This is a genomic window from Photobacterium sp., from assembly GCF_057456235.1.
The window spans coordinates 1-57,671 of the sequence record NZ_JBVCPH010000011.1 but is presented as its reverse complement, the minus strand read 5'-3'; the positions used below and the strand labels follow the sequence as shown (position 1 = coordinate 57,671).

General features: G+C 47.3%; 45 protein-coding genes, 2 tRNA genes and 1 pseudogene (1 of these 48 running past the window's edge). 34 read left to right on the top strand and 14 right to left on the bottom strand.

Annotation, left to right across the window (positions count from 1 at the left end; genetic code table 11):
- A protein-coding gene (locus AC2204_RS13415) for a Na/Pi symporter (RefSeq protein ID WP_318926154.1) crosses the window boundary here: on the bottom strand, positions 1-16 show its start. The gene continues 1,127 nt to the left of window position 1, outside the view; the window shows 16 of its 1,143 coding nt (coding positions 1-16); the start codon lies at positions 14-16; its stop codon lies off the left edge, out of view.
- A gap of 480 nt (positions 17-496) precedes the next feature.
- Between AC2204_RS13415 and nhaA the strand changes: the two genes are divergently transcribed.
- The 4 genes from nhaA to AC2204_RS13395 all read left to right on the top strand — a co-directional run bounded on the left by nhaA (position 497) and on the right by AC2204_RS13395 (position 3,340).
- On the top strand, positions 497-1,657 hold the full coding sequence (gene nhaA, locus AC2204_RS13410) for a Na+/H+ antiporter NhaA (RefSeq protein ID WP_318926153.1): 1,161 nt from the start codon (positions 497-499) through the stop codon (positions 1,655-1,657).
- A 22-nt stretch (positions 1,658-1,679) separates the two neighbouring features.
- Positions 1,680-1,946, top strand: a complete 267-nt coding sequence (locus tag AC2204_RS13405; RefSeq protein WP_318926151.1) for a hypothetical protein — start codon at positions 1,680-1,682, stop codon at positions 1,944-1,946.
- Between the two features lie 101 nt (positions 1,947-2,047).
- A complete protein-coding gene (gene nhaR / locus AC2204_RS13400) occupies positions 2,048-2,935 on the top strand; it encodes a transcriptional activator NhaR (RefSeq protein ID WP_318926149.1) in 888 nt (295 codons plus the stop codon).
- Positions 2,936-3,040: 105 nt separating this feature from the next.
- The gene (locus AC2204_RS13395) at positions 3,041-3,340 is read left to right on the top strand and encodes an ArsR/SmtB family transcription factor (protein WP_318926148.1); all 300 of its coding nucleotides are present in this window, start codon (positions 3,041-3,043) and stop codon (positions 3,338-3,340) included.
- A gap of 104 nt (positions 3,341-3,444) precedes the next feature.
- Here the strand turns inward: AC2204_RS13395 and rpsT are convergent, their stop codons facing one another.
- Positions 3,445-3,705, bottom strand: a complete 261-nt coding sequence (gene rpsT / locus AC2204_RS13390; RefSeq protein ID WP_318926146.1) for a 30S ribosomal protein S20 — start codon at positions 3,703-3,705, stop codon at positions 3,445-3,447.
- Between the two features lie 209 nt (positions 3,706-3,914).
- Here rpsT and murJ point away from each other — a divergent pair, with 209 nt between their 5' ends.
- The 10 genes and pseudogenes from murJ to AC2204_RS13340 all read left to right on the top strand — a co-directional run.
- A complete protein-coding gene (gene murJ, locus AC2204_RS13385; RefSeq protein WP_413466704.1) occupies positions 3,915-5,474 on the top strand; it encodes a murein biosynthesis integral membrane protein MurJ in 1,560 nt (519 codons plus the stop codon).
- Positions 5,475-5,666: 192 nt separating this feature from the next.
- A complete protein-coding gene (gene ribF / locus AC2204_RS13380) occupies positions 5,667-6,638 on the top strand; it encodes a bifunctional riboflavin kinase/FAD synthetase (RefSeq protein ID WP_318926144.1) in 972 nt (323 codons plus the stop codon).
- Positions 6,635-9,484, top strand: a complete 2,850-nt coding sequence (gene ileS, locus AC2204_RS13375; protein ID WP_318926143.1) for an isoleucine--tRNA ligase — start codon at positions 6,635-6,637, stop codon at positions 9,482-9,484. Before ribF ends, ileS begins: the two co-directional genes overlap by 4 nt.
- Positions 9,484-10,002 (top strand): signal peptidase II, encoded by a 519-nt coding sequence (gene lspA / locus AC2204_RS13370; RefSeq protein ID WP_318926141.1) that lies wholly within the window; start codon positions 9,484-9,486, stop codon positions 10,000-10,002. Before ileS ends, lspA begins: the two co-directional genes overlap by 1 nt.
- A gap of 191 nt (positions 10,003-10,193) precedes the next feature.
- Entirely contained in the window at positions 10,194-10,628 is a 435-nt protein-coding gene (gene fkpB, locus AC2204_RS13365; protein WP_318926140.1) for an FKBP-type peptidyl-prolyl cis-trans isomerase, read from the top strand.
- A 12-nt stretch (positions 10,629-10,640) separates the two neighbouring features.
- On the top strand, positions 10,641-11,582 hold the full coding sequence (gene ispH, locus AC2204_RS13360) for a 4-hydroxy-3-methylbut-2-enyl diphosphate reductase (protein ID WP_318926139.1): 942 nt from the start codon (positions 10,641-10,643) through the stop codon (positions 11,580-11,582).
- A gap of 114 nt (positions 11,583-11,696) precedes the next feature.
- Positions 11,697-12,506: a 4-hydroxy-tetrahydrodipicolinate reductase gene (dapB, locus tag AC2204_RS13355; RefSeq protein WP_318926138.1), complete on the top strand. Its 810-nt coding sequence runs from the start codon at positions 11,697-11,699 to the stop codon at positions 12,504-12,506.
- A gap of 528 nt (positions 12,507-13,034) precedes the next feature.
- On the top strand, positions 13,035-14,174 hold the full coding sequence (carA, locus tag AC2204_RS13350) for a glutamine-hydrolyzing carbamoyl-phosphate synthase small subunit (protein ID WP_318926136.1): 1,140 nt from the start codon (positions 13,035-13,037) through the stop codon (positions 14,172-14,174).
- Between the two features lie 16 nt (positions 14,175-14,190).
- Positions 14,191-17,415, top strand: coding sequence for a carbamoyl-phosphate synthase large subunit (carB, locus tag AC2204_RS13345; protein ID WP_318926134.1), 3,225 nt, complete (start codon positions 14,191-14,193; stop codon positions 17,413-17,415).
- A gap of 614 nt (positions 17,416-18,029) precedes the next feature.
- Positions 18,030-18,487: pseudogene (locus tag AC2204_RS13340) on the top strand (magnesium transporter); the annotation flags it as partial.
- A gap of 111 nt (positions 18,488-18,598) precedes the next feature.
- Here the strand turns inward: AC2204_RS13340 and dacB are convergent.
- A complete protein-coding gene (dacB, locus tag AC2204_RS13335) occupies positions 18,599-20,038 on the bottom strand; it encodes a serine-type D-Ala-D-Ala carboxypeptidase (RefSeq protein WP_318926133.1) in 1,440 nt (479 codons plus the stop codon).
- Positions 20,039-20,128: 90 nt separating this feature from the next.
- A complete protein-coding gene (locus tag AC2204_RS13330; RefSeq protein ID WP_318926131.1) occupies positions 20,129-21,133 on the bottom strand; it encodes a porin in 1,005 nt (334 codons plus the stop codon).
- Positions 21,134-21,617: 484 nt separating this feature from the next.
- On the opposite strand from AC2204_RS13330, the gene greA reads away from it, so the two are divergent.
- On the top strand, positions 21,618-22,091 hold the full coding sequence (gene greA / locus AC2204_RS13325; protein ID WP_318926130.1) for a transcription elongation factor GreA: 474 nt from the start codon (positions 21,618-21,620) through the stop codon (positions 22,089-22,091).
- A 132-nt stretch (positions 22,092-22,223) separates the two neighbouring features.
- Here the strand turns inward: greA and yhbY are convergent, their stop codons facing one another.
- On the bottom strand, positions 22,224-22,520 hold the full coding sequence (gene yhbY, locus AC2204_RS13320) for a ribosome assembly RNA-binding protein YhbY (protein WP_318926128.1): 297 nt from the start codon (positions 22,518-22,520) through the stop codon (positions 22,224-22,226).
- A 140-nt stretch (positions 22,521-22,660) separates the two neighbouring features.
- Between yhbY and rlmE the strand changes: the two genes are divergently transcribed.
- The 15 genes from rlmE (at position 22,661) to nlpI (ending at position 38,792) form a co-directional block, all read left to right on the top strand.
- Positions 22,661-23,290: a 23S rRNA (uridine(2552)-2'-O)-methyltransferase RlmE gene (rlmE, locus tag AC2204_RS13315; protein WP_318926126.1), complete on the top strand. Its 630-nt coding sequence runs from the start codon at positions 22,661-22,663 to the stop codon at positions 23,288-23,290.
- 40 nt (positions 23,291-23,330) lie between these two features.
- Positions 23,331-25,280 carry an ATP-dependent zinc metalloprotease FtsH gene (ftsH, locus tag AC2204_RS13310; protein ID WP_318926125.1) on the top strand — a complete coding sequence of 650 codons (1,950 nt, stop codon included), beginning with the start codon at positions 23,331-23,333 and terminating at the stop codon, positions 25,278-25,280.
- Positions 25,281-25,354: 74 nt separating this feature from the next.
- Complete coding sequence (gene folP / locus AC2204_RS13305) at positions 25,355-26,191, top strand: dihydropteroate synthase (RefSeq protein ID WP_318926123.1); 837 nt, start codon at positions 25,355-25,357, stop codon at positions 26,189-26,191.
- A 78-nt stretch (positions 26,192-26,269) separates the two neighbouring features.
- Complete coding sequence (gene glmM, locus AC2204_RS13300; protein WP_413466703.1) at positions 26,270-27,607, top strand: phosphoglucosamine mutase; 1,338 nt, start codon at positions 26,270-26,272, stop codon at positions 27,605-27,607.
- A gap of 204 nt (positions 27,608-27,811) precedes the next feature.
- The gene (gene secG, locus AC2204_RS13295) at positions 27,812-28,144 is read left to right on the top strand and encodes a preprotein translocase subunit SecG (protein ID WP_318926122.1); all 333 of its coding nucleotides are present in this window, start codon (positions 27,812-27,814) and stop codon (positions 28,142-28,144) included.
- 11 nt (positions 28,145-28,155) lie between these two features.
- Positions 28,156-28,240, top strand: a tRNA-Leu gene (locus AC2204_RS13290).
- 57 nt (positions 28,241-28,297) lie between these two features.
- Positions 28,298-28,374 (top strand) — tRNA-Met (locus AC2204_RS13285).
- A 176-nt stretch (positions 28,375-28,550) separates the two neighbouring features.
- Positions 28,551-29,006 carry a ribosome maturation factor RimP gene (gene rimP / locus AC2204_RS13280; RefSeq protein ID WP_107284030.1) on the top strand — a complete coding sequence of 152 codons (456 nt, stop codon included), beginning with the start codon at positions 28,551-28,553 and terminating at the stop codon, positions 29,004-29,006.
- A gap of 22 nt (positions 29,007-29,028) precedes the next feature.
- Positions 29,029-30,516 carry a transcription termination factor NusA gene (gene nusA, locus AC2204_RS13275; protein WP_318926120.1) on the top strand — a complete coding sequence of 496 codons (1,488 nt, stop codon included), beginning with the start codon at positions 29,029-29,031 and terminating at the stop codon, positions 30,514-30,516.
- A 25-nt stretch (positions 30,517-30,541) separates the two neighbouring features.
- Complete coding sequence (gene infB / locus AC2204_RS13270; protein ID WP_318926118.1) at positions 30,542-33,280, top strand: translation initiation factor IF-2; 2,739 nt, start codon at positions 30,542-30,544, stop codon at positions 33,278-33,280.
- 123 nt (positions 33,281-33,403) lie between these two features.
- Entirely contained in the window at positions 33,404-33,808 is a 405-nt protein-coding gene (rbfA, locus tag AC2204_RS13265; RefSeq protein WP_107284027.1) for a 30S ribosome-binding factor RbfA, read from the top strand.
- Positions 33,808-34,752, top strand: a complete 945-nt coding sequence (gene truB / locus AC2204_RS13260; RefSeq protein WP_318926116.1) for a tRNA pseudouridine(55) synthase TruB — start codon at positions 33,808-33,810, stop codon at positions 34,750-34,752. The genes rbfA and truB overlap by 1 nt, the downstream gene beginning before the upstream one ends.
- 246 nt (positions 34,753-34,998) lie before the next feature.
- Positions 34,999-35,268 carry a 30S ribosomal protein S15 gene (gene rpsO, locus AC2204_RS13255; protein ID WP_107284024.1) on the top strand — a complete coding sequence of 90 codons (270 nt, stop codon included), beginning with the start codon at positions 34,999-35,001 and terminating at the stop codon, positions 35,266-35,268.
- Between the two features lie 404 nt (positions 35,269-35,672).
- Positions 35,673-37,796 carry a polyribonucleotide nucleotidyltransferase gene (gene pnp / locus AC2204_RS13250; protein WP_413466702.1) on the top strand — a complete coding sequence of 708 codons (2,124 nt, stop codon included), beginning with the start codon at positions 35,673-35,675 and terminating at the stop codon, positions 37,794-37,796.
- A gap of 81 nt (positions 37,797-37,877) precedes the next feature.
- Positions 37,878-38,792, top strand: a complete 915-nt coding sequence (gene nlpI / locus AC2204_RS13245; protein ID WP_413466701.1) for a lipoprotein NlpI — start codon at positions 37,878-37,880, stop codon at positions 38,790-38,792.
- Positions 38,793-38,867: 75 nt separating this feature from the next.
- Here the strand turns inward: nlpI and AC2204_RS13240 are convergent, their stop codons facing one another.
- The 3 genes from AC2204_RS13240 to AC2204_RS13230 all read right to left on the bottom strand — a co-directional run bounded on the left by AC2204_RS13240 (position 38,868) and on the right by AC2204_RS13230 (position 42,936).
- Positions 38,868-39,752, bottom strand: coding sequence for a U32 family peptidase (locus tag AC2204_RS13240; RefSeq protein ID WP_318926113.1), 885 nt, complete (start codon positions 39,750-39,752; stop codon positions 38,868-38,870).
- 12 nt (positions 39,753-39,764) lie between these two features.
- A complete protein-coding gene (gene ubiU, locus AC2204_RS13235) occupies positions 39,765-40,772 on the bottom strand; it encodes a ubiquinone anaerobic biosynthesis protein UbiU (RefSeq protein WP_318926111.1) in 1,008 nt (335 codons plus the stop codon).
- A gap of 124 nt (positions 40,773-40,896) precedes the next feature.
- Positions 40,897-42,936, bottom strand: coding sequence for a sensor domain-containing protein (locus AC2204_RS13230; RefSeq protein ID WP_318926255.1), 2,040 nt, complete (start codon positions 42,934-42,936; stop codon positions 40,897-40,899).
- Between the two features lie 340 nt (positions 42,937-43,276).
- On the opposite strand from AC2204_RS13230, the gene ubiT reads away from it, so the two are divergent.
- From ubiT to rimI, 4 genes are read left to right on the top strand one after another with little or no spacing between them, the layout of a single operon-like run.
- Positions 43,277-43,798, top strand: a complete 522-nt coding sequence (gene ubiT / locus AC2204_RS13225; RefSeq protein WP_318926110.1) for a ubiquinone anaerobic biosynthesis accessory factor UbiT — start codon at positions 43,277-43,279, stop codon at positions 43,796-43,798.
- Positions 43,788-44,291 carry a GNAT family N-acetyltransferase gene (locus AC2204_RS13220; RefSeq protein WP_318926109.1) on the top strand — a complete coding sequence of 168 codons (504 nt, stop codon included), beginning with the start codon at positions 43,788-43,790 and terminating at the stop codon, positions 44,289-44,291. The genes ubiT and AC2204_RS13220 overlap by 11 nt, the downstream gene beginning before the upstream one ends.
- Positions 44,292-44,342: 51 nt before the next feature.
- Entirely contained in the window at positions 44,343-44,744 is a 402-nt protein-coding gene (locus AC2204_RS13215; protein ID WP_318926108.1) for a DNA polymerase III subunit psi, read from the top strand.
- Positions 44,734-45,180: a ribosomal protein S18-alanine N-acetyltransferase gene (gene rimI, locus AC2204_RS13210; RefSeq protein WP_318926107.1), complete on the top strand. Its 447-nt coding sequence runs from the start codon at positions 44,734-44,736 to the stop codon at positions 45,178-45,180. Before AC2204_RS13215 ends, rimI begins: the two co-directional genes overlap by 11 nt.
- 98 nt (positions 45,181-45,278) lie before the next feature.
- Here rimI and AC2204_RS13205 read toward each other — a convergent pair whose 3' ends face one another.
- The 6 genes from AC2204_RS13205 to AC2204_RS13180 all read right to left on the bottom strand — a co-directional run.
- Positions 45,279-47,219, bottom strand: coding sequence for a bifunctional diguanylate cyclase/phosphodiesterase (locus tag AC2204_RS13205; protein WP_318926106.1), 1,941 nt, complete (start codon positions 47,217-47,219; stop codon positions 45,279-45,281).
- 179 nt (positions 47,220-47,398) lie between these two features.
- The gene (locus tag AC2204_RS13200) at positions 47,399-48,025 is read right to left on the bottom strand and encodes an OmpA family protein (protein WP_318926105.1); all 627 of its coding nucleotides are present in this window, start codon (positions 48,023-48,025) and stop codon (positions 47,399-47,401) included.
- Complete coding sequence (locus tag AC2204_RS13195) at positions 48,022-49,425, bottom strand: TolC family outer membrane protein (RefSeq protein ID WP_413466700.1); 1,404 nt, start codon at positions 49,423-49,425, stop codon at positions 48,022-48,024. Before AC2204_RS13195 ends, AC2204_RS13200 begins: the two co-directional genes overlap by 4 nt.
- Before the next feature lie 26 nt (positions 49,426-49,451).
- Complete coding sequence (locus tag AC2204_RS13190; protein WP_318926102.1) at positions 49,452-50,834, bottom strand: HlyD family type I secretion periplasmic adaptor subunit; 1,383 nt, start codon at positions 50,832-50,834, stop codon at positions 49,452-49,454.
- On the bottom strand, positions 50,827-53,010 hold the full coding sequence (locus AC2204_RS13185) for a type I secretion system permease/ATPase (RefSeq protein ID WP_318926101.1): 2,184 nt from the start codon (positions 53,008-53,010) through the stop codon (positions 50,827-50,829). The genes AC2204_RS13190 and AC2204_RS13185 overlap by 8 nt, the downstream gene beginning before the upstream one ends.
- Before the next feature lie 80 nt (positions 53,011-53,090).
- A partial coding sequence (locus tag AC2204_RS13180; protein WP_318926100.1) for a tandem-95 repeat protein occupies positions 53,091-57,671 on the bottom strand: 4,581 nt, incomplete at its 5' end.

Below are 57,671 nucleotides of genomic sequence, written 5' to 3'. Positions count from 1 at the left end.
TGGCTTGGGTAGTCATAATCATTTCTCCATGACAATAGTATGTCGTTTGGGTGTCATTTTATTGAAATCTGAGGCGATGGTAGATGGCGAATATTTCAGAAATATGACACTGACTGTCATAAAAGGGGGGTGTGGTTGTTTTATAATTTGAGGAGGAGTGGTTTAGTACCGGCTTGAATTATATTTTTTAAGGGTAATTGATTGTTTTAAAAACCTCTTTTTTGTGATTTTTTGAATGGATTCCTCAACAATGCACTCTTCGGCTTGCAATAAAAAAGAGTAAAAAATTTCAGTGATTATAAAAATTCCAGTGAAACAACCGGTAATTATTTTGCTCTATAAATTTATTGTGCGGATATTACTTTGTTAAATTCGCAATTACTCGGTTTTACCGAGGTGTTTACACTAAACAAACGATTATCGGTCATACCTGCGTGCGATTAGACTAGTTTCATTAGTATTTAGTCATGTTTGTTATGTTAAGGAGTGGCGGTTAATGACCGATACTATTCGTAAGTTTCTTAAATTAGAGTCAGCAGGCGGCATTATTTTGATTATTGCTGCCATGCTTGCAATGCTGATTGCTAACTCTCCGTTACAAGATCTTTATAGCAGTACACTGCATTCTTATATCGCGGGCCTGTCCGTTGAGCATTGGATTAATGACGGTTTGATGGCGATCTTCTTCATGCTGATTGGGCTGGAAGTAAAACGTGAGCTGATTGAAGGGGCATTGAACACCAAAGAGAAAGCGATCTTCCCTGCTATTGCAGCCGTGGGCGGGATGCTTGCTCCGGCGTTAGTGTATGTTGCATTTAACTTTGCCGACCCGGTTGCGATACAGGGCTGGGCGATACCCGCAGCGACTGATATTGCATTTGCGCTTGGGGTTATGGCGCTGCTAGGTAACCGCGTGCCGGTTAGCCTGAAAGTCTTTTTACTGGCTCTGGCAATTATCGATGACTTAGGCGTTATCGTGATCATTGCACTGTTTTATAGCTCTGATCTGTCAACCATAGCGCTAGCGGTTGCTTTTGCTGCAACCACAACCTTGTTTGTAATGAATGCGAAGAACGTTACGAAAGTCTCTTTGTACCTCATTGTAGGCGCCGTATTGTGGTTCAGCGTAATGCAGTCTGGCGTACATGCCACATTAGCGGGTGTGGTACTGGGCTTTGCCATTCCATTAAATGGTAAGGAGGGGCACTCGGACAAGAATTCGCCGCTCAAGCACCTGGAACACGTGTTGCACCCTTATGTCGCTTACTTCATTCTGCCGTTATTTGCTTTTGCCAATGCAGGGATCTCGTTACAAGGCGTCTCACTGGAAAGCATGACATCGATGTTGCCGGTTGGTATCGCGATGGGCTTATTTATCGGTAAGCCGTTAGGTATTTTCACCGCAAGCTATATTGCAGTGAAAACCGGCTTAGCAAAACTACCGGATGGTATTGGTTTAAATCATATCTTTGCAGTATCAGTGCTGTGCGGTATCGGTTTTACAATGTCTATCTTTATCTCGTCGTTAGCTTTTGTCGGCGCACCCGCTGATTTTAATACCTATTCACGTTTGGGAATTTTGTTGGGATCTACGGTGGCAGCTGTCGTGGGTTACTTCTTACTGAGTCGCGTTCTGCCAAAAGCAGAAACGAATTAACCAGGAACGAACGGAGGCATAAATGAAGCGTTACCTTCTAAGTATTGTAATTCTGGCATCGTCATCGGCCTACGGAGGCTCCGATTATGACGCCTGCATCGACAATAGTAAGACAGAACTTTGCCAAGCTTACTTAACGGGTTTAAGCCACGGAAAGGCTGCGGTTGACAGCACAGCAATGGTTGAACAGGATGATTCATATCGCTCTCGTGCTTTAGAGCAGCGGGTAGGCGAGCGTTACCGTAAGACGGTGCAGATGGAGAAAAAGTCGGTTCAAATGGAAAATTAATCCGCACTGGATCTTGTTCTGAATGTGAAAAATATTGAAGGCCCCGGATGCTCAGCGTAAGCTGCGTTCTGGGGTTTTTTTATTTATAAGAATGAGACTGAATGTCCCACCTGAATTATAACCACCTTTACTACTTCTGGATGGTCTGCAAGCAAGGCTCAGTGACCAAAGCTGCAGATGCTCTGTTCTTGGCTCCTCAAACTGTCACGGGCCAGATCCGCACCCTGGAAGAGCGACTTAAAGGTAAGCTGACCAAGCGAGTTGGCCGCAATATCGAGCCGACAGAGCTCGGACAGCTGGTATTTAAGTATGCCGATAAGATGTTCGATTTGAGTTATGAGATGCTCGATATTGTTAACTATACCCAGCGCGAGAATCAACTGTTGGAAGTTGGGGTGGCCGATGCACTTTCCAAACGGCTGGTGAGTAAAGTCTTGCTGGAGGGGATCCCTGACGATGCGCGTATTCAGTTACGTTGCTATGAGTCGACCCACGAGATGCTGCTAGAGCAGCTGTCACAGCACAAGCTGGATATGATCCTTTCTGATTGCCCGGTAGATTCAGCACAAAGCCCCGGCTTGTATAGTAAAAAGCTGGGAGAGTCGAGCATGAGCTTTTTTTGTTCAGTGTCCGCGAAGCCACTGAATTTTCCGGCCTGCATCGAAGATTATAAATTACTGGTTCCTGGCAGGCGTACTGCAATGGGACGAAAGTTGCATCAATGGTTTGATCAGCAAGGGATCACGCCAAATATTCTTGGTGAGTTTGATGACGCCGCCTTAATGAAAGCATTCGGCTCTTACCATCACTCGATGTTTGTGGCGCCCTCTATTTATGCGGAAGAGATTGAAGAGTCTAATACCATTTGTGAGCTGAAACGCGTTGAAGATATTAAAGAAGAATATTATGTCATTTTTGCAGAGCGGATGATTATGCATCCGGCAGTGAAAAAAATCTGCGAGGCTGACTTCCAGTACCTGTTTAAATAATGTTGCAAAAAAGTTACCCGAAATATATTTTATTCTTTCATCGCTAGTAAACCCTATTAAAAACAAGTATATTAGCATTGACTTAAATTAATTGGCAGAGAGAATATGGATCTGCAACAGATGGAGCAAAATGCGCCCGAAGCTGTAGTGTTACTAAAAGCGATGGCCAATGAGCGACGTTTATTCATTCTTTGCTATTTGCTGGAAGGGGAAATGTCGGTGGGGATGATGAGTGAGAAACTAGGCTTAAGCCAGTCTGCATTATCTCAGCATTTGGCGTGGTTAAGGCGAGATGGGTTAGTGGAAACCCGGAAGGAAGCACAAACGGTCTTTTATCGCCTCAAGAGTGATGAAGTCAGGGCGATGATCCAGCTGCTTCATAATATGTACTGTGGTAAAGACTAGGGCCGTCAGGCGGCTCAGGATTTGTTGAAAAGTTATCGATATATTTCAGAGATAAAAAAACCGGCTAATGCCGGTTTTTTTTTGCTTAATCGTAACTCTTAAAATTAAAGAGCTTTGATTTTAGCAGCTAGACGAGCTTTATTACGTGCAGCTTTGTTTTTGTGGATTAGGCCTTTAGTAGCCATACGATCCAAAACAGGTTGCATGTCAGCGAATGCTTTAGTTGCATTCTCTTTTTCGCCAGCTTCAATAGCAGTAATAACTTTTTTGAAGAAAGTGCGCATCATAGAACGGCGGCTAGCGTTGTGCTGGCGGCGTTTTTCTGAAGTGATAGCACGTTTCTTAGCAGATTTGATATTTGCCAAGGGTGTAACTCCCAAATCTTGGTACGGTGACAATTTAAGGCCGAGGACTATGCCTGCTTAACCGAATATTGTCAAATGATTTGTGCAAATATCCGCCTAACCAATCTAGTTGGCACTTGCGGATTAACACAGTTAATATGGCGACAGATTTTACCAGCATTTGGGTCGGGAAGACACCTTTCTAGACCATCTTTATGAGGTTTTTTTTTGTGAGTAAGCGTCTTTTACGCTCTGGACTGATAGTTAGCACCATGACATTGGTCTCTCGAGTGCTCGGTTTAGTACGAGATGTCGTCGTGGCGAATCTAATGGGGGCAGGGGCTACGGCCGATGTTTTCATTTTTGCCAACAAGATCCCGAACTTTTTACGCCGATTGTTTGCCGAAGGTGCTTTCTCTCAAGCGTTTGTTCCTGTTTTGACAGAATATCATGCTGCAGAAGACCGAGACAAGATCCGCCAGTTGATTGCACGTGCGTCCGGTACCCTCGGAGTGATCGTTACGGTAGTGACTCTGCTGGGTATTTTGGGCTCGGGGATTGTGACGGCTATGTTTGGCGCAGGATGGTTTATCGACTGGTTAAATGGTGGTCCTGCGGCACCAAAATTTGAACTGGCGAGCTTGTTGCTGAAAATCACCTTTCCTTATCTGTGGTTCATCACTTTTGTTGCTCTGTCGGGGGCGATCCTAAACACTCTGGGGAAATTTGCGGTTTCTTCTTTTACGCCAGTGTTCTTGAATGTGGCTATCATTGGCTGTGCCTGGTTTGTTTCCCCGAACCTGGCGCAACCCGAAATTGGTCTGGCCATCGGGGTGTTTTTAGGCGGTTTTATCCAATTTTTGTTTCAGCTCCCTTTTCTCGCCAAGGCCGGGATGCTGGTAAAACCCCAATGGGGCTGGAATGATCCTGGCGTGGTGAAAATCCGTACCTTGATGATACCCGCGCTGTTTGGGGTATCAGTCAGTCAAATCAACCTGCTGTTTGATACCTTTATTGCTAGCTTTCTGGCTACGGGGTCGATTAGCTGGCTGTACTATTCTGATCGGTTGCTGGAATTTCCTCTTGGCCTGTTTGGTATTGCGATTGCCACGGTGATCCTACCGGCCTTGTCACGCAAACATGTCGAACAAACCAGCGAGCACTTTGCCCATACGATGGATTGGGGCGTACGTATGGTGTTGTTGCTCGGTATTCCGGCGATGCTGGGCCTGATGGTATTAGCGAAACCGATGCTGATGGTATTATTTATGCGTGGCGAGTTTATGCCGACGGATGTCGAACAAGCGTCGTTGTCATTGTTGGCTTATGCTTCTGGTCTGCTGAATTTTATGCTGATCAAGGTGCTGGCTCCGGGATATTACGCCCGGCAGGATACCAGAACGCCCGTTCGTTACGGTATTATCGCCATGCTCACGAATATGGTGTTTAACGCCATCTTTGCTTCTTTCTATGGCTATATCGGGTTGGCGATGGCCACTGCGCTGTCAGCGTTAGTCAATGCCGCTTTGCTTTATCGCGGGTTGCATCGCGCAAATGTCTATCAGGTATCGAAAACGACCCTGATGTTTGTACTGCGCTTAGCGGTGGCCGGTGTGATGATGGTTGCTGCCTTGCTCTGGATGCTCCCGGCGATAGAACAGTGGCTGGCTTGGCCATTGAGTTCCCGGGTTCTGTGGCTGACAGGGCTGATTGCGCTGGGCGCGGCAGTTTATCTAGCGACGGTGGTACTGCTGGGTATTCGCCCGCATCATCTTAAAGCTGAAAGTTAGCCAGCCCGGAGCCTTGAGCTAGCATCGCGCCAGATCTTTGCTTGAATTGAATTCTCAGATGAGCGCTGAATCACGCATCTTGATAGCGTTTAGATATAGACGGATGGCCCGAGAATGATTCATATTGGAATCATGGGCTCAGAGTAGTATATAATCCGTCAGTTTTTCACTCTGCGAAAATTTAAGCGGCGCATGGAATTAATCCGAGGCATACATAATATCAAACCAGAGCATCACGGCAGCGTGCTGACGATTGGGAATTTTGATGGTGTTCACTTAGGTCATCAGGCGGTATTGCGTCAGGTGTTGGCAAAAGCCCGTGCACTGGGCTGGCCTGCAACGGTGATGAGCTTTGAGCCCCAGCCGCTGGAATTATTTGCAGGTGACAAGGCTCCGGCAAGGCTGACGAGCTTTCGCGATAAATACATGCAGTTGAAGCAAGTCGGCGTCGAACGTTTGCTTTGTATCAATTTTAATGCCCATTTTGCCAATATGTCGGCACAAGATTTTGTTCGCCGCTTGTTGGTGGAGCAATTGGGTGTTAAGTTTCTGGTTGTTGGTGATGATTTCCGCTTCGGCAAAGGCCGCTGCGGGGATTTTGCTATGCTGGTAGCAGCCGGAAAAGAATTTGGCTTTACGGTTGTCAGTACGCAGAGTTTTTGCGTATCAGAGCAACGAGTCAGTAGTACGGCAATACGTCAGGCATTAGTCAGTGATGACTTGCTCCTGGCTGAATCCATGTTAGGCCGTCCGTACAGTATTAGCGGACGCGTGTCTCATGGACGTAAACTCGGCCGCACAATTGGTTTTCCAACCGCAAACGTACCATTGAAACGACGCGTATCTCCGGTGTCTGGAGTCTATGCTGTCGAGGTGTTTGGTGTTGAAGGTGCTCCCATACCGGGAGTTGCCAATGTTGGTCACCGGCCAACAGTGAATGGGGTACGCCGGCAACTGGAGGTGTACCTTTTTGATTTCCAATCTGACCTATACGGTCGTCAGATTGAAGTTGTGCTGCGACATAAGCTGCGCGACGAGATAAAATTCGAATCATTCGATGCGCTAAAAGCACAAATCGAGCGTGATGCTCAAACAGCACGGGTGTGGCTGTCTGAGCGTAATAATGTCCAACTTCGCCCAAGTAACGGAATCGAGAATCAATGAGCGACTATAAAGATACCCTGAACCTGCCTGAAACAGGGTTTCCGATGCGAGGCAATCTAGCTCAACGCGAGCCTGCAATGCTTAAGCGTTGGAATGATGAAGATCTCTACGGTGAAATCCGTAAAGCTAAGAAGGGTAAGAAATCCTTCATATTGCACGATGGCCCTCCATACGCCAACGGTGATATTCACATTGGTCACGCGCTGAATAAGATCCTTAAAGACATTATTATCAAGTCAAAGACTCTGTCTGGCTTTGATGCACCGTATATCCCCGGTTGGGATTGCCATGGTCTGCCTATCGAATTGATGGTAGAAAAAAAGTGGGGCAAGCCCGGTCGTAAATTGACGGCAGCAGAGTTCCGTGAAAAATGCCGTGCCTATGCGGCAGGTCAGGTCGACGGTCAGAAAGAAAGCTTTATCCGTCTGGGCGTACTGGGTCAGTGGGATAAACCATACCGTACGATGGACTTTTCAACAGAAGCGAACATCATTCGCTCCCTGGGTAAAATTGCTGATAACGACCACCTGTTGAAAGGTTTTAAACCTGTTCATTGGTGTACGGATTGTGGTTCAGCACTGGCTGAAGCCGAAGTGGAATACCAGGACAAAGTCTCGCCATCTATCGACGTTAAATTTAAAGCCGTTGATGAAGCCGCTGTTGTGGCTAAATTTAACTGTGCACAAGGCCATGCAGGTCAAGGTGACGTGTCTATTGTTATCTGGACGACAACACCATGGACACTGCCAGCAAACCGCGCAGTCGCCGTACGTGACGATCTGGAATATGTACTTGTCCAAGTTGAAGGTGATGAGCCTCAACGTCTGATCGTTGCCGCAGAGCTGGCAAAAGAGGTGATGGATCGTGCCGGTATCGAGCATTTCCATAACCTTGGCTTCTGTAGCGGTGCGGATCTGGAGCTGATGCGCTTCAATCACCCGTTCTACAGTTTTGATGTGCCAGTCGTTCTTGGTGATCACGTTACGACTGAATCGGGTACGGGCTGTGTGCACACCGCGCCTGGACACGGTCAGGAAGATTTCGTGGTTGGCCAGAAATACGGCCTTGAAATAGCAAACCCGGTTGGTAGTAACGGGGTTTACCTGCCCGATACTGAATTGTTTGCCGGTCAGCACGTATTCAAAGCCAACGACGCCGTGGTTGAAACATTAAAAGAGCACGGTGCGTTATTACACCACCATGCTTACGAGCACAGCTACCCACACTGCTGGCGCCACAAGACACCTATCATCTTCCGCGCTACCCCGCAGTGGTTCATTTCCATGGATAAAGCGGGTCTGCGCACGAAAGCGCTGAGTGAAATCAAAAACGTTCAGTGGTTACCAGAGTGGGGCCAAAGCCGCATCGAAGGTATGGTTGAAGGTCGTCCTGAGTGGTGCATCTCGCGTCAGCGTACCTGGGGCGTGCCAATTGCCCTGTTTGTTCACAAAGAAACCCAGGAACTGCACCCGGATACTCGCGAACTGATTGAAAAAGTTGCACAGCTTGTTGAGCAGCAAGGTATTCAGGCATGGTGGGATCTTGATCCTGCAGAACTAATGGGTGAAGCCGACGCGGAAAACTACGAAAAAGTGCTTGATACGCTTGATGTGTGGTTTGATTCCGGTGTGACTCACTTCTCTGTGGTTGACAGCCGCGAAGAATATAACGGTAACGAAGCGGATCTGTACCTGGAAGGCTCTGATCAACACCGTGGCTGGTTCCAGTCTTCATTGATCTCATCGGTGGCAATGAAAGGCAAAGCCCCGTACAAACAAGTACTGACTCATGGCTTCGTCGTTGACGGCCAGGGCCGTAAAATGTCGAAATCCATCGGTAACGTGGTCGCGCCGAAAGATGTCACCAACAAACTGGGTGCCGATATTTTGCGCCTGTGGGTGGCATCGACGGATTATACCGGTGAAGTGGCGGTTTCAGATGAAATCCTGAAGCGCTCTGCTGACGCATACCGCCGTATTCGAAACACGGCACGTTTCTTCCTGGCTAACCTGAGCGGCTTCAATCCAGAAACCGATCTGGTTCCGGCAGACGAAATGGTGGCTCTTGACCGCTGGGCTGTCGGCCGTGCGATGGCGGCGCAGGAAGAAATCATCAAAGCATACGATGAGTACAACCTGCACGGTGTGACTCAGCGCCTGATGCAATTCTGCTCTGTTGAAATGGGCTCTTTCTATTTAGATGTTATTAAAGACCGTCAGTATACGGCGAAGCAAGGTGGCCACGCCCAGCGTAGCTGTCAGACCGCGCTTTACTATATCGTAGAAGCACTGGTTCGTTGGATGGCACCCATCATGTCGTTCACGGCAGATGAAATCTGGAACGAGATGCCGGCTTCTCAAGGCAATGGCGAGCCGCGTGGCAAGTTCGTATTCACCGGTGAGTGGTTTGAAGGTCTGTTCGGTCTTGCTGAAGACGAAAAACTGAACAACGATTTCTGGGCTGAAATCCAGCAGGTTCGTGGTGCTGTTAATAAGCTGCTTGAAGGTGCGCGTAAAGACAAAGTGATCGGTGGAGCCCTGCAAGCCGAAGTCACGCTGCATGCAAACGAAGCGTTGGCGGCTAAGTTAAATAACTTAGAAGACGAACTGCGTTTTGTCTTGTTAACGTCTCAAGCGACAGTTGTTGTTGCTGACAGCAAGCCAGACGGTGCGCAGGAAACGGATGTCGAAGGTTTGTTTGTGACCGTGAAAGCCTCGGAAGCCGCGAAGTGTGACCGTTGCTGGCACCATGTTGCTGATGTGGGCACAATTGAAGGCCATGAAGAAGTGTGCGGTCGTTGTGTGACTAACATCAGCGGTGAAGGTGAAGAGCGTAAGTTTGCCTAATGACCATGTCTGCGCCTAAGCAAGTGACATCACTTAAACAGTCCGGAGTTCGCTGGCTTTGGCTGGCGGCTCTGGTATTCATCCTCGATATTGTCACTAAGCTGTTGGTGATGAATACCATGGACTATGGTTGGCCTAACCGTATCGAGCTGTTGCCATTTTTTAATCTGCTTTATGTACACAATTATGGTGCGGCATTCAGCTTTTTAAATGATGCCGGTGGTTGGCAGCGCTGGCTGTTTGCGGTGATTGCCTTGGGTGTATGCAGCTTGCTGACGTTCTGGATGCGTCGAACGCCGGTAACGAACACGCTGGCAAACAGTGCTTATGCCTTAATCATCGGTGGTGCAATGGGGAACTTGTTTGATCGCCTTTACCATGGTTTTGTGGTCGACTTTCTCGATTTTTATGCGGGCAGCTACCACTGGCCGGCATTTAATATCGCCGATATTGCCATTTGCATTGGTGCGGCACTGATCATTCTTGAAGGCTTTGTTGCTGATAAAAAACAACAGTAAGTCAACCGCTGAAAATCAGATAATTGCGATAACCCTGAGCGCTGTCCGTTGATACGGACGGCGCTTTGTTGTAAAAAGGGCGTAATAAACGCAGGTTCGAGAGGCGAGTCTCGAAGGCAAGAACGAGAAGCCTTCAGAAGTGCGACACACTCACCACTTGGCTTCTAGAAACTTGAGACTAGGATGTTTACATGTCGGTAATTAAGGAAAACAGTGAAGTGTTGATGCACTTTGCGATAAAACTGGAAGATGGTTCGGTTGCTGATTCAACTCAGGCTATGGGGAAACCGGCAAAATTCCGTATGGGTGATGGTAGCCTGACGGAAAATTTTGAGAAATGTTTGTTAGGACTAACCGAAGGCGAAAAAAGTGACTTCGCACTGGAGCCAGAAGATGCGTTCGGCCGTGCTAATCCGGACAATATTCATCACGTGGAGTTAAGTAGGTTTGGTGCCGATGCACCAGCTGAAGTCGGTACTATTATGGCTTTTTCAGGCCCTGATGGTCATGATATTCCAGGAATTATAACCAATGTCGTTGGTGACTCTGTGACCGTCGACTTTAATCATCCTCTTGCCGGGCAACGTGTCACTTTTGAAGTTGAAGTTGTCAATATTCAGGATTAAGAGCTGTTAGAAATGAAAATCTTATTAGCAAATCCGCGTGGTTTTTGTGCCGGTGTAGATCGTGCGATCAGCATTGTAGAGCGCGCGCTTGAAATGTATCAACCGCCAATTTATGTGCGTCATGAAGTGGTGCATAACCGCTTTGTGGTGGAAGGACTAAAACAGCGCGGTGCTATTTTTGTCGAAGAGCTCAGCGAAGTACCTGATGACAATATTGTGATTTTCTCCGCCCATGGCGTCTCTCAGGAGGTACGCAATGAAGCCAAAGCACGTCAGTTAACGGTGTTTGATGCAACCTGTCCACTGGTGACTAAAGTTCATATGGAAGTCGCGCGTGCCAGTCGTCGTGATATGGAGGTAGTGCTGATTGGCCATGCCGGTCATCCGGAGGTCGAAGGTACCATGGGCCAGTATGCGAGTGTTGCCGGTGGAATGTATTTGGTCGAAAAGCCGGAAGATGTTGAAACGCTGCAGGTCAAAGATCCGGGCAATCTGCACTATGTCAGCCAGACGACACTATCGGTGGATGAAACGGCGGATGTGATCGAAAAACTGCGTGACGTTTTTCCTGAGATCCAGGGACCGCGCAAAGATGATATCTGTTATGCGACCCAGAATCGCCAAGATGCGGTGCGAGAAATGGCACAAGATGTCGATGTGATGATCGTGGTGGGTTCGAAGAACTCATCAAACTCAAACCGTCTGCGTGAACTGGCCGAAAAACTGGGAACGCCTGGTTATCTGACTGATTGCCCTGAAGATGTTCAGCCGGTATGGTTTGCTGGTAAGTCAAAAGTCGGTATTACTGCCGGTGCATCAGCGCCGGAAGATTTGGTTAATCAGATCATTGAGCGTATTCAGACGTTGATTGGTGCTGAAGTGGAAGAGCTGCCCGGCCGAGAGGAGAATATGTTCTTTGAAGTCCCACGCGAGCTGCAAGTGAAGAATATATAATTATTCTGACAATAAGAAAGAGCCCAGACGGAAGTCGGGGCTTTTTTGTATCTGGATTTAGTAATCCCAACACGCTACATTAAAGACTAACATTACCCAGGGAGAAATTACGCAATGGTAAGAATTGCGATTGCCGGCGCGGCAGGACGCATGGGCCGTAAGCTTTTAAAAGCGACACATTTTTCAGAGCAAGCAACGGTTGGCGCAGCCACTGAACGGGCAGAATCAACCTTAGTTGGGGTTGACGCCGGTGAACTTGCAGGCATTGGCCCGCTTTCTGTCAAGATTGTTGATAATCTAGTGGCTTCAGCAGATGATTTTGATGTGCTTATCGATTTCACCGCGCCTGCGGTTACACTGGCGAACATTGAGTTTTGTCAGCAACATGGCAAAAAAATTGTGATTGGTACAACGGGTTTCACTACTGAAGAGCGAGCCCTGATTGATGCTGCCGCAAAAGATATTTCCATTGTCATGGCGCCTAACTACAGTGTCGGGGTTAACCTGGTGTTTAAGTTATTGGAAAAAGCCGCCAAGGTGATGGGAGATTACACGGATATTGAAATCATTGAAGCCCACCACCGCCATAAAGTCGATGCACCTTCCGGTACCGCCATCGGCATGGGGGAGGCGATTGCCGGCGCGATGGGCAATAAACTCAGTGATGTTGCAGTATATGCTCGCGAAGGGATCACGGGTGAGCGTAGCCGTGATGAGATTGGTTTTGCAACTATTCGTGCCGGCGATATTGTGGGTGAACATACCGCAATGTTTGCCGATATTGGTGAGCGTGTCGAGATCACGCACAAAGCGACAAATCGTATGACTTTTGCCAATGGGGCCGTTCGTGCTGCGGTTTGGCTTGCTGATAAGCAGCCGGGCTTCTATACCATGGAAGATGTGCTCGGACTTAATGATCTTTAACCGCTCCTAAGAAATACAGGTTATTTCGTGTAGGTATTGTCCTGTTTGTTTTATGCATTACGTTTGGCGTAGTGCATAAACCTGTTTTTCATTTTCCAATTTTCTCTCATCTTCCCCTTAGCTTAAATATCGCTTACCTTTCTGCCTTTATCTATCCATTGGTTGTATTTCTCCCGTCAGATGTCTATAAATGTAGCTAAACCCGTATCGTTTAATCGTTTGCCTGGTTTTTTGTCTGTGGTGTGTTTGTTCTTGCTTGAAGAGGGCGCTAAAGTGGTATGTTACAGGTCGTGAAGCCCCGTTTTCGCTGTGATATCTTGTGGTTTTCATGGTTTGAAGCGGTTTTTCATCTAAGATTGATATATTTTAAGCTTATTTTGGGTTGAATGTTGACAGTTTGGTTAGCGATCTCTAGACTGCGCGGAATTTGTCAAAATTCAGCTTGACTCGCTTTTTGACTTTGTATGGAATGGGTAGTTGCAAGTTTATCTGTTTTAACTGCATTTTTATTTTTTTTTGGAGGTTGTCTTGAGCAAATCTGCGCTGTTAGTCCTTGAAGATGGGACAGTGTTCCGCGGCGTGTCCATTGGGGCAGATGGTTCGGCCGTTGGTGAAGTTGTTTTTAATACCTCGATGACGGGATATCAGGAAATTCTCACTGACCCCTCTTATTCCCAACAGATTGTAACGCTTACCTATCCCCACATTGGCAATACCGGAACCAATTCCGAAGACGAAGAATCCTCCTCAATCCATGCGCAAGGCCTGGTCATTCGAGATTTACCCCTACTCGCTTCTAACTTCCGTAATGAACTCTCCCTTTCTGATTATCTTAAATCGCAAAATATTGTCGGTATTGCTGATATTGATACGCGTAAGCTAACGCGTATTCTGCGAGAGAAAGGTGCGCAGAACGGTTGCATTATGGCTGGCGACAATCTTGATGAAGCGTTAGCGCTGGCGAAGGCTAAAGCGTTTCCTGGCCTGAAAGGTATGGATTTGGCAAAAGAAGTGACAACAGCTGAAACCTACCAGTGGAAGCAAGGTTCTTGGACATTGCTAAACGGTTTACCGGAAGCAAAAGATGACAGCGAGCTGCCATACCATGTTGTCGCTTATGATTTCGGTGCGAAGCGTAACATCTTACGTATGTTAGTTGACCGCGGCTGCCGCCTGACGGTTGTACCTGCGCAAACCCCGGCAGATGAAGTACTGGCGATGAATCCGGACGGTGTATTCCTGTCAAATGGTCCTGGTGACCCCGAGCCATGTACGTATGCGATTGACGCAACAAAAATATTCTTAGATAAAGGCTTGCCTATCTTCGGTATCTGCCTTGGTCACCAAATCCTTGCTCTGGCAAGTGGTGCAAACACGGTGAAAATGAAGTTTGGTCACCACGGTGCCAACCACCCGGTTAAAGATATCGACCGTGATGTTGTGATGATCACCAGCCAGAATCACGGTTTTGCCGCTGATGAAGCGACACTGCCTGACAATCTGCGTGCAACGCACAAATCATTGTTTGATGGCTCCCTTCAGGGGATCCACCGTATCGATAAGCCAGCCTTCAGCTTTCAGGGGCACCCTGAAGCAAGCCCTGGCCCACACGATGCAGCACCACTGTTTGACCACTTTATTGAGTTAATTAAGAAGCACAGCGCCTAAGCCGGAGTAGTAAGAAATGCCAAAACGTACTGACATTAAAAGTGTTCTGATCCTGGGTGCTGGCCCGATTGTTATCGGTCAGGCATGTGAGTTTGACTACTCGGGTGCCCAAGCCTGTAAAGCGCTGCGTGAAGAAGGTTACCGCGTTATTCTGGTTAACTCGAATCCGGCAACCATTATGACTGATCCGGATATGGCGGATGCGACATACATCGAGCCAATTCACTGGGAAGTTGTACGCAAAATTATTGAAAAAGAGCGTCCGGATGCGGTATTGCCAACCATGGGCGGTCAGACAGCACTGAATTGTGCATTGGATCTTGAAAAGCACGGCGTGCTGAAAGAGTTCAATGTTGAAATGATTGGCGCAACGGCTGATGCGATAGACAAGGCAGAAGACCGTTCACGTTTCGACAAAGCAATGAAATCTATCGGTCTTGAGTGTCCGAATGCCGATACGGCAAAAACCATGGAAGAAGCTTACAAAGTTCTGGAGATGGTTGGCTTCCCATGCATCATTCGTCCTTCTTTCACAATGGGCGGAACCGGTGGTGGTATCGCGTATAACAAAGAAGAGTTCGAAGAAATCTGTTCGCGCGGCCTTGATCTGTCGCCAACCAATGAGCTGCTGATTGATGAGTCACTCATCGGTTGGAAAGAGTACGAGATGGAGGTCGTTCGTGATAAGAACGACAACTGCATCATCGTCTGTGCGATTGAAAACTTCGATGCCATGGGGATTCACACCGGTGACTCAATCACCGTCGCGCCGGCACAAACACTCACAGATAAAGAATACCAGTTGATGCGTAATGCGTCGCTGGCGGTTCTGCGTGAAATTGGTGTTGAAACTGGCGGTTCAAACGTCCAGTTTGGTATCAACCCGAAAGATGGCCGTATGGTTATCATCGAGATGAACCCGCGTGTATCGCGCTCTTCGGCACTGGCATCAAACGCGACAGGGTTCCCGATTGCAAAAATCGCCGCAAAACTCGCTATTGGTTACACCCTCGACGAGCTGATGAATGATATCACTGGCGGTGCAACACCAGCATCATTCGAACCAACCATTGACTACGTTGTTACTAAGATCCCTCGCTTTAACTTTGAAAAGTTTGCCGGTGCTAACGACCGTCTGACGACTCAGATGAAATCGGTCGGCGAAGTAATGGCGATTGGTCGTAACCAGCAGGAATCGTTACACAAAGCATTGCGTGGCCTGGAAGTCGGCGCAACAGGCTTTGACGAAATGGTTGATCTCGACGAACCAGACGCAATGAGTAAGATCCGCCATGAATTGAAAGAGCCAGGCGCAGAGCGTATCTGGTATATCGCGGATGCATTCCGTTCGGGCATGTCGGTCGACGGTGTTTTCAACTTAACCAATGTTGATCGCTGGTTCCTGGTACAAATTGAAGATATCGTTAAAGACGAGCAAAAAGTTAAAGATAACGGTTTTGCTGGCCTGCATGCTGCTGAACTGCGCCAATTGAAGCGCAAGGGTTTCTCTGATGAACGTTTAGCGAAATTGCTCGGTGTGGCGCAAAGCGAAATTCGCAAATTACGTGACCAGCATGATATTCATCCGGTATATAAGCGTGTGGATACCTGCGCGGCAGAGTTTTCCTCTGATACGGCTTATATGTACTCATCGTATGATGAAGAGTGTGAGGCGCAGCCAACCGATAAAGATAAGATCATGATCCTTGGCGGTGGCCCTAACCGTATCGGTCAGGGCATCGAATTCGATTACTGTTGTGTTCATGCATCATTAGCACTTCGTGAAGACGGCTACGAAACCATCATGGTTAACTGTAACCCTGAAACGGTTTCAACCGATTACGACACATCAGATCGTTTGTACTTCGAACCTGTAACGCTGGAAGATGTACTGGCGATTGTTCGAGTTGAAAAGCCAAAAGGCGTTATTGTGCAATATGGGGGGCAGACACCTCTTAAACTCGCTCGTGAACTTGAAGCCGCAGGCGTGCCGATTATTGGCACCAGCCCTGATGCTATCGACCGTGCAGAAGACCGTGAACGCTTCCAGCAAGCTGTTGACCGTTTAGGTTTGTTGCAGCCAGAGAATGCCACTGTCACGACGATGGAACAAGCGATTGAGAAATCAAAAGAAATAGGTTTCCCACTGGTTGTTCGCCCATCATATGTACTCGGTGGCCGTGCGATGGAAATCGTATATGATGAAAGCGACCTGCGCCGTTACTTCAACGAAGCGGTCAGTGTTTCTAACGAGTCACCAGTTCTGCTTGACCGTTTCCTGGATGATGCGGTTGAAGTGGACGTTGATGCGATTTGCGACGGTGAGCGTGTCGTTATCGGCGGGATCATGGAGCACATTGAACAAGCGGGGGTTCACTCTGGTGATTCGGCATGTTCCCTTCCTGCTTATACCTTGAGCCAGGAAATCCAGGATGTGATGCGTCAACAAGTCGAGAAGTTGGCGTTTGAGCTCGGTGTTCGCGGCTTGATGAATACCCAGTTTGCCGTTAAAGATAACGAAGTTTACCTTATTGAAGTCAACCCCCGTGCAGCACGTACTGTTCCGTTTGTATCGAAAGCAACGGGTGCGCCACTGGCTAAAATTGCGGCAAGAGTTATGGCCGGCCAGTCTCTTGAGTCGCAAGGCTTTACCAAAGAGATCATTCCTCCTTACTACTCGGTGAAAGAGGTCGTCCTGCCATTCAACAAGTTCCCGGGCGTTGACCCGCTGCTAGGCCCGGAAATGCGCTCTACCGGTGAAGTGATGGGAGTCGGTGACACCTTCGCAGAAGCATTTGCTAAAGCTGAACTGGGCTGTGGTAAAGAATACGAAGATGGCGGCCGTGCGCTTCTGTCGGTACGTAACAACGACAAGCAACGCGTTGTTGACCTGGCTTCCAAGCTAGTGAAACTGGGTTACCAGCTAGATGCGACTCACGGTACTGCGGTGATCTTAGGCGAAGCGGGGATTAACCCGCGTCTGGTCAACAAGGTACACGAAGGCCGCCCTCATATTCTTGACCGTATCAAGAATAATGAATATAGCTACATTATTAATACGGCCGAAGGCCGTCAGGCGATTGAAGACTCTAAAGTACTGCGTCGTGGCGCATTGGCTGAAAAAGTGAACTACACCACAACGTTGAATGCTGCATTTGCCACGTGCATGGCTCACACCGCTGATGACCGTAACAAAGTCACTTCTTTGCAGGAGCTTCACGCTCGGATCAACAACGCGTAATGATGCTTCATAACAGACAGTCTTAATGACAAGTAGTTAGAACACTAGAGCCCACCGCAAGGTGGGCTTTTTTTGTTTGATGTTAGGTTGAGGGTGAATGCCAAATCTATTAATTACCTGAATGATTGATAATTAATGGGTTTGATATGATTCGTGATGGATGGCCATTTGTATCAACTTTTATCGAGATATACCTTGAAGTGGTAACTGAATTGCGTACAATTATGCCGTCGCAAAAGGCGGCAAATTTTTGGAGACTTTAATGAATGATACCGACCATCCTCCGAGTATGAAGGTGGAAAATCAAACCCATTAACGGTGTCGGTCTCCTATAGTTCCGATCCTGTCCGGGTTCGGAATAACTTGTCCTTATTTGTATACTTTTGTTTATACCCAATCTGACAAATCATTCCTCGATTTTCTTCCAAATTTCTCAATATAGAATTATGTCAATTAGCTGTAAATGACAGGCTTTTTGCTGTTGTTACTACTCATCTTTGTTTGAGTGATAACTGAAAGTGATCAGCACGTTTACTCTGATATGTGGCTTAATTCTGATGGTCGTTACCCATGCTGCGTCCTCAGGACGTGCATTGCCAATCGGGAGATTCGCCATGGCGGTAATGAACTATGCAGCAGAGGCTGCAACTGAACACTATGGTCAGAGTGATATTCTGGCTGCACGAAATGCGTTTTTGAAATACACGTTTGATGAGCAAGCTAAATTGTTGGCTGTTATGCCAATTTCCGAAGCGATTGCTGTCCTGCATGAATGTCCGCTTCGTCATATACAGAACCTGCTTGACAGGTTAGATGACATGGATGAACAGGTGCGTATGCGTCATCTGGCGAGTGGCCTCGGCCTTATGTGCTCTGAGGCAGAGCCCGCAGGGCACTACTTGCAAAATAGCGTGAAGAGCCATGTGCAAGAGCGCATTGGCTGGATAGTCGGTTTAGCATTGCTAGGCATTGTTTCCGGCTTAATTATCTCTCACTATGAAGATACGTTAAGCCAGTTAGTGCTATTCGCGAGCTATATGCCGGTGATCGCTGCCGCGGGGGGAATACTGGCTAGCAAGCCGCAACTCGGGTAGTCAGGAGCTTGCGATGGAAGAGGTACGCTGTCGGGATCCGGAGACGCTGCTGGCTGGATCCCAGGCTCCCATTAACGCGTCACTCGCCCCTAGAAATTCTCGTATAATGCCCGATATAACTCCCGCTCAAACGCCTCAATTGGCGGCGCGGTTTTCGGCGCATCTTCCGTTTTGTCTTCAGGGTGGTAATTGGTCACCATCTGGACAAATAACAGCTTTTTTCCTGACTTGGCCGTCATAATGCCGGCCAGGTTATGGGTGCCGTACAGTGAACCGCTTTTGGCGGCAATATTCTCTGTCAGTGGCTGGTGGCGAATGCTCTGGCGGTAGCGCAGCGTACCACTTTGGCCGCTGACTGGCAGGGTGGTAAGTAGCCCCAGTTGGGTGTCATGCTGGAAAAGGTAAGTAACCACTTTCATCATTTGAGCCGCCGTCAGGCGGTTGTTGCGCGAGAGCCCTGAGCCGTCAACCAGTACCGTCTGGCTTAAATCAATTCCCGCCTTGTCATTCAAGATGGCTTTTATTGCTGCAATACCGTTATTGAAGGTGCCCGGTCGGCTGAAATAACGGTAGCCAAGGGTTTTGGTCAGGTTATCGGCGATCAGGTTATCTGACTCTCTGACCATGGTATCGAGCAATTCGCTTAGTGGCGCGGAAGTATGACGGGCGATGCGTTTACCGCTCGCCTGATCATCACGCAGTATTTTACCGTTAAAACGGATCCCGGCTCGTTTCAATTCACGGCGAATAACCGCTGCCGTGTAGTCAACGGTGTTCTGTATCGCGAAGTTAAGCGGCAGGGGCTTGTCACGCTTAGCTAAGCACCCACTTAGCTGGTAACCGTTGCCGTTATCGGCTGTTAGCGTTAAGTCGCAGTAGCGCGCTTTTTGCTGATCTTTGCTGACAATCAGTGCATCGCTGCTGACGGTGATTGGCTGGTGGACAGGGACATTCACTCGGGTAAGCTGACCCAGAGCTTTATTACTGTAAAGTGCGCCCTGTACGCAGTTGTGCTCAAGTGAAATGCTGCTTGATGGCGCACTGTAGCAAACTCCGAGAATATCCCAAGGCCAGCCTGGGGCACGTTCGTAGCCGCTAAATACCGATCCGTTCAGGATAATATTGCCCTTGAGAGTAGATTGTTTGTGTTTTTTCAGCTGTGTAAGCAGCACGGCCAGTTGCTGGCGGGAAAATGTCGGATCGCCACTAAAACGTATGACGATATCCTTACCTTGCTGTTCTAAATCTGTGTTAAAGCGGAAATCAGTCTCGAGATAGAGCTTGGCTGCCAGCGCTATAATCAGTTTCTGGGTGCTGGCTGGTGACTGAAGCTGGTTTTCCCGTTGGGCATAGACGATATGACCCGTTAGCGGATCGGTAACTAACAGGGCGGCATCATGACCTGCGGGTAACTGGTTAATTGCTTGCTGAGGGGAAAAGTTTGCCAGTACCGACTGGCTGAGCAGCAAGCTAAAAAGTAAAGGGACAAGACATAAGGGGAATAAGCGCAGCATCAGGTTAACGGCCATCGATAAATAATCAAACTATCTTATAGCAAAAAGGCGCCGACCCGAAGATCTGCGCCTTTTTAGCAAGTAGTGCTTTTAATCCAGAGGGGATTAGAAGTCGTAACGTGCACCAAGAACTAACTCGTCAGAAGTTGCAGCACGAGTGATGCCAACTGATGAATCTGTGTCTAGGTTGTTGAACTTGTAAGATGCATAAGCGCGGAAGTTATTGTTGAAGTAATGAGTCGCATCAACTGCGATAGAGTCACGTAGATCCGCATCTCTGTCTGTGTCTTCTAGGTAGTTGTAAGTCGCGATGAATACAGTCTTGCCCATTGTGTAGGCAGCCGCGAATTCGTAACCGCGAGACTCGTCTACATTCTGGCCGTGTACTTCAGTATTGCGTGAGTCCTGGTACAGACCCGCAAGATAGAAGTCACCAAAGGTGTAAGATACGGTGCCGAATGCCTGCTTACCCGTTTCAGTATTTGCAGCAGCTTGACCTTCTTGCTCGCCGTAGCCAGCACCGAAGCCCAGTCCCATGTCCATGACGTACATTGCTGCAACAGAGTAGCCGTCAACGTCATAAGTTTCTTTAGCCGTGTTTTCATTTTCGCCGTTGAATACATAGTTCGCTTTAACCGTCAGGTTGTCGAAAGAACCTGTGTAAGCAAGGTTGTTGCCGGTACGGTCTGCAGCCGCAAGCTTATTACCCGCTTCGTTGCCGTGGTAAGCCATGATATCAGTGAAGTCCGTTAGCATAGCCAGAGAGCCGTCAGTTTTACCGTATACTAGCTCACCGTATTGGCTACCAACTCCAGCGTAAGCGTAACGTGTTTCGTCGTTGGCGCTGTCATCACTTTGGAATTCTTTTTCGAAGAAGCCTAGACCGTAGAAATCTTCAGAGATATCTGTTTTACCTGCGATGTTGACACGTACACGAGACGCATCAGTTACTTTGCTATCGCCAGCTGCGTCGTCAGCCATAACTGCACGAGCTTCAAAACGACCGCCGATGGCTAGGCTAGATGTTTCATCTGAGTAAACTTCTGCCGCTGTTGCTGCGCCAGAAAGAGTTGCTGCTGCTACTGCTAAAGCAATAAGGTTCTTGTTCATTGCCGAATCCTTTTTTGAATTTTTATTGGATGCATTTCAAATTTAAATGCATGCTGTTCTTTTTACTGAACTAAATTGAAAACAGTTAGTAAAAAAAACTGAAAAATACTTTAGGCGAATAAGATGTTCTAAGTGGCGATATAATTTCTACTTTAAATCATATGGTTACGATTGCCGGTTAAAGTTCCGCATCGGCGATTTGCTTTAGCTGTATTTATATTTTGTTGATATTTTCGCAATGAGAGAAAATTGTAACATTCAATCTATTTGTGACTTGATACACATCTTTATATGGCATTATTATGCTAATGAACGTTGTTGGCGGTCTTTAGTAAGAATTCGTTTCTAGGGTGATCTCTTGGTCATCTTTGTTTAAAATGATCTGTAATCCTATTTCACTGTGTTGGTTCAGCTGAGGCTGGGCTGGCTTTTTTTACTCAAAAAGTGGCGAGCGCTTTTTTGGGGTACTGAGGTAATAATATTTATGGAAAAGGTTCCAATGACGGTACGTGGCGAACAAAAGCTGCGTGAAGAGCTCGAGGTATTGATGAAGCGTCGCCCTATTATTTCAAAGGCGATTGGTGAAGCACGTGAGTTGGGTGATTTAAAAGAGAATGCCGAATACCATGCTGCACGTGAAGAACAGGGTATTTGTGAAGCTCAGATCCGTGATATTGAATATAAACTGTCTGTCGCACAGGTCATTGATGTGACGAAAATGAAAAATACGGGCAAAGTCATTTTTGGTGTCACCGTCAATTTGATCGATATCGATACCGAAGAAGAAATCACTTATCGCATTGTCGGTGATGATGAAGCGAATATTAAGCAAAATCGCATCTCGGTTAATTCACCGATTGCACGTGGTTTGATTGGCAAGCTTGAAGGCGATGAAGTATCGATTGTCACGCCGGGCGGGACAAAAGAGTTTGAGATTGAACAGGTTCAATACATCTAGGATGTGTACTGTTAATGGAATTGTTAGTAAATGTAACAGTTCGGCAGTGATTTAGAACGATAAAAGTGAACAAGATCACAAACTTTAGCGAGCAAAAGAGAAAGGTAAAAAAGGCCGCATCGGCGGCCTTTTTTATTTGCGAGGTAGCTCGATTTTGCGCTCTTCGCTTGGACGGTACAGCACCAGTGTTTTACCGATGACCTGTACTTTTTCCGCTTTGGTTTCACGAATAATTGCGTCTACGATCAATACCTTGGTTTCGCGCTCTTCCGCTGCAACCTTGACCTTGATAAGCTCGTGATGATTGAGTGCAATTTCGATCTCGGCCAGAACTGCTTCAGTTAAGCCGTTTGCACCCATCAGGACTACAGGTTTCAGGTTGTGAGCAAGGCCTTTCAGGTATTGCTTCTGTTTGGTGCTTAGATTCATTGTGGCTCTATTTTTTATAACAAGGGTTGAAAACGTGTCATTCTAACGCCATCTAGGCTAGAAGACTAATTTGTTTAGTATGTGTAGCGATTCCGCTATCCAAGTATACTTAATAAATACGACAACTCATTAGGTAAAGCATGAGTAGAAAAAAACAATCAGCCAGCTCTGGTCGCTGGTTGAAAGAACATTTTGATGATAAATATGTTCTGGAGGCGCAAAAAAAGGGCTATCGTTCTCGTGCTATCTTCAAAATTGAAGAAATTCAGAATAAAGATAAATTGCTTAAACCCGGCATGACTGTGGTCGATCTTGGTGCTGCACCTGGTGGTTGGTCACAGTATGCAGCAGAAGTTGTTGGGGATAGTGGTCAGGTTATTGCCTGTGATATTCTGGCGATGGATTCACTGCCAGGTGTGAGCTTCCTGCAAGGTGATTTCCGAGAAGAAGCTGTGTTAGATGCACTGTTAGAACGTATTCAACCGGATATGGTGGATGTGGTACTTTCGGATATGGCGCCTAATATGAGTGGCAATCTTGCATCAGACCAACCTAGAGCAATGTATCTTGTTGAACTAGCATTAGATATGTGTCGACAAGTACTTGCGCCGAATGGCAGCTTTGCGGTAAAAGTTTTCCAGGGGGAAGGCTTTGACCAGTATTTAGCTGAAATTCGAAGCATGTTCAAAGTGGTTAAAATCCGTAAACCAGACTCATCCCGAGATCGCTCTCGTGAGGTCTACATTGTGGCTACAGGTTACAAACTGTAGTACTCTACATCCATCTTTAAGTGATTGCGAGGCTAACACCTTGAGTGACATGGCAAAAAACTTGATTTTGTGGTTGGTTATCGCTGTGGTTCTGATGTCTGTATTTCAGAGCTTCGGTCCCAGTGATAGTGCTGGCCGTCAAGTCGATTATACGACCTTCGTCCGTGAAATCGGTCAGGATCAGATAAGGGAAGCTCGGTTCAATGAGCGTGAAATCACCGTAGTTAAGCGTGACAACACGCGATACGTCACTTATCTACCTGTTTATAACGATCAGAAACTATTAGACGACTTGATCAACGCAAATGTGAAAGTGTTGGGGACACCGCCGGAAGAGCCAAGCGTACTCGCTTCTATCTTCATCTCTTGGTTCCCGATGCTGCTTCTCATTGGTGTTTGGATATTCTTTATGCGCCAAATGCAGGGCGGTGGTGGCAAAGGTGCCATGTCGTTCGGTAAATCGAAAGCGCGTATGATGAGTGAAGACCAGATCAAAACAACCTTCAACGATGTTGCCGGTTGTGATGAAGCCAAAGAAGACGTTAAAGAGCTGGTTGATTATTTACGAGATCCAAGCCGTTTTCAGAAGCTGGGTGGTAAAATACCTACTGGTATCTTGCTGGTTGGTCCTCCTGGTACGGGTAAAACGTTATTGGCAAAAGCAATTGCCGGTGAAGCAAAAGTTCCGTTCTTTACTATCTCTGGTTCTGACTTTGTTGAAATGTTCGTTGGTGTGGGCGCGTCCCGTGTCCGTGACATGTTTGAACAAGCGAAGAAATCTGCGCCTTGTATTATCTTTATCGATGAGATCGATGCCGTAGGTCGTCAGCGTGGTGCTGGTGTCGGTGGTGGTCATGATGAACGTGAGCAGACGCTGAACCAGCTGTTGGTTGAAATGGATGGTTTTGAAGGTAACGAAGGTATTATTGTTATCGCCGCAACGAACCGTCCAGACGTATTGGACCCAGCCTTACTTCGTCCTGGCCGTTTCGACCGTCAAGTTGTGGTTGGTTTGCCTGATGTTCGTGGTCGTGAGCAGATCCTGAAAGTTCACATGCGTAAAGTTCCATTAGAAAATGATGTTGAACCGTCTCTTATTGCGCGTGGTACTCCGGGTTTCTCTGGGGCTGATTTAGCTAACTTAGTTAACGAAGCCGCATTGTTTGCAGCACGTGGTAACAAGCGTGTTGTTTCAATGGTGGAATTTGAACTGGCAAAAGACAAAATCATGATGGGCGCAGAGCGCAAATCGATGGTTATGTCTGAAGAGCAGAAAGAATCGACGGCATATCACGAAGCGGGTCACGCGATTATTGGTCGTTTGGTTCCGGATCATGATCCTGTCTACAAAGTCTCAATTATTCCGCGTGGTCGTGCGCTGGGTGTCACGATGTACTTGCCAGAGCAAGATCGTATTAGCCACTCACGCGAATTCCTGGAATCGATGCTTTCAAGCCTTTACGGTGGTCGTTTGGCTGAAGAGTTGATCTACGGTCCGAATAAAGTATCAACCGGTGCTTCAAATGACATCGAGCGAGCAACGGATATTGCCCGTAAAATGGTTACTCAGTGGGGCTTTTCCGAGAAAATGGGGCCGGTACTTTATGCTGAAGATGAAGGTGAAGTCTTCTTGGGTCGCTCGGTAACACAGACTAAACATATGTCTGATGATACTGCTCGTGCGATTGACAATGAAGTGCGTGCTCTGATTGACCGCAACTATGAGCGTGCACGTGAAATCCTGTCTCAGAACATGGATATCATGCATGCAATGAAAGATGCGTTGATGAAGTACGAAACAATTGATGCTGGTCAGATTGATGATCTGATGGCGCGTAAGACAGAAATCCGTGCGCCGAAAGGCTGGAGTGCTGACGATACGTTAAAAGCATCCGTTGATTCAGACAACAGCAAAGCTGACGATACGGCAGCGGCTGGCGAGGCCTCTGAGTCAGAACAGCCAAAAGAAGACGATAAGCCACAAGCTTAATTGCCTTTTTAATTATTAAAACCCCGAACTTGTGTCGGGGTTTTTTTATGCAAATTCTCATGGAGTCGTGAGTCGTGATTTTGACTAGCAAAGAAAAAACACTCGATCTTTCTTATCCTCATACCATGGGGATTTTAAATGTTACCCCTGATTCATTTTCAGATGGTGGCAAATTCAACCAATTGGATCATGCATTGCGGCATGTCGATGCGATGCTTACCGCGGGAACCAGTATTATTGATATCGGCGGTGAATCGACCCGGCCAGGGGCATCCAATGTCATTCTGGCACAAGAACTCGAGCGTGTTGTACCGGTAATTGAAGCCATTCGGCAGCGGTTTGATTGCTGGATTTCAATTGATACCAGTAAAACCCAAGTTATGACAGAAGCTGTTATGGCGGGCGCTGATTTGATCAATGATGTGCGGGCGTTGCAAGATCCTGGGGCATTAGAGGCTGCAGCGAAGGCTAATGTGCCTATTTGCTTGATGCATATGCAAGGTCAGCCGCGTACAATGCAGACGCAGCCACATTATGATGATCTGATCACAGATGTCAGTGAATTTCTTGCAGAGCGGGTACAAGCGTGTGAAAACGCAGGCATTCTGCGCGAGCAGTTGCTACTTGACCCAGGGTACGGTTTTGGTAAAACCGTTGAACAGAATTATCAGTTGTTGGCACATCTCGATAAGTTCCATCAATTTGGCTTACCGCTATTAGTCGGTATGTCTCGGAAGTCGATGATTTTTAAACTGCTAAACAAGCAGCCAGCTGAATGCCTAGCCGGGAGTTTAGCGTGCGCCACGATTGCAGCAATGAAAGGCGCTCAGATTATCCGTGTTCACGATGCCCAAGAAACGGTTGATGTATTGAAAGTGTGCAAAATGACATTGGAACAAGAAAAAATATAATTGTGGCCTGAATGTGATAACGACAATTATCGCTGAAAGGCGGCATAGAAAATTACAATAAATTGCTAGGAGCTAATAATGGCTGAACGTAAGTATTTTGGTACCGATGGGATTCGCGGTTTGGTTGGTGAAGGGCCGATTACGCCTGAATTTGTGCTGAAACTAGGCTGGGCTGCGGGTCGCGTTTTATCGCAGACGGGCACAAAAAAAGTATTGATTGGCAAAGACACCCGTATATCGGGTTATATGCTGGAGTCAGCACTTGAAGCCGGGCTTGCTGCTGCAGGCTTGCAGGCTGCCTTTACCGGCCCTATGCCGACCCCGGCGGTTGCCTATCTGACGCGTACATTCCGCGCCGAAGCGGGGATCGTGATTTCGGCCTCCCACAATCCTTACTACGATAACGGTATTAAATTTTTCTCCTCAGAAGGTACTAAGCTACCTGATGACGTGGAACTGGCCATTGAAGCTGAGCTCGAAAAGCCGCTGACTTGTGTCGATTCAGCCCAACTCGGCAAAGCGATGCGAATTGTTGATGCGGCAGGCCGTTATATTGAATTTTGTAAAAGCACCTTCCCTCATGATATGAGCCTGTCAGGGCTTAATATTGTGGTCGACTGTGCCCATGGCGCGACTTATCACATTGCCCCTAAAGTGTTGCGTGAGCTTGGTGCGAATGTGGTTGAAATTGGCTGTGAGCCAAATGGTACCAATATAAACCATCAGGTCGGCGCGACAGATGTCGGTTCACTGCAGGCAAAAGTACTGGAAGAAAAAGCAGATTTCGGTATTGCATTAGATGGCGATGGCGACCGCGTGATCATGGTTGATGGCGAAGGGAATAAGGTCGATGGTGATCAAATTGCCTATATTATTGCCCGTGATGCCTTGCGCCGTGGTGAATTGAAAGGCGGTGTGGTTGGTACCCTGATGACTAATCTGGGTATGGAAATTGCGCTTAAGAACCTCGGGATTCCGTTTGTTCGCTCTAAAGTGGGTGATCGCTATGTGATGGAAGAGCTGCAAAAGCAAAACTGGTTGATCGGTGCTGAAAATTCAGGTCATGTTATTTTACTGGATAAAATCACGACCGGTGACGGCATCGTTGCAGGCTTGCAGGTGATGGCATCGATAGTTGGCAGTAAGATGACGCTTAAAGAGCTCTGCGACGGCATGAAAATGTTCCCTCAGGTGCTGGAAAATGTACGTTTCAAAGGGAATGGCAATCCATTGAAATCTGAGGCGGTTATCGCCGCTAAAAAAGCGGTTGAAGAGAAACTGGGTACTAGCGGACGAGTCTTGTTACGTAAGTCGGGCACTGAACCATTAATTCGCGTTATGGTTGAAGGCGAAGACAGCGATTCTGTTAAAGAATATGCATTGGAAATCGCTCAGGCCGTTAAAGATAACTGTTAGTCTGTAATGATTAGAGCAAATGGTTACCTTTTTGCCGGTTTTGCTTAAAACTTGTTCAAGCGATTCGCCTTATTAACTATTTGGTGAGATTTTACTTGTCACTGCAGCAAGCATTCGCTAATATTCTCCCGCTCCTAAATTGCGGGAGAACGCTGGCGCTGCTTTGGCAAGCCCGGCGCAATAATATCGACATAGGTGGAACCCATGTACGAAATTCTACTTGTGATTTATCTGTTGGCTGCGATTGGTGTTATTGGCCTCGTTCTAGTACAGCAAGGTAAAGGCGCAGATATGGGAGCTTCATTTGGGGCTGGCGCTTCTGGAACATTGTTCGGTGCTAGCGGCTCTGGAAATTTTTTAACCCGAATGACATCAGTTTGTGCAGCTGCATTCTTCGTTATCAGTCTGGTTCTTGGCAACATAAGTGCTAAGCAAGCAGCAGAGAAGAGTGGATGGGAAGAGTTAACTGCCCCAGCAACAGAGCAAATTGTAGATAAAACTGAGAGCGTTTCTGTAAACAGCGACATTCCTCAGTAATTAAAGATTTAGCCGAGATGGTGAAATTGGTAGACACGCTAGCATGAGGTGCTAGTGCCGCAAGGTGTAGGGGTTCAAGTCCCCTTCTCGGCACCATTATACTGATTACTTGAAAGAGTAACGTCTGCGCGATATAATGCGTTCAGATTCGGACGCGGGGTGGAGCAGTTTGGTAGCTCGTCGGGCTCATAACCCGAAGGTCGTCGGTTCAAATCCGGCCCCCGCAACCACTTTTCCGAAAACAGACTATTCTAAATAGAGGTGTTTGTTTTCTATCACAGCGTGCTGTGATAATCAGGGTCCAGTAATAAAAAACCCCGTAAATCGGGGTTTTTTATTATCTGAAACATGACCATTCAGGTATTTACTGGGCTTTAGGCCCTTTTTTTGTTTCCGGGGGGTTGTCTTGACAGCTTTAGAGACACAATTAACCGAACTGCTTGACGGACCTGTCAATGCTTTAGGCTATGAACTGGTAGGTTTGGAATTCATCCGAGCGGGTGAACATTCCACATTACGTGTATTCATTGATCATGAAAATGGCATCAATGTTGATGACTGCGCCGAAGTAAGTCGCCAAATTAGTGCCGTTATGGATGTAGAAGATCCAATCACCGTGGCTTATCACCTGGAGGTGTCTTCCCCTGGTCTTGAGCGGCCACTATTTAAAGCAGCACATTACCAACAATTTATTGGTCACGAGGTCAGCCTGGTGCTAAAAATGGCGATGAATAATCGTCGCAAGTGGAAAGGTGACATTATTGCCGTTGAAGGTGAATTGGTCACACTTAAAGTAGATGGCAATGACGAAACGTTTGCACTGAGCAATATTTCCAAGGCCAACCTGATTCCAAAATTCTAACCGCTATATTGGGGCATTAGAAATGAACAAAGAAATCTTGGCTGTCGTTGAAGCGGTATCTAATGAGAAAGCTGTTCCTCGTGAGCGTATCTTTGAAGCTCTTGAGATCGCACTGGCAACAGCGACAAAGAAAAAAAGCGAAGCAGAAATTGACGTTCGCGTTGCGATTGACCGCAAAACCGGTAGTTTTGAAACTTTCCGTCGTTGGAAAGCTGTTGAAGAAGTGACTCAGCCTACACTTGAGATCACTTTAGAAGCGGCACAGTTTGATGACGAAACGGTTGAGCTGGGTGACTACGTTGAAGATGAGATTGAATCTGTAACGTTTGACCGTATTACGACCCAAACGGCTAAGCAAGTCATTGTGCAGAAAGTACGTGAAGCTGAGCGAGCTCAAGTTGTTGAACAGTTTATGGATAATGAAGGTGAGCTAATCACCGGTATTGTCAAGAAAGTGAATCGTGACGCGATTATTATCGATTTGGGCAATAATGCTGAAGCTGTTATTCAGCGTGACGATCAGCTACCACGTGAAAACTTCCGTCCGGGCGACAGAATACGTGGTTTGCTGTATTCTGTACGTCCTGAAGCGCGCGGTTTCCAGCTCTTCATGACGCGTTCAAAAGCAGAAATGCTAACTGAGCTGTTCCGCATTGAAGTGCCAGAAATTGGCGAAGAGCTGATTGAACTGATGGGCGCGGCGCGTGACCCTGGCTCTCGTGCGAAAATCGCAGTGAAAACTAACGATAAACGTATCGACCCAGTTGGTGCATGTGTGGGTATGCGTGGTGCGCGTGTTCAGGCCGTGTCTAGTGAACTAGGCGGTGAGCGTATTGATATCGTACTTTGGGATGAGAACTCAGCTCAATACGTTATTAATGCCATGGCACCGGCAGAAGTCAGTTCAATCATCGTTGATGAAGACAACCACACGATGGACATTGCTGTTGAGAAAGATAACCTTGCTCAGGCAATTGGTCGTAATGGTCAGAACATCCGTTTGGCCTCTCAGCTAACTGGCTGGGAACTCAATGTGATGACAGTAGAAGATCTGCAGAAAAAGCACCAGGAAGAAGCCCAGGGATCAATTGAAGTGTTTACTAAACACTTGGATATTGATGAAGACTTCGCGGCTGTTCTGGTTGAAGAAGGTTTCACTACGCTAGAAGAAATCGCCTACGTACCGGTAAGCGAGCTAAAGGCTGTTGAGGGCCTTGATGAAGAGGCTATCAACGAACTTCGTAATCGAGCTAAAGAAGCTCTGACTACTCTTGCCCTTGCACAGGAAGAGATGTTTGAAGGTGTTGAACCTGCTGACGATCTTTTAGGCTTGGACGGTCTTGAACGTGATATGGCGTTTAAGTTAGCCGCGAAAAGTATTTGCACGCTTGAAGATCTTGCAGATCAGGGTACTGATGACTTGCTCGATATCGAAGGCATGAATGAAGCAAGAGCGGGTGAGTTGATTATGGCTGCTCGTAACATCTGCTGGTTCAGCGACGAAGCGTAATAAAATTAAGCAAGGGAGAAGCAGTATGTCAGAAGTTACAGTTAAAGCATTGGCCGAGGAAGTGGGTACGCCTATTGATCGGTTGCTTCAACAATTTTCAGACGCTGGTATTAGCAAGAAAGCTGAAGATAGTGTAAGCCAGAGCGAGAAGCAGTCACTGTTATCCCATCTCAAAAAAGAGCATGGTGGTGACAGTGCTGGCGAAGCTCCATCTCGTCTTACTTTGCAACGTAAAACGCGCAGTACACTGAGTGTTTCTGGTACGGGTGGCAAAAGTAAAAACGTACAAGTTGAGGTGCGCAAAAAGCGTACCTATGTGAAACGCTCGGCTCTTGATGAAGAGCAGCGTGCTGCGGAAGAAGCGACGCGCCAGGCAGAAGAAGCTGCTCAGCGTGAAGCTCAGGCTCAGCAAGAGGCAGAAATGAAAGCTAAGCGTGATGCAGAAGAAGCAACGCGTAAAGCGGAAGAGGCACGTTTGGCTGAAGAACAAGCTAAGCGTGACGCAGAAGACAAGGCTAATCGCAAAGTCGAGGATACGACTAAGCGAGAGGTTACAGATAAGCGTAAAGCCCCCGATAAGGCTAAACGCACCGCCGCTGATCAACAGGCTAAGATAGAAGCCGAGGCGCTACAACGTCGCCAGGAAGAGGAAGCCAAGCGTAAAGCCGAAGAAGAGAGTCAGCGTCAGCTAGAAGAGGCACGCAAAATGGCAGAAGTAAACGAAAAACGTTGGACGGAAACCGACCAGCAGACTAAAACAAAGATGGAAGAAGCCGATTACCACGTTACGACGTCTACTCATGCCCGTGCTGCGGAAGATGAGCAAGACCGTAAAGAAGAAGTGACTGGTACTCGTCGTAAGAAGAAAAAGCCAGCAGCTAACGTCGATGAACGTGGTCCTAAAGGCCGTGGTGGTCGTAACCAACGCGGTCGCGGTGGCAAGAAGAAAGCCCAGGTAAATGCACCGACATCAATGCAACACGGTTTTGATAAAACAGCAACCGTTGCTAAGTCTGATGTTGTCATTGGCGAAACCATCGTTGTTTCTGAACTGGCAAGTAAAATGTCAGTAAAAGCGACTGAAATCATCAAAGCAATGATGAAGATGGGCGCTATGGTTACCATTAACCAGGTTATCGACCAAGAAACGGCAGCACTTGTCGCTGAAGAACTGGGTCACAAAGTTATTCTCCGTAAAGAGAATGAACTAGAAGAAGCAATAATGTCTGACCGTGATGACACGGCTGTTGCTGAACCTCGTGCGCCTGTTGTCACTATCATGGGTCACGTCGACCACGGTAAAACGTCAACGCTTGATTATATTCGTAAAGCACACGTTGCATCAGGTGAAGCCGGCGGCATTACCCAGCACATCGGTGCCTACCATGTTGAAATCGGTAACGGCATGATCACCTTCCTTGATACACCAGGACACGCAGCGTTTACCGCTATGCGTGCTCGTGGTGCTCAAGCGACAGATATCGTTGTCCTTGTTGTTGCAGCTGATGATGGCGTGATGCCACAGACAATTGAAGCAATCCAGCACGCGAAAGCGGCAGGTGTACCTCTGATTGTTGCTGTGAACAAAATCGATAAAGAAGATGCAAACCCAGACAACGTTAAGAACGAGCTGGCTCAGTACGATGTTATCCCTGAAGAGTGGGGCGGTGAGAACATGTTCGTTCACATCTCTGCTAAGCAAGGTACCAACATTGACGGTTTACTAGAAGCTATCTTGCTACAAGCTGAAGTTCTTGAACTGAAAGCAGTTAAAGAAGGCATGGCAAGCGGTGTTGTTATTGAGTCTCGCCTTGATAAAGGTCGTGGTCCTGTTGCAACCGTTCTGGTTCAGTCTGGTACTTTGCGTAAGGGCGATATCGTTCTTTGTGGTCTGGAGCATGGCCGTGTTCGTGCAATGCGCGACGAAAATGGTCAAGATATTGAGTCTGCAGGTCCGTCGATCCCCGTTGAGATTCTAGGTCTTTCTGGCGTACCGGCATCTGGTGACGAAGCGACAGTTGTACGTGATGAGCGTAAAGCACGTGAAGTTGCACTTTACCGTCAAGGTAAATTCCGCGATGTTAAACTAGCACGCCAGCAGAAAGCGAAACTTGAAAACATGTTCTCTAACATGACCGCAGGTGACGTTGCTGAGTTAAACGTAGTACTGAAAGCGGATGTACAGGGTTCTATCGAAGCGATTACCGATTCACTACTGAAGCTGTCTACAGATGAAGTTAAAGTGAACGTTGTTGGTTCTGGTGTTGGCGGTATTACAGAAACTGATGCCGTACTGGCAGCAGCATCTAACGCTATCATTCTTGGTTTCAACGTTCGTGCTGATGTACCTGCACGTCGTATGATTGATAATGAAAACCTTGACCTGCGTTACTACTCAATCATTTATCAATTGATTGATGAAGTAAAAGCAGCAATGGGTGGCATGTTGTCTCCTGAATTCCGTCAGGAAATCATCGGTCTTGCGTCTGTTCGTGACGTATTTAAGTCACCTAAGATCGGCGCAATCGCGGGTTGTATGGTAACTGAAGGTCTGATTAAGCGTAATAACCCTATCCGTGTTCTACGTGATAACGTTGTTATTTATGAAGGTGAGCTAGAATCACTACGTCGCTTTAAAGATGATGTCAACGAAGTTAAGAACGGCTACGAATGTGGTATCGGCGTTAAGAACTACAATGATGTTCGTGTCGGTGACCAGATCGAAGTTTATGAAATCGTTGAAATTCAACGTACCCTTGATTAATAGTTAAGGTTGTTACTTCTTTAAGTAAGTAAACAAACAACCCAATGGGGAGCTTCGGCTCCCCATTCTTGCAAGAGAGCCTTTTTCTTTAAAAGAGCCTCTTCTTTAAGAGAGATAGATAAAATGGCCAAAGAATTCAGTCGTACCCAGCGTGTCGCACAACAGTTACAAAAAGAACTAGCAGTTATCCTTCAACGTGAGATTAAAGATCCACGTATTGGCATGACAACTATCTCCAGTGTTGAAGTGTCCCGTGACATGGGTTATGCCAAAGTGTACGTTACCTTCTTTACTGTTGGCGAGCAGACACCAGAAGGCAGCCTTGAAGTATTACGGGAAATGGCTCCTTACATTCGTTCACTCTTGGGCAAGCAAATTCGCCTGCGCGTGACACCTGAACTAACCTTTATTTACGATCAGTCGTTGACGGAAGGTATGCGTATTTCCAACCTGGTTACCAATGCGGTTCGTGATGACAACGAGCGTCGCGTTGATGAAGGTGACGCACAAGAAGGTGAGGATAAGTAATGGCACGTCGTCGTAAGGGTCGTCCGGTCGATGGGGTCATCCTGCTCGACAAACCAACCGGACTCAGCTCGAATGATGCGCTGCAGAAAGTAAAGCGTATCTTTTTTGCGCAAAAGGCGGGCCATACCGGTGCGCTGGATCCACTGGCAACCGGTATGCTGCCTATCTGCTTTGGTGAAGCGACGAAGTTTTCTCAGTTTCTTCTCGATTCAGATAAGCGCTACCGTGTGATCGCGAAACTGGGTGAGCGTACCGATACCTCAGATTCCGACGGTGAAGTGGTCGAAACCCGTGAAGTGAAAGTCGACCGTGGTCAGCTGGAGCGTTGCATTGCCAAGTTCCGCGGAACAACGGATCAAATTCCGTCTATGTATTCGGCATTGAAATACCAGGGTCGTAAACTCTATGAGTATGCCCGCGAAGGAATCGAAGTTCCACGTGAGTCACGCAAAATCACGGTATTCTCTGTTGAGCTGATCCGGTTTGAAAACAATGAAGTCGAGATGGAACTGCATGTATCGAAAGGTACTTACATCCGCACGATTGTTGATGATCTGGGGGAAATGCTAGGTTGTGGCGCACACGTGACCTACCTTCGCCGTACCGGTGTTTCTAACTATCCAATGGAACGTGTGGTGACATTGGAGCAGTTACAGGCACTGCTTGATCAAGCGAATGAGCAGGGAATGTCACCAGGTGAACTTCTGGACCCGTTATTGTTACCGACAGATAGTGCCGTCCAGGATTTACCTGAAGTGAATATCTTACCGGCGAGTGCGGTTTACGTCCTTAACGGTAATCCGGTCAATGCCGGTCGTGTGCCTGAAACGGGAACGTTAGTCCGTATTACCGTCGGTGAGCAGCGTGAGTTCATCGGGGTGGGCGTGATTGATCAAGATGACATGCTGGCACCAAAGCGCGTGATGGCGAACCAGCAAGACTAAGGAACGAGAAGCGAGATCCTAATGTCAAGGGGAGAGCAAAAGTGTAAAAACTCACTCGGCGAGTGAGTTTTTGAAATCTGCTCGCAGAGTCTGGAAATCGACCTCGCCTCTCGAACCCCGCGACGAGTATCTTCTGCGATTATTTTCTTGTAGTCGAGGAAAGCTACCAGTATAATTCGCGGCTTGGGTGTCGGCTGAATCAGAGATTGGCGGCACAAATTAAAACATCTAGTATTAGGAAGAGTTATGTCTCTGAATGCAGAAACTAAAGCAGCAATCGTTGCTGAATACGCACAATGTGAAAACGACACTGGTTCACCTGAAGTTCAGGTTGCGCTTTTAACAGCACAAATTAACCACCTTCAAGGTCACTTTGCTGCTCACAAACACGACCACCACAGCCGTCGCGGTCTGCTACGTATGGTTTCTCGCCGTCGTAAGCTTCTAGACTACCTAAAAGGTAAGAATCTTGATCGTTACCAAGATCTTATCAAGCGTCAAGGCCTACGTCGCTAAGATTGCTTTCGAGAAAGGAGCCTTATGGCTCCTTTCTTTTTAATCAGTAATTCCCCTTACTCATTATTTATTCCAATATCTGCATCGAAAGTGCCCATTTATAGCAATAAACTCCGCGCTTTCTCTTGAATTTGAAAAAATAGTAGCAAGCTGAATTACTAATCAAGATATAAATATACTTACTTACTTACTTTACCTGATTGATCAGTCGTTCTCCCGACCTAAAGGTCGCGGCTAATGACAGTTATTTACGATTAAGCCGATCCGGCTATTCAGTCGATAATTATCATTAGTCGCGATGTGTGAAATCATCGTAAAGTGGGTTTCATCACATGACGCTTTTCCTTGTGTCAGATATACTTAACGACGCAAATAGAAAGCGGATAATATTTAAGGAAATTCACGTGAATCCTATCGTAAAGACTTTCCAGTACGGTAACCACACAGTTACCCTTGAAACTGGTGTTATGGCGCGTCAAGCGACAGCCGCTGTTATGGCTAGCATGGACGATACGTCTGTGTTCGTATCTGTAGTTGGCAAGAAAAAAGCGGTTGAAGGCCAAGACTTCTTCCCGCTAACAGTTAACTACCAAGAGCGTACTTACGCTGCTGGTAAAATCCCTGGTGGTTTCTTCAAGCGTGAAGGTCGTCCTTCTGAAGGCGAAACACTGACTGCCCGTTTGATTGACCGTCCAATTCGTCCGCTATTTCCTGATGCATTCAAAAACGAAGTTCAGGTTATCGCGACTGTAGTTTCTGTAAACCCAGATGTAAACCCAGACATGATCACGATGATCGCAACGTCTGCGGCACTGGCGATTTCTGGCCTGCCATTCAATGGTCCTATCGGTGCGGCACGTGTTGGTTACATCAATGATCAGCTTGTTCTTAACCCAAGCAACACTGAGCTGGAAGAAAGCCGTCTAGACCTTGTTGTTTCCGGTACTAAAGACGCTGTTCTGATGGTTGAATCAGAAGCAGATCGCCTGTCTGAAGAACAAATGCTACAGGCCGTAGTTTACGGTCACGACCAACAGCAAGTTGTCATTGATGCAATCAATGAGTTTGCGGCGGAAGTTGCTACTCCTGCTTGGGATTGGGCAGCACCGGTTGTTAACACTGAACTGAAAGCGCGTGTTGCGGATAAAGCTGAAACTCGTCTGGCTGACGCATACCAGATCACTGAAAAAATGGCGCGTTACGACGAAGTTGGTGCCATTAAGAACGACGTTGTTGAAGCACTTCTTGGTGAAAGCGAAGAACTGGATGAGCGCGAAATCCGCGGCATGCTAAGTTCTCTAGAGAAGAACGTTGTGCGTAGCCGTATCATCGCGGGCAACCCACGTATCGATGGTCGTGAAAAAGACATGGTTCGTGCGCTAGACGTACGTACTGGTGTTCTTCCCCGTACTCACGGTTCTTCTTTGTTCACACGTGGTGAAACTCAGGCACTAGTAACTGCTACGCTTGGTACACAACGTGACGCACAAATTATTGACAGCATCATGGGTGAGAAGAAAGATCACTTCCTTCTACACTACAACTTCCCTCCATACTGTGTAGGTGAAACGGGTTTTGTTGGTTCACCTAAGCGTCGTGAAATTGGCCACGGTAAACTGGCTAAGCGCGGTATTGCTGCAGTAATGCCTTCGGTTGAAGAATTCCCATACACAGTACGTGTTGTATCGGAAATCACAGAATCTAACGGTTCATCTTCAATGGCTTCTGTCTGTGGTACGTCTCTGGCACTGATGGATGCTGGTGTGCCAATCAAAGCGTCTGTTGCGGGTATCGCAATGGGTCTGGTTAAAGAAGGCGATGACTTTGTTGTTCTTTCTGACATTCTTGGTGACGAAGATCATCTGGGTGACATGGACTTTAAAGTGGCGGGTACTGACGACGGTATCACTGCATTGCAGATGGATATCAAAATCGAAGGTATCACGAAAGAGATCATGCAGATCGCTCTGAACCAGGCCAAAGGTGCGCGTAAGCACATCCTTAGCGTGATGGACGATGCAATCGGCACTCACCGTGACGAGATTTCTGAGTTTGCTCCTCGTATCTATACGATGAAGATCAACTCTGACAAGATCAAAGATGTTATCGGTAAAGGTGGTGCAGTTATTCGTCAGCTGACTGAAGAAACTGGCACAACTATCGAAATCGAAGATGACGGTACAATCAAGATTGCCGCAACTGAAGGCAAGGCGGCTAAAGAAGCAATTCGCCGTATCGAAGAAATCACAGCTGACGTTGAAGTTGGTCGCATCTATACTGGTAAAGTAATGCGTGTAGTTGACTTTGGTGCCTTTGTTTCTGTTATCGGTGCCAAAGAAGGTCTGGTACATATTTCTCAAATCTCTCAGGAGCGTGTAGAGAAAGTGGCAGACCACCTAGAGCTAGGCCAGGAAGTTAAGGTTAAAGTTCTGGAGATCGACCGTCAGGGCCGTATTCGCCTAAGCATGAAAGAAGCACAAGCTGAGCAGAATCCTGCGCCAGCTCAAGACGAGCAGCCACAAGGCTAAGTCTTTCTTCTTAAAGCATGTTATAAAGGGGCTAATAAGCCCCTTTTTTTATAGCTGTGGAAAGAGATGAATGGTTTTTGTATGTCAGGGAGAACGGCATTGATAGCAAACAGATTAAAGCTCGCATGTCTTGCGGCGCTGATGATGTTAACGGGCTGCACCGCATCATCTCAATCGAATTGGACTCACCCACCGATGGCGGTGCCACTTCAGCCGACGATACAGCAACAAATTCAGTTAGCGCGCATTGATCAGCTGTTAAAGCGTAATGATCTGGATAAAGCGACAGTTGCGCAAATGTATTATGAACGTGGTTTGCTGAATGACAGTCTGGGCCTGCGTGATTTAGCCCGCCTGGATTTTAATCAGTCGTTATCACTGAAAGCGAACCAGCCAGATGTGTTCAATATTCTGGGTGTGTATTTTACTCAAAGTGCCCACTTCGATGCAGCGTACGAAGCCTTTGATTCGACCCTTGAGCTCAATGTTCAGCACCCGTTTGCTCAGCGTAACCGTGGTATTGCCCTGTATTATGGCGGTCGACTGGATCTGGCGCATGAAGATCTTCTTGCCCATTACCATCAGGATCTGAATGATCCTTACCGGGTGATCTGGCTATATATTCTGGACTGGGAACGGACACCAGAAGCGGCGTTGGACAAGCTAAAACGGCGCTTTGATGCGAGTGATAAAGAAAATTGGGGGTGGCAGATTGTACGTTTGTACCTGGGTGAAATTACCGAGTCCCAATTCTTAACTCAAATTGCCGTAGAAAGCGAAGATAATGATCAGCTGGCAGAGCGCTTAACGGAAGGTTATTTCTACCTTGCCAAGGCTTATCAGCTGCAAGGTGATTACCCTGCCGCTATCATGCTGTATAAATTAACGCTGGCAGGCAATGTGTACGAATTTGTCGAGCACCGTTTTGCCTTGCTTGAGCTTAGCCGGGTGAAGTCACTGTATGAAGTGCAAAACAGATCGCCAGAAGCAGAATAATTACGGACCGAAACAGACTGAAAAGCCGCGATGTTCGCGGCTTTTTTCTCTTTATACTATGTTGGATTAACTTGTTCAGTTCAGCTGTTCGATGTTCATGCCTGCCAGGTTATGCCAGTAACCATTACAATGGTGGCCATCCTCCAGCGGATGACGAATAGTACTTTCTTCATTGCTGCGGAAGGTATCGATTAACCCTAAGGTATCAATACTGAGCGGGCTCAAACGCACGACATCAACTAACCCTTGCATCCCTTTCAGATCATTGATCAGGTTATAGCAGTATCCTGACTGGGTCTGAATACCATTGAGGGTGAATACTTTTTGTGTTTCCTGGCTGTTGACAGTAATACCGTTGGGGTATTTAACACAGCACGTTTCACATTCATCTTTTGCTTTGTCTTCAGCACGGGCTGTAAAGCAGCGGGCGGAATAGGCTAATGGCAGGTAGCCATGGCTGAACACTTCGGTTTCAAACTGGCCGTAGATCCCCAATTTTTCGCAATCAGTCATGACGTTCTGCAGCCATTCGCGAGACAGCTCTACCGGCATGCACCAGCGCACCATCCCTTTTTTCAAGAACAGGTTCAGGGTCTGGGCGTTGTAACAGTTAACTGCCGGGCCAACGACAAAAGGAACTCCTTTTTCATGGGCGAGCTGAATACCCGAAACATCGTTGGCTTCAACAATGAAGTCACCATTATCAATGTACTTTTTCATCACATTGACTTCGCTCGGGGCCTCCAGCAATGCCATGGTCGACAACACGGCTTGTTTACCGGTTGCTGAAATATCTTTAGCAATTTCAAACCAGTCAGCCGGTTTCATTTCACGGCGCTTGGAGCACACAGTTTCACCTAAATAGATGATATCGCTATTGGCATCTTTGGCTTGCTGATAAAACGCCTCGACATCTGTTTTTGGCCAGAAGTAGAGCAGAGGACCCAGTGAATATTGCATTATTTGCTCCTTTTATTGCCATTTACGGTGATAAGCACCAAGAGTCGTTTGTTTGCCTTCAGAGACATTACCCAGACAGGCGTTCCAGGCGGGAGCGACTTGATAGCCTTCAGGGTCTGCCAGGTAATGGTCAATGGCGGCACGCCACGTTTTTGTCACCTGCTCGACATAAGCCGGACTACGTTGGCGACCTTCTATTTTGACTGATGCTATATTGGCTGCAAACAGTTCAGGCAATATTTCCAAGGTGTTCAAACTGGTTGGCTCTTCCAACGCATGATAGCGTTTATTCTCACCTTCTATGCTGACATCAAAACGGCCTTTGCAGAGGGTTGGATAACCGGCATTTTCGCCTTCTTTATAGCGATCAATTAGCACATTATTAAGGCGAGATTCCAGCCCCTGAGACGTCTCTTGCCAGCGGACATATTTAGCCGGTGAGCAGGCACCCACCGTGTTTGGTGATTCACCCGTCATGTACGATGACAGGTAGCAGCGTCCTTCCGACATAATGCACAGGCTGCCAAAGGCAAACACTTCGAGCTGCATATCGGTATTACGGGCTAACTGCTTAACCTGGTGAATGGATAATACGCGCGGCAGAACCACTCGTTTCACATTAAAATTTTGCTGGTAAAAATCAATGGCGGCCGTATTAGTTGCGGAAGCCTGTACGGATAAATGCAGTTCCAGATCCGGATATTTTGTCGCGGCGTACTCCAGCACGGCGATATCGGCCACAATTAACGCATCAACTCCCATGTCTGCGGCATTGTCGACAGCCTGGCTCCAGCGGTTGAAACCGTCAGGGTGAGCAAAAGTGTTCAGAGCAACATGCAATTTGCGATTGTGATCTTTAACATACTGTACGGCTTTTTCGAGTTTACGACCCGTGAAGTTAAGGCCTGCAAAATGGCGGGCATTGGTGTCATCTTTAAAGCCGATGTACACCGCATCTGCACCGTTATCAATCGCAGTCTTTAACGCTGGAAGGTTACCTGCGGGGCAAAGTAGCTCCATATATTTTTCTACCGGTGTGGAATGGAAAGTAGTGGAACAAATAGTAGGGGGCTTGTTGCCCCCTTGTTTTGACTTTGGGCAGGTTTGGTAGATTTAGGACGAATTTTTTATGAACTATATCTCACTAATCCTTTCGGCGGCTGTTCTTCACCAAAATCGCTTCCAGTTCGTTTTTCGGTAACGGGCGGTAGAAGTGGAAACCCTGGATATAGTCACAGTTCAGGTTCGATAATAGCGTTGCCTGCTGATGGGTTTCGACCCCTTCTGCAACAATACTCATGTTTAGAGCCTTACCCAGGCTGATGATGTTTTCTATCAGGGTGATCTGTTTTGGCACAGTATCGATATCATTGATAAAAGCCCGGTCGATTTTGAGTTCATCCAATGGGAATCGAGCCAGATAAGAAAGTGAGGAGTATCCGGTACCGAAATCATCAATAGAGAGGGCGAACCCGAGCTTCTTTATTCCATTGAGCATCTGGATGGTGTGCTCACCGTCACTCATTACCGCGCTTTCTGTTAGCTCGAAGGTAATATCATTGGGATTGACGCCAATACTTTTTTGCAGCTTCTCGACAAAGGTAATTAAGTTAGGATTACCAAACTGCTGCGGAGATAAGTTGATGGCGACCCGGCCCGGTAAGATCCCTTGCTGTTTCCAGCGGCGTACCGTTGTAAAGACTTCTCGCATCACCACCCGGCCTACCTGTTCGATCAAACCGGAGCGTTCAGCGACCGGAATGAACTGGGCTGGGCTGATATAGCCTTCAACCGGGTGCTTCCAGCGCACAAGCGCTTCCGCGCCGTCGATAGCAAAATCCCGGGCATTGACTTTAGGTTGATACCAGACTTCTAGTTTGTTGTTTTGTAATGCTTTTTGTAGTTCAATTTCCAGCCATAAACGCATTCTGGCTTCTTTATTCATGGCTTCGCTGAACTTGACTAAGCGGTTTCGACCCCGGTTCTTTGCTTCATACATCGCCGTATCAGCATTTTGCAGCAGGAGTCGGGCATCGCTGCCGTTGCCGGGAGAGGTGACCATGCCGATAGAGCAGGCAAGGTGTTTACTGAAATGATGAAGGTCAAACGGCTGGTTGACCAACGCGATGATCTGATCAGAAATCAAATCGCCGGTACGGTCATGTTCAGGATCCGGAATTAACACACCGAACTCATCACCGCCCAAGTGGCCGAGAATAGCATTTTCCGGTAATAAACGGCGCAGGCGCTGGGAGATTTCCTGCAGCACCCGGTCACCAATATGGTGGCCTAGAGAATCATTGATATTCTTGAAGTTATCAATGTCCAAATACAGCATCACCAACGGCGTTTCATGGGCAATCAGCTGTTCTAACCGGCGGCTGAAACCATGGCGATTATAGAGACCGGTCAGTGGATCGGTATGAACCAGGTGTTCGATCTGACCTTGCTGAACGATGTGTTCAGAAGCATCTTTCAGCATGACAATAGTGGCGGGTGAGCCAAGCAAAGTGATGTCGGAGGTCGACACCAGTAGTGGGCGTTCGCTGCAGCAGCGCGGGCTGGTATGGCATTTTCGCGGTCCATTTTTTGGCTGCTGGTGTAACTGTTCACCTAAAATACGCTGGCTATGGCTGTCAATCAGCAGGCGGCCGAGATCTTCACCTAATAATTCTTTTGATGACTCAAACCCCAACAGGGTTGCAGCGGCTGCGTTAGCGGTAATAATCGTACTGCTTTCGATAATGCAGATACCATCAGCGATCAGCTCGTTAAGCTGGTACAGCTGATTTTCGAGTTCTTCTAGGGTATTGACCAGTATCTGTCGCTCAGAGGTGTCGGCAGAGTGCAGAACAATATGCTGAATATCGTCTGAGCGATTACGCAGAGGAGAAATGCTGAAATGCATGCTGGTGTCGTGACGGTTGTCATCTAACACCACTTCGCCTTCTACGGACTCGCCACTGAATGCGCGCTCATAATAGGGGCGTAACGAGTTATAGTAGGCCTGACCAAGGATTTCTTTGTCGTTGCGCCCGACCAGCTCGTCACGTCGAAGACCGCTGACTTCACAATAGCGATTATTTACCACCAGGTAGTTATGATCTTGGTCTAGCACTGCAAACAGAAACGGACTGTTGTCTGTGAGCAGAGGGAACCAGTAATTGAGTTGCTCTGTCGGCATTAAAGCACCGTATTCCGTATGCGGGTTAAGTGTAACCATTTATCTTATTGCTGTTTCGTCCAATCTTCACAGAGAAAAAGCACATTGATATCGATAGACTTTGCGCTTTCTCTTTGTTGTTGGGCAAACTAGCCGTCAGTTGAACAGCGATAGAATTGTGGCGATAGAATTCGATTGTGGTAATTCCTCCGCCGCGCTCTTTAATATAACCCGTGAGCAAGGCATAATTCCAAACTTTGCGTCGAGAGAAACGTTTTTTTTGACTCAAGGCATAAAACCGCTTGCCTCGGTTGCCATACAATCAGGTATTAAATGCGATAATGATAGGAAAAGACCAACAGTGATAGCCCAACTTCGAAAGCACATGGTTCAACACGGCCCGGCGTTACTGCGTATTCCGGCGAAACTGACGCCATTTACGATTCAGAAGAAAATGATGTTAGAAGGCTTAACGCTGGTTTTCAAAGAAGCCCTCGAAGATGGTGATTTTGAATTTCTCGATGAGCGCTGGCTAAAAGTCGAAGTCAGAGATCTGGGGCTGCACTGGTATATTAGTTATCAGGATGACAAACTGGTTGTATCTGATCAGGTTGAGCAGGAAGATGTAAGCTTCAGTGGTGAGTGTAATGACTTAGTGCTGATAGTTGCACGCAAAGAAGATCCGGATACGTTGTTTTTCCAACGTCGTCTTCGTATCGAAGGAGATACCGAACTGGGACTGGAAGTGAAAAACCTGATGGATAGTATTGATCTGGATTCATTGCCGGCACCCCTTAAATATTTATTACAGCAATCAGCCGATTTCATCCAGAAAGGGATGCAGGACGCAGATGTTGATAAAGAGGTCATTAATGCTCATTAGAACCGAAGCGCCAGCAGATATTCTTCCTATAGACCGATTGCTCAAAGAGGTGTTCGAGACTGAAGCCGAAGCAAATCTGGTGATGAAGCTACGGGAAAACAGCTGTCGGACATTATCGCTGGTGGCCTGCAGTGATGAAGGGGAAGTGATTGGTCACCTGTTCTTCAGCCCGGTAACGGTTGAAGGACAAGATGACCGCTGGCAAGGTTTGGCACCACTGGCAGTAAAATCGCAGTATCAGCGTCAGGGGATAGGTAAGGCCCTGATTGAAGAAGCGAAAAACATCCTGATTGAGTTTGATTATCCGGTTATAGTGGTACTCGGCCACAGTGATTACTACCCGCAAGTCGGGTTTGAAAAAGCGGCGGATCACGGATTGCGGTGTAGTTGGCCGGCACCGGAAGACGCGTTCATGGTGTTGGAGTTGATACCGGATACCTTAGCCGGTAAATCAGGCGTCGTTGAGTATTGCCCCGAGTTCTCTGAACTGTAATATCCGGATGGTAATACCAATTGATATAACACAATTTACGACGGGAATTGAATGAAGCAGCGTGATATTCAGGTCTTGCAGGAAATGGGGCTAACCTACTGGCAGGTGCGAAAACCTGAACTTTTTCCTGAGATGCAAATACCGGTCATTGATCTGCCCGAAAGTTGCAAATTGCTGTTCATTACGCCCGACGAACTGGATGAACACGATAGCTGGCTGTTTGGCCGCATTCTGAGCAGCATGAAGCTGACACCAGCGCAGGCTCTGGCTTTACCACTTGAAGCCTTGGAGCAAGTGGGAGAGCACCATTTAGTCTGGTGTTGGTTTGCAGGCTGTCAGGGTGTACACCCGGCAGGTTGCCAGGTACTGACATCTTGTTCGTTAAAAGCAATGCACTCTAACCCGGCGACTAAAAAAGCCTTATGGCAGCAGATTTGTTCATATGACACATAAAATTGTACCTCTCGAACCACAGCACCATGATGATGTCTGGCGCATTGAACAGGCGGCTCACGCCTTTCCATGGGCTGAATCGTTAATTCGTACCCCCCCCAACAAAATTGCCGCTAACTTTGTCTTACTGGCCGATACGAAGGTGATTGGCTATTGCTTTGGCCAGAATGTGGCAGGTGAAGCGACTTTATTGAATATTGCCATTGATCCGGCCTGTCAGGGCAAAGGTTATGGCAAGGTATTGCTAGAAGGTTTTATTGAGGCGTTACAAGCGCGTAATGCCGAAGAGATCTGGCTGGAGGTGCGTGCCAGTAATACCCGTGCCTACCAATTGTATGAAGCCATCGGCTTTAATGAAATTAATCGCCGTGTTGGTTATTATCCAGCGGACAACGGGCGTGAAGATGCGCTGATCATGACGTACATGATTTTCTAAAAGATGATCTTCTGATATCCAGTCTTCTAAAAAAGCGCCGAAAGGCGCTTTTTTGTTTATGGGCAAGAAATAAGAAACGAGGTACTCGAATCGAGAAACTAGCGATATTCCTGTTCTAGCTCAGTAATATCGACGGGTGGGGCGATGAAACCCTGATATGCACAAGTATTGAGTGTAGTGGCATAATCAACTTGCTCACTGGTCTGAATACCTGTCAGGATGACATTAATCTCCATGCCTCTCGCGATATTGATCAGGGCCCGGCATAACTCGCCTTTATGATGGTTATCCTTGGTTTCGGCAAAAGACTGATCAAGCTTCACATAGCTTGGGTGCAGCGACTGCAGATAGTCCATCGAACTTAGCTGGCGACCAAAGTGGTCGATCCCCCATTGAGCAGCGGTAGTCTTGAATATTTCACTCAGGTGCTCACAAGCCTGCTGATTGGCATAAATTGCCGACTCAGGCAGTTCAAACAGAAGTTTGCCTGTATACGGTGAACGAGCCAAATAACTGGCCAGCCAATCCCGGAAGTCAGGATCGGTAATACTGTGCGCCGTAAGGTTAATCGCTACCGGGGTCTGGCTTTGTTTTAGAATGTCGTTTTTATGCAGAGACTCAATTAAACACCGATCTAAGGCTGCCCCTAGTGCCAGCATTTCAATATGGGGCATAAAGTGTCTGGCAGCGATATGTTGTTGGTCATGTTTTAACTGGCAGAAAATTTCCTGGTGAAGAATGGTGCCGTCATGGTGGTAATGCACAGGCTGCCAGCGAAAGCTGAATTGCTGGTGGGTAAGCGCGTTATTTAATATGTCACGCCACTGCGCTTTGGAGAAAAGCCGTTGTTGATGATTTTCGAACCAGTGATAAACCGTGTTGCCCTGAATGGCTTGCTGTAGTGCATTATCGGCCTGGGCCAATAGCTCGGAGGCTGAATTTTGATTGCTGCGCTCACTGATACCAATGGCAAAACCGTGGTTTGGCTGATAACCCGCTTTACTGGTTTCCTGGTTGATCGTTTGGATCAGGACATGCAGCTGTTTTTGCAGTTGCTGGTGTTCTTGTTGGGTGAACAAGAAAGCAAACTCAGAGTCGGTTATCCGGGCGACGACCGTATTTGATGTCTGGTTTAGCTTCTGCTTAAGAGTCTGCGACAATAAGTGAATGGTGTCATCCCTTATCTGAAAACCAAGCTGATTATGCAGTTCTTGTAACCAATCGAATTTAGCCAGAAAAATGGCCCCCGTTCCCGGTTCGTCCATCCAGCTATTGATCCGATCAATGAAGTACTGGCGGTTTGGCAGGGCTGAAACCTTATCAATAAGGTTATTTTCCCGCAAGGTGATGACCTCTTCATTGAGGATAAGAAAGTTCTGTTGGAGTTGTTTCGACATGTCGTTGATCCCGGTAACAACAGGGCGAAGCTCTTGTATATTAGGTACCGGTAACGGTGCATCAAACTGATGCTCAGCAATTTGACGAGTATGGGATGCAATGGCAGTGAGAGGACGTAACAAACGGCTTAGGGTGAACTGGGCGAGTAGAGCAATCAAGAAAAATAGGCCGCAAAATATGATCAGGCTATTTCTGACTATTTCCCAGAGCTGAGTGTTTGCCACATCAGTTCGAGTCATCATTTTCAGTTCAGCCAGATCCATCCAACCGGAGCGGATCATGATGGTTTCTTCTGGTACGGTGAAGAGATCCAAATCCGTAAACCAAGCCGGGGCGCCAACGTTTGCATCGGTGTCTTTCCAGCTTTGTTGGTGGCCGTCAACCACCCAGGTTAAAGTGATTTCCTGGTAGTTGCCTCTTGTAAATAAAGTCTGGAGTAGTGTTTCAACGCGATCTGAATCACCGGCTTCTAAGGCTGGTTCCAGAGTAACTGCTAAGGTTTGGCTGGTATTGTTAAGCTCAGAGTCTATCTGGTGCGCTAGAAGCTCTCGGATCTCTGTAAATTGTATATAGCCGAGACCGATAACCACTAACAGAAAAAGTCCCAGAAGCAGAGAGTAAAACTGTTTAAAAATAGACATATAAAACAAGATTCCAAGTTCAGAATGTATGCCGCATGGTTCGGATACATTCGATACCAGCATGATTCGGTAATACTTATTACAAGGTATTGGCGTTAATGATAAAAAAGCATCAATGACTCATATGAATATTGTCATTGGCGGGCCGCTTTATCAGCAAGCCCGGATAAGTCGACATTTTATTCTTCTGGCTGTTGATCGACCGTATAGATATCCCATCTCATTTCCGTAGCCTTGTTGCTTCCCGTGACTTCGGCAATGACTCTGCGGTTTCGCTGGTGGGCCACTTCACTTAAGGTGGGATCGACCGGACGTGTAAAGCCGTAGCCGACCGCTTTTACCCGCTGGCGATCAATACCGAACTCTGCAACAAGCGCTTCGGCAATGGCATCAGCCCGTTGCTGAGAAAGAATCATGTTTTTCTCATGAGATCCAATCTTACTGCAGTGCCCTTCAATGGTAACCTGAGTATCCGGGTAGCTACGCATGAACGTTGCCAGTATATCGATTTGTCCGTAGTAACGAGGTGAAACATAAGACGAGTTATTGGCAAACAGAATATTTAGTTCACGTCGCTCTGCAATAGCTTTGACTTTACTGCAGCCATCATTGTTTACCTGGGCACCATTTAAGGTTTCTGCACACATTTCTCTGGCTTTGATCACCCCGTCACGATCGATATCTTGCAAGTCATGAACCTGTTCGGTCGGGGTATCCATCGCGATAATGTCATTATTGGCACATCCGGCAAGCAGCAGTGCGGCGATAACGGCAAGACACATGTTTATTGGCTTAGACCCATTCATTGGCGTACCCCTCCTTCATATTGATTTTCGCCAAGCCAGCTTTCAGGCGTGGTGACCCGAAGTGCACCGAGTAGCTGACCCGTCGCATTGAGGATCCGGTACTGGGCCGTGATTTCATCGAATTCGGCGCTAAGGTAGTCTTTACGGGCTTCAAATAGCTCATTTTCTGAATCAAGTAAGTCAAGTAATGTTCGTTGGCCAATCTTAAATTGTTGCGTATAAGATTGTTGCGTTTCTTTTGCTGCAACGACATGTTCGCGGAGATATAGCTTTTGTTCATTAACAAAGGTGCGGGCATTCCAGGCCAGGGTAGTGCCTTCAACAATATCGCGATAGGCACGCTGACGCAGTTCAGTGGCTTCTCCGAGTTTATAGGAGGCTTCTCTGTCTCTGGCCTGATCTTTTCCGCCAGAAAACAGGTTATATCTCAGCCTTACCATGGCCTGTAGTTCATTGCTTTCACCACCGACATCTGAGGTTATGCCGCTGCCATCGACGCCATCTACGTTTTCATCCCAGTTTCCGGAGAGTTCAAGACTGACCTGCGGGTAATAGTTCGATTTCGCCGACTTGCGCTCATATTTTGCGGCTTGAATATCACGATTAGCGGCTTTAAGGGTTGGATGACTTTCTTGCGCCCATTTGAGCGCTTCATCCAGGCTGGCAGGGATCATCACTGCGTCCGGAATGGGCAAAATCACATCATCGGGCGTACGGTTGACGACTTTCTGATACTGACTTCTGCTATCAAACAGGTTGTTTTTCGCTGAGACGAGGTTCGATTTCGCCCGAGCTAAGCGGCCTTTTATTTGTGAAAGATCCGCGATTGACCCCAATCCTGATTCGGTTTTTTCTTTGATCTGTTCGTAAATTTCCTGGTGATTAGCCAAGTTTTTTTCCGACAGCTTAACGACTTCCTGAGCCTGCATGTAGTTGAGATAGACTTTGGTGACTTCTAGCGCGGTGTCTTCAGCTGTGCTGAATAACCGCCACTGCTCAGAGCTGGCTTCATTACTAAAACGGCCGACTTCACTACTGGTAAAGAAGCCATCAAACAGAATTTGTTTCAGGCTGATCCCCAGTTCACGACGGTCAAGATCAATCTTGTCATCATCATCAGAAGTTTGTGCCTGACGACGGGTTGAAGGGCTGTCGGTCTGCTCCCAGCCATAACCTGCCGTGAGATCTACCGTTGGTAAGTAACCGGTAAAGGCCTGGTTAACTTGCTCTTCACTGCCTTTGAAACGGTTGAAAGCCTGCCGAATTTCCGGGTGGGTATCTAACGTATACGCGACGGCCTGCTCGAGAGTCTGAGCGAGGGCTGAGGCCGGTAATAGTACAGATGCCACGACCAGAGCTGTCATGCTTTTCCTTAGCGCCTGGCGAACATGGTGTCTCATTGATTTTTCTCCATTATCATTATTATTTAGCGCTCTCTCAGCGCGGTGTCCCTAGCTCTTAATAGCGGATTGAGAATATATTCAAGAACCGTGCGTTTACCTGTGATGATGTCGACCGAAGTCAACATGCCCGGAATAATTGGCATGGTCGTGCCATCTTTTTTGACTAAATTTGAAACCTCAGTGCGAATACGGACCAGATAAAAGCTGTTGCCTTCTTTATCTTGAGTGGTATCGGCACTAATGTGTTCGACGGTACCGTCAAGGCCGCCATAGCGGGTGAAGTCATAAGCGGTGACTTTAACCACGGCGGGTAAGCCGGGGTGAAGAAAAGCGATATCTTTCGGCGCAATCTTTGCCTCGATAAGCAGTTGATCTTCAGTTGGCACTATCTCGATAATGTCTACGCCAGGTTGAACAACGCCGCCTAACGTATTGAGGTGTATTGTTTTTATCGTGCCGTTAACCGGTGAGCTTATCACCGCCTTATCGACTTTATCCTGAGCGCCGACCTGGGCTTCTGTCAGGCGAGCCAGACGGCTATCAAGCTCATTCATCTCGGCCCGTACTTCCTTGTTATAGGTTAATACCGCTTCTCGGCGTTTCAGAATACTTTCATCAGATGCTGCTTTGACTTTTGGCTTCATCAGGTAAAGTGATGACAACTCGCCTTTTATGTCGTTGACCTCACGCTCAAGCTTGAGCATGTCGACTGCTGAAACGATGCCTTTTTTAGCAAGCGGGCGAGTCATCTCCAATTCGCGGGTGATAAGTTGCAGGCTGCTTTTCAAGGTTTTTATCTTGGAGGTCAGATCCTGGCTTTCTTGTTGTTTTTGCAGAATTTGTCTGGACAGAATCTCTAACTGGTTGATCAGGCCATCAAGACGGCCGCTATATTCGGCTTTCTGACGCGCCAGTATTTTTGGGTCGCCTCTGGTGAGATCGGCCGGAAAGATCAGCGGCTGGGGGATCACCCTTACCTGCTGGCGCCACTCTGTTGCCCGTGATGAGATCTCGATGCTGGCGAGTTCATGCTGAAGCCGTATGATATTGGCTCGCAAGCTGTCTTCTTCTTCTTCCTGCTGGGCAAGATCGGAGCGAAAGCGGGTATCATCGATACGTGCCAGTGGTTGCCCCTGGTTGACCATCATGCCTTCTTTGACATACATGGCTTGCAATATTCCGCCATCTAGGCTTTGGATAACCTGGATCTGTGAGGAGGGGATCACTTTGCCGCTACCGCGGGTGACCAGATCAAGCTGGGCAAAGAATGACCAGACCAGAAATGAAACGACCATCACCGCAATCACTCGGATTAACAAGCGGTGGCCCAATGGTGAATCGATCATCATGGCGCCGTAGACGTCATCCGTCATATCCAGCTCTGCTGGAACTGATGACTTATTCATTGCTACCTCCGGTATTCACTCCGGCACTGAGCTTTTTCAGTACATCATCCCTTTTTCCATTCAGTAAGATCTGTCCCCGTTCAATCACTACGATACGATCAACCAATTGCAGCAGAGACATTTTATGGGTAATTAAGATGAGAGTGCGATCGCGACCAGCCCTGTCCATGGCATGGATGAACTGTTTCTCGGCATAGGCATCCATGCTGGCGGTCGGTTCATCCATCAGCAGGATCGGGGGGTCGTTTAAAATAGCGCGAGCGAGTGCTACTGACTGGCGTTGGCCACGAGAGAGTGCTTCCCCTCTTTCGCCAACCTGTTTATCAAGCCCTTCAGAATCTTGCGCGGTAAACAGCGCCACGCCGGATAATTGAACCGCACGGATCAGCTGGTGCTCGGTGACCTGACGGGTGCCAAACATGATGTTGTCGCGAATGGTGCCGTGAAACAGGGTGATATCTTGCGGCAGGTAACCAATATTTCGGCGTAAATCGGCAGGGTGGATCTGCTTGCTGTCGATACCATCGAAACGCAGGCTGCCCTGGCCGGGCTGATATAAGCCTGCCATGAGCTTGGCGATTGAGGTTTTACCGGATCCGTTTTTGCCGATAATCGCGACTTTTTCACCGGCCTTAAACGTCAGTGACATCGGATACAAAGCGGGTTTTTCTGTGTTGGGGTAGGCAAAGTTAATATTGTCTGCCTGAATGTGGCCGGTCAGTCGTTTGCGGCTGATCAGGTGGCCCTTGTCGGCAAACTCATCCTCTTCATTCATGATGGTGTCGAGCTGACGCAACGCACTCATGGTCTGGTTGCCACGGGTTAGCAGGCCGGCCAGCTGGGCCATGGGGGAAACGACCCTGCTTGATAGCATAACGGCGGCGATGATCCCACCCATTGAAATGGCATTGTCGGCAACCCGGTAAACCCCGAGGATCACTACCGCAATGGCGGTGAGCTGGGTAATAAAGGTTGCCAGGTAAGAGACTGAATTTGAAATCTTCTTTACCTTTAATTGCCAGTTAGCCGTGTGGGAAATCATCTGTTGCCAGGTACGCTGTACAATACCTTCTGCGACGTTAGATTTGATGGCTTCCATGGCTGCCAGGCTTTCGATCAGGTGGCCATGTTTGAGGCTGGCATATTTATTACTTTCTTCAACGGCGGCTTTTAATCGCGGTTGAATGAAGAGGGTATAACCGATAATAATCATTCCGGCAACAAGGGGAACGATAGCCAGATCGCCAGCAACGAGATAGATAATCGTAAGAAAGAGCAGGGCGAACGGCAGGTCGACAAGGGTAGTAATCGTGGCTGACGTGAGCATCTCGCGCACACTGTCAAATTCACTCAGCTGTTTTGCCATTGCACCAACGCTAGGGGATTTTTTCTCCAGCGGTAAGCCCATGGCTTTGGCAAATAGCCGGCTCGAGACAATGATATCGATTTTTTTCCCGGCGATATCGATGAGATGGCTACGCATATGGCGCATGATGAAATCAAACGTAAACGCGATTGCGGCACCGCTTGCCAGTACCCACAATGACTCGAATGCCAGGTTCGGCACAATTTTGTCATAGACATTCATCATGAACAGCGGTGAAACCAGCGCAAACAGGTTCACGAATACTGATGCCAGCAAAGCATCGCGGTAGATCGGGCTGGCATCTTTAACCATCTGCCACAACCAATGGCCTTGCTGGTTGTGCTGGTGGATATCAACGCTCTGATCACCGCGGTATTGCTGTTTGATCAAAAAGGTGTAGCCGACATAGAGCGCTTCCAGCTCTTCAAGTGCCAGCTCGCTTTCACCACCATTCTCGGGCAATTGGATCACGGCTTTATTATTGGCGAGATCCAACTCTCGCAACAGGCACGCTTTCTTGTCTTTGAGCAAAAGCACACAAGGCAGAAGGATAGGGGAGATCTGCTCCAGCGGCTTACGAATAAGCTTGGCCGTTAAACCTGCCCTTGCTGCCGCCTGTGGCAACAGATCGGTGGATAACCACGCGCCAGAAAGCGGCAAGCCTGCCGTTAAAGCATCACCAGAGCAGGGGTTGCCATAATGTTCAGTTAATAGCACCAGGCAATCGAGTAATGGGTCCTCGGTGGTCTGCACCGAAGGCGAAATACTCCACTGCGGTTTTATTTTTTCAGCGGTTGCTGTTGCTGTCACTACTACTTCTCGCTTTCATTTAAAGACGCAACAAAAGGGTGCGGCCGAAAGGCCAGCACCCGAGGTCTGTTCATTCGTTACTATTGGGTATCATCCGGAAGATCAATATGCATCGACTGGAACACCGATATATCATGTGAAGCTTCAGTAGGATGCAGCACCAGATTTTGACCATCGTGGGTAAGCAGCCCATTAGTGATGATACCAATCTTGCTTTCAAGTGTTGACGAATCAATGCCATCAAGAACGATTTTCTGATCTATTTCACCGTTATTATCGACATCAATATTGATTGTGGTTTGGGTGATTTCATCGCTTGTTGTGATGGTTATAAAATTGTCAATCGTATCATTTGTTGCATCTTTCAGCAGATCGCTAAGATTGAGCTTATCTTCATTGACATTGAAACCAAAGATAGTGTCCGTACCCGTATCACCGGCAGCCCATGCAAAGGTATCATGGCCTTGGCCACCATATAAGAGGTCGTCACCTGAGCCACCGACAAGAACGTCATTGCCGCCTTGGCCATAAAGAATATCGTTGCCAGCCCCACCGATTAATGTGTCGTCGCCACCACGCGTGTCGCCAGCAACGTTAAATATTTCATGGTGCGCTTTTATGTATTCATAAATTTCAACACTATTAGGTTCAACACCATTTTCCAGCGTTAGGAATGTTTCAAGTGCTGACATACCAGAACCATCAATTAAGCCTTCTGGACGTTCTGGGTTCCCGTCGACGCTCCACGGAAGTTCATCGGTATTGATGGAGTCACCGAATAGAATATCATTCCCTTCATTACCGGTAACGATGTCATTACCCATATCTGCGAGTTCAGATATTGATTTACTGCCTTGTAAAGCAGCATGAAGGTCTTCAGGACTATCGACAATTTCTACTTGGCCTGCCGGTGCTAGTGTCAGATTATTTTGTTGGATGTAATCAACAGAACTCCAACTAGTATGTTTTTTCACTGAATCAAATGAGAACTCTATATAATAATTTCCCTGCTGAACCATCTCTGTCGTAATTGTGCCTTTTCCGTAGCCACTATCAACAACTTTCCCAGTGTTATTATTATGCAGCGACCAAGACATTGATTCAGGGCCATTAATAGAAAATTCAAAGTTTACGCTTTCTCCTGCATCGACTGATATTGACGAAGATTGGTATTTCACCGGTATACCACTACCATAATCTTTGAGTATTAGATCACGACCTGTCGTATAAACTTCACCGTACCAAGTTGAGCTTGTCTGCGAACCAAAAATTCCGTGGTTGTATTCCGTTACCGTTTCGGATGTTATTAATCCTTCTACAATTTCCAAATTAGTAATATCTGTATTATCGAAAAATTTCAATAAGTTATCAGAGATATCGCCACCGATGCCAACAGCCATCACTTTACTATTACTACTGAGTTGACTAAATGTTGTTAAAGAATCCTCTAGTGTACTCGGATGGGGTTCGCCATCCGTCAGGAAGAAGGTAAGGTTTTCAGCATTATTATTTAACTTATCAGAATTAAACCAAGAGATTGCTTCTTCAAGTGCGGGTTTATAATCTGTCCCGCCATCTGCGTAAAGTGAGTCAATTTGAGCGATTAAATCTGGAAGATTTGTCGAATTCAAATTAATGACTTGAGGAGCCGGATCTAAATAGTTGTCAGAATGAAAATCAATCAATTTGATATTGATAGTACCGTCATGGTCCGCTAAGTCTTCTACCAGACTCGTTAACGATTCCTTGACCATATCAATACGGCGCATATACGAACCATCGTCGTTTTGAATGTACTTTCCATCAATGTCTTTGATGAAATAGTCCATACTGCCAGATGTATCAATAACGAGAGCGATATTGTAATCAAGTCCTGGTTGGACAGAAACAACAACGCCGCCGGTATCACCAAGTAATACGTCATCACCACGGCCGCCTTCCACGGTATTATCACCGTTAGGGTTCGCCGGTGTAGCAATAAAACCGACATCTGTTTCGTTGTACTTAGCATCACCAACTGACTGTCCATTTTCGTCAATTTCTTCAGAGCCAGCGGTAACGGTCAGCTTTATTCCATTGGAGCTAACAGGGGCTTCAACAGTGACAGTCAGTTTGCCATCGGTATCTAGTTGTTCTTTAGGTATTGACCACGTGCCGTCGGCCAGTACTGTACCGACGCTTAAGCTACCACCGTCAGGCAGGCCCGAAATAATAATATCGGTAAATACTTCACTACCATCGATATCAATCAGGTCAACGTCAATATTGAGTTCGAATAGGTCCGATACTTTAACTAAATCGCCATCAATGACTTGGTAGTGTCCATTATCAAAATAGACATTTTCGATACTATAAAATTCATGACGTCCATTCGATGAACTATGTGTCAACATGAAGTCAGGGGAACCATCGGTTGTAAATGTATAATCTGATATTGAACCTTGGAGATAAGCGGTATCGGTATCCGAGCCACCATAATAACTTGTTGATGCAATAGAGGCGTCTTGTGAAATTAAAATATCATTCCCCGAGTCACCATGTAAGGTAACAGATGAAGAGCCGATACCGCCAATGAGGATATCGTTACCATCTTCGCCTTTTAGATAATCAATATTGCTTGCACCGCCGATTACGATATCATCGCCACTGCCAGCGAGCACTTGTAAGACATCACCGTCTCCATGCTCAACAATATCATTGCCGCTATAACTCTCTACCCAGTTATTATTCGGAGATTTTATGTAATCTTCATTACCCGTACCATTATTTGACCCGGTAGGCGTACGGCCAGCAATTTCACTTTTGACTAGATCCAAAATACTTTGTACCGGATTGGTCGAAAGTGTTGATAGCTCAGCTGATACATGAACACCATCCGCGACCGGAGCCACTTCTAGAGTTGCTTGGACATTGCTACTATTCACACCATCAGTCACCACGTAGTTAAATACGACTTCGTCGATAGACTGATGCTCCTTAGGAGTAAAGTACGCAGAAATAACATGCCCGTTACTGTCTTTAACCACTTCAACTGTGCCAAAGGTGGCATCAACAGTTAAGTCAGAGATTTTCAGTTCATTTCCTTCAGGATCATACGAACCAGAAAGTAACTGTTCCAGATTAAGCGCAACAACGTCATCTTCACTACTTGTCCCAAGGTCGACTTTCCCTGCTGGTACTACTGGTTCTAGATCGAGTTGAGATGAATCAATACTGACCGTAGCCTCTTCACTTTCTAGCCCGTCAGGATCGACTGCTTTATATTTAAATTCATCTGATGCCGGAGTGCCTTCAACATAGCGTAGTTCCCAGTTACCTTCAGACTTAGTAGAAAAATCTAATGATACTATCTGTTTACCGTTACCGGGTATTTCAAGTTCTTGGAATACGCCAGTATCTCCAGATGAATCTGCTGGTTTTTGATATTCAATTTTTTCTGACGAACCATCGGCGTAATGAACGATAATAAGAGCCGCATTATTGTCGCCAGCTTCGAATAAACCACCTAATCCATCAAGGCCGACTTTAACATTTGCAACCGGGTTCTGGCTGAAATCAATTGTGATTAGTTCGCCAGGTTCTATACCCGAACCATCGCTATCACCGATACCATGACCAATGTGGGCAGTATTATTGCCGCCGCGATACTGAGCTAATTCTTCGCTATTAGAGGAAATAGTAATTACATCTCCATTCACTAATGTCATCTGACGAACCAGACCATCGGTTCCGACTGGCTCTCCCCAATTATAGAAATCGGTTGTTGATGGTCCGGTATCATCAGAAGGCGCGTCTTTAACACCCAGTAAGAATGGTGAACCTGAGATTTCCTCAGAAGCTTGGTAAGTAATCGAGTCTGCTTCAAATTCGGTGTTATTCAAGTCATCATCAGTTACTTCACGAACCTGAACCTTATTGTCAGAATCGGTATAGGTATAAAACAAAGTTCCATTATCTGGTAAGTCGGTGATAATAATTTTCAGCTGAGCGTCATCGCCATCATCCACATCAGAGATATGATCTTTAGCTGAATCATCCGAATTAAAGACAACCCCAACAGGCGTTCCATCCGTAGGTGAAATCGTGAAGTCTTCAGCTTCTGGCGCGTCGTTGGCCGGGGTCACTTCCATTATCGCGGTGGCGCTGTCGGTGCCGCCCTGGCCGTCGCTGATGTCGTAGCTGATGGTGGCGGTGCCGTGGAAGTTCTCGTCCGGCGTGAACACCAGCTTGCCGCCGTCGATGGCCACGGTGCCTTGCTCGGCAGGGACGGTCGCTTTCGTGATGTTCAGGGTGTCGCCATCGACGTCGGTATCGTTGTCCAGCACATCGATGGTCAGCGGCGTGTCTTCTTCGGTGCTCAGTTTGGTATCGTCATTCGCCACAGGCGCGTCGTTGACCGGAGTCACCGTGACTGTCGCGATGGCCGCGTCGGTGGCGCCCTGGCCGTCGTTGATTTCGTAGCTGATGGTTACTTCGCCGTTGAAGTTCTCCGCAGGCTCGAAGCTGATCCCGCCCTCGGCGGTCACTTTCACCACGCCGTTAGCAACCGCGATGGTCTGTGCTTCGCCAGTCAGTTCAACATTGTTGATCGACTTGACCGACAGCTTGTCGCCATCCAGGTCGGTGTCGTTTGTCAGCAGGTCGAGTGCGACCGAGCCGTC

What these genes read in the sequence shown, in the direction of transcription:
- glmM (WP_413466703.1), top strand. Translation starts at nt 26,270, where the DNA reads ATGGCTGAACGTAAGTATTTTGGTACCGATGGGATTCGCGGTTTGGTT.
- ribF (WP_318926144.1), top strand. Translation starts at nt 5,667, where the DNA reads ATGGAATTAATCCGAGGCATACATAATATCAAACCAGAGCATCACGGC.
- AC2204_RS13220 (WP_318926109.1), top strand. Translation starts at nt 43,788, where the DNA reads ATGCTCATTAGAACCGAAGCGCCAGCAGATATTCTTCCTATAGACCGA.
- ispH (WP_318926139.1), top strand. Translation starts at nt 10,641, where the DNA reads ATGAAAATCTTATTAGCAAATCCGCGTGGTTTTTGTGCCGGTGTAGAT.
- nhaR (WP_318926149.1), top strand. Translation starts at nt 2,048, where the DNA reads ATGTCCCACCTGAATTATAACCACCTTTACTACTTCTGGATGGTCTGC.
- dacB (WP_318926133.1), bottom strand. Translation starts at nt 20,038, where the DNA reads ATGGCCGTTAACCTGATGCTGCGCTTATTCCCCTTATGTCTTGTCCCT.
- AC2204_RS13330 (WP_318926131.1), bottom strand. Translation starts at nt 21,133, where the DNA reads ATGAACAAGAACCTTATTGCTTTAGCAGTAGCAGCAGCAACTCTTTCT.
- AC2204_RS13230 (WP_318926255.1), bottom strand. Translation starts at nt 42,936, where the DNA reads ATGCCGACAGAGCAACTCAATTACTGGTTCCCTCTGCTCACAGACAAC.
- dapB (WP_318926138.1), top strand. Translation starts at nt 11,697, where the DNA reads ATGGTAAGAATTGCGATTGCCGGCGCGGCAGGACGCATGGGCCGTAAG.
- AC2204_RS13240 (WP_318926113.1), bottom strand. Translation starts at nt 39,752, where the DNA reads ATGCAATATTCACTGGGTCCTCTGCTCTACTTCTGGCCAAAAACAGAT.
- rpsO (WP_107284024.1), top strand. Translation starts at nt 34,999, where the DNA reads ATGTCTCTGAATGCAGAAACTAAAGCAGCAATCGTTGCTGAATACGCA.
- lspA (WP_318926141.1), top strand. Translation starts at nt 9,484, where the DNA reads ATGACCATGTCTGCGCCTAAGCAAGTGACATCACTTAAACAGTCCGGA.
- nlpI (WP_413466701.1), top strand. Translation starts at nt 37,878, where the DNA reads ATGTCAGGGAGAACGGCATTGATAGCAAACAGATTAAAGCTCGCATGT.
- ileS (WP_318926143.1), top strand. Translation starts at nt 6,635, where the DNA reads ATGAGCGACTATAAAGATACCCTGAACCTGCCTGAAACAGGGTTTCCG.
- secG (WP_318926122.1), top strand. Translation starts at nt 27,812, where the DNA reads ATGTACGAAATTCTACTTGTGATTTATCTGTTGGCTGCGATTGGTGTT.
- rbfA (WP_107284027.1), top strand. Translation starts at nt 33,404, where the DNA reads ATGGCCAAAGAATTCAGTCGTACCCAGCGTGTCGCACAACAGTTACAA.
- greA (WP_318926130.1), top strand. Translation starts at nt 21,618, where the DNA reads ATGGAAAAGGTTCCAATGACGGTACGTGGCGAACAAAAGCTGCGTGAA.
- AC2204_RS13200 (WP_318926105.1), bottom strand. Translation starts at nt 48,025, where the DNA reads ATGAATGGGTCTAAGCCAATAAACATGTGTCTTGCCGTTATCGCCGCA.
- ubiU (WP_318926111.1), bottom strand. Translation starts at nt 40,772, where the DNA reads ATGGAGCTACTTTGCCCCGCAGGTAACCTTCCAGCGTTAAAGACTGCG.
- rlmE (WP_318926126.1), top strand. Translation starts at nt 22,661, where the DNA reads ATGAGTAGAAAAAAACAATCAGCCAGCTCTGGTCGCTGGTTGAAAGAA.
- AC2204_RS13195 (WP_413466700.1), bottom strand. Translation starts at nt 49,425, where the DNA reads ATGAGACACCATGTTCGCCAGGCGCTAAGGAAAAGCATGACAGCTCTG.
- AC2204_RS13215 (WP_318926108.1), top strand. Translation starts at nt 44,343, where the DNA reads ATGAAGCAGCGTGATATTCAGGTCTTGCAGGAAATGGGGCTAACCTAC.
- carB (WP_318926134.1), top strand. Translation starts at nt 14,191, where the DNA reads ATGCCAAAACGTACTGACATTAAAAGTGTTCTGATCCTGGGTGCTGGC.
- infB (WP_318926118.1), top strand. Translation starts at nt 30,542, where the DNA reads ATGTCAGAAGTTACAGTTAAAGCATTGGCCGAGGAAGTGGGTACGCCT.
- AC2204_RS13405 (WP_318926151.1), top strand. Translation starts at nt 1,680, where the DNA reads ATGAAGCGTTACCTTCTAAGTATTGTAATTCTGGCATCGTCATCGGCC.
- nhaA (WP_318926153.1), top strand. Translation starts at nt 497, where the DNA reads ATGACCGATACTATTCGTAAGTTTCTTAAATTAGAGTCAGCAGGCGGC.
- AC2204_RS13205 (WP_318926106.1), bottom strand. Translation starts at nt 47,219, where the DNA reads ATGTCTATTTTTAAACAGTTTTACTCTCTGCTTCTGGGACTTTTTCTG.
- fkpB (WP_318926140.1), top strand. Translation starts at nt 10,194, where the DNA reads ATGTCGGTAATTAAGGAAAACAGTGAAGTGTTGATGCACTTTGCGATA.
- AC2204_RS13395 (WP_318926148.1), top strand. Translation starts at nt 3,041, where the DNA reads ATGGATCTGCAACAGATGGAGCAAAATGCGCCCGAAGCTGTAGTGTTA.
- rimI (WP_318926107.1), top strand. Translation starts at nt 44,734, where the DNA reads ATGACACATAAAATTGTACCTCTCGAACCACAGCACCATGATGATGTC.
- truB (WP_318926116.1), top strand. Translation starts at nt 33,808, where the DNA reads ATGGCACGTCGTCGTAAGGGTCGTCCGGTCGATGGGGTCATCCTGCTC.
- nusA (WP_318926120.1), top strand. Translation starts at nt 29,029, where the DNA reads ATGAACAAAGAAATCTTGGCTGTCGTTGAAGCGGTATCTAATGAGAAA.
- yhbY (WP_318926128.1), bottom strand. Translation starts at nt 22,520, where the DNA reads ATGAATCTAAGCACCAAACAGAAGCAATACCTGAAAGGCCTTGCTCAC.
- AC2204_RS13190 (WP_318926102.1), bottom strand. Translation starts at nt 50,834, where the DNA reads ATGAATAAGTCATCAGTTCCAGCAGAGCTGGATATGACGGATGACGTC.